Below are 57,671 nucleotides of genomic sequence, written 5' to 3'. Positions count from 1 at the left end.
GGCGAAGAAAAAGCGTTCAATGAGGCCTCGGCGCGCGTCGAGCACAATATGTTCCGCAAGCCTTCCTATAAGGATGCTCTGCGCCAGGTTCGCGACGATCCCAACGATGAGGATGATGACGAGGACGGCCACCGGCTTTGCGAGGTCAAGGTCAGTTCCTAACGAATCCAGCACCCACTTGGTCACCATCGGAGTCGCCAAGCTGATGGACGTTGCGAATAATCCAAGAAGGACACCCGCTGCCAAGGTGCGGGTATGAGGGCGCGAGTACGACCACAGCAAGGTGATGCCTTCGCGGAACGGGACTGTGGGAGCGCCGTCAGTCGTAATGTCGGTGTGCTGGTCGGCGCTACTCATTCATATCTCCCAGTCATCTGCGGTCAAAGATCGACACAATGCCTTTTGGGGAAGTATGGCATTGGTGGGGGTTATGAGCTTCATGAACCCTGCGCCGACGAAGAACACCAGCTCACCCCGCTCGTGAGCATCAAGGATCTCGTCAGGTAGCTCAATCCACATCAGATCAGAGCCTCCCTGTAACCGTTCATTGAACTCACTGCCCTTGCTGAAGACTCGGCGAAATAGCTTCAAGCAAAAGTTCAACTCGAGCATTCTTTAGGCAACCTGAACTGACCCAGGCTAAATCATCTTGCATCCTTGCGCTCTACTGGTTACGCGCTGTGCAGTCGCACCCGAGTATCTGTCGAATATTGTGCAACTGGTCCAGATAGTTGCACTAAATCCGACTACACCCATGGTGAGACTCACCGCCGATGTGATCAGTACTGTAACAATTCAAATTCCAGCTTGATCGTAGGTTTTCTGTATATGAAGCAACAGTTACCAAACAGATCAACGTGGTCGTGCGCAAAGCGGTATCAACACGCCCTCTTCGATCAGTAAACAATTTCAACGGCTAAAGGAACGGCTAAAAACCATCCCCGTCGGCTCCCCCCACAAACAAAAATTCCCTAGGAAAACCTAGGGAAAGTCTTGGTGGACCTAGCGGGAGGCTTGTCGAAACTTGCCCCAGCGCTGGCGCGGATGGTCGCGAGCCACAGGGCAATTCGGAGGCGTACGTGTCCACCAGGCCCACCGAGGCGGAGCCTCCTTCAGCTGTCTCGACCGGATGAGGCTGCCCTTCAGGAGGCGGAAACTGCGTACCTGTCGGGGCGGTCGTTGAAGGCGGTTGCGAAGGAAGTTGGGATCGGGCATGAGCGGTTGTCACGCCTCCTCCGCGAGCGCGGACTCAGGCTACGAAACCAGTCCCCTACTCGGGAAGAGACTGCTCAGATGAAGGCACGCTACAACGAAGGCATGTCGCTTGAACGCATTGGCGCAGTGCTGGGCTACTCGCCTGGCACTGTCAGGGCCCATCTGCTCGCGGCCCGGGTCGTCATGCGCGACTCGCACGGGCGATAGGCCTGCGTAATCAGGCCGATCCGTCATCGTCGGATCTGCCTTCCATTTCGTCGAACAGTACATCGTGAACGAAAAGGCGGGCTTCGACGCTGAGCGTCCGACCCGAGTGTCGGTGTTCCGCTTACTCGCCGAGGTTGATAGCCACGCCGGAGAGATCGTTCCATCCGTGGTGGACCTCACCGCAGCTGGCTGAAGCATCGTCACAGTGCGACCAGCCTCAACAGCAGGATCCTTGAACGACTGCCCGAGCGGCGTACGCTCCACAACACTCAGCATCTCGGAGTGCTGAGAAACTACTGCCAACAAGCGCGGAGAACCGCGGAACTGGCCGATCTCTTGGCCACCGCCCGCGACTCGACACGGGCGCCAGACGATCGCCCGCTCCCTCGGCAGAACGCGCTGCATCGCTCGGTCGTCAAGCTCCTGATCGAGGACTACGAGGCCGGCGCCTCAAACGTACGAGCTTGCCGAGCGCTACAACGTGCGCCGCAACACCGTCCGAGAGACGCTACGTCGCGCAGGGTTCGACCTCACTGCTAAGGCGAAGCGTGCAGTCCTCAGCGAGGAGCAGAAGGCCAAGGCGCGGCGCCTGTTCGCCAGCAGAGCGACCCGGCGGGAGCTGATGGAGATGTACGGAGTGAGCGAGTCGACGATCCGGCGGGCGCTGCGCCTTCGGCAATGAACAGCACTACTCCTCATGGGAGGGCTCCGAGGTCGTGAAGTCCTCCTTCGTCGTGATGCGGCGCGCCGCCACGAGTGCATGCACTCCAGAAGCGGAACACTCTTGTCGCGATAGTCCTCGCGGACTATCGCGGCTGACCAGAGGCGCGGCTCGAGGAATCCGACCCGCTCCGCCGCATCTGGCTTCCCAGAGCAACTGTCCCAATCTGAGCTTCGATGAGCGGCGGGAACGGAAGCAGCGGAATCCACAGCGCAACTGGTAACACCAGCGGGCGACATCGCTGGGCGCTCTCTGGTTACCTCGGCAGACTGGAAGCATGCATCTTCCACTCCGGGCGCAGGGCGCCACACTGACCGATGAGCAGGCGAAGATCCTCGATGACGAGTTCTTCCTCTCCAACCCGCTCAGTCACTTCTCGTCGCGAGTCTCGATGCTGCTCAAAACCGCTCGATCGAACTACGAGGCGAACCTCGAGAACGAACCGGAGTTCTTCAAGGCCCTTGGTCTCGACAGGGCAGATACGGCACTCAAGTTCGACGCTCGGCACCGCGGGATGGCGATGCGAAGTCCACCTGGCTGGCCATCGCCGACAGCCCAACTCCCATGATCAAGGTCATCGAAGCCAACAAGACGGCGCTCGATGCAGCCCCGCACCGATTCCTCCAGCTGCTCTTCCAGCCCGGCACTGTTGTTGAGGGGCCTGTCGTGGGAGCTGCTGAGACGGCGGTGGCATGGGCGAATCACGCCGTGTGGTTGCTGACAAGCGATGAGCTCTCCATCAACGCAGCACACAACAAGCTCAAGCACGGCCTGGCGACGTCGGCACGCGGAGACGTGCGTATTGAGTTGATCACGACGCCACCGAACGAGGACGGCACGATCCCCACCAGCGCCTTCGGAGGAGGCAAGTCGATACCGCTCTTTGACCGCCCGATGCTCACATATCTCAGTCGGCCGCCCAAGGAGTTGCGGCAAGGCCTGGAAGCGGTCTCCCTTCGCGTCGATCTTCCCGTCGTGCTCGCCGAGACCTGGATGATGGCGAACGTCTACGCCGCGATGTTCCACATCGCTGCCCGCGAGCACTATGGCGAGAGCCTCCCGGAGGGCGTTGCCCCGTACCCCACGCTCGTCGTTGGACGTTTGCCTGAGCACATCATCGGTGGCCGTCCCCTGGGGTATCGGTCAGCGGTGACGTTGCCGCCCGATGGGATGACCGCACCGCGTCCGTCCGGGGTCGCCTTCTTCAAGCAGTTCTGGCCGATGACGGTTGACTTTGAAAGCAAGAGCGAAGGTGTCGTGGTTGACGGGTAGGCGGGCGGCGCAGATCAGTTGAAGTGGAACGTCCGGTACGAACTCCGCACATTGAAGCGCCGACCTTCCTTCAGCCGCTGCAGGAACCCCGCGATGGTATCGACGTCATCCGGTCGCATGCCGAGTGCCCGACACTTCGCACGAACCTGCTCGACAGTGACCGGCGCCCACCGCTCCGGCCGGTTCATCATGTCCGCCTTGAGCTTGTCTTCTTCGTTCCACTTCAGCCCCGACGAGTATCCAGCCGCCATCGCCGCGATGTGCTCGAGAATCCCGTCCACCCCGTTCGGCAATGGCTCATGTCGATCTGTTCGCTCCCTCGACAGGCTCAACGGTGCGACCATGAAACAGTTGGACAGGGTTGGCGTCTTCGATCCACTCCGCCGTCTCGTCCTCATTCCACTCAATGACCGCAAGCGCGTCAGCGTCAACGCCCCACAGGCCATTCAGGTGCATCCGGTTCGGCCAGGCGTAGAGCACACGGCGGCCCGCGAGCGACCCCGTCGAGAAGCCCCTCCATGAGTGATGAGTGACTCCCGATGTCGCCACCAGCCGCTTCAGGATGTCGCTGTGCACCTGCTTCTGCGGCTCAGCGAGAGGTCTCCCCCTCGCTGAGCCGCAAGATCGCGACGGGGAACTGATAGGCGTCGGAAGTCATTGCACATCTCCTCGCTTGGGATCGTGAGACTCACGGTATCCGCAGCCTCCGACAGTCCTCCGATTGGTCAACTGACCCGCCTCAGACCTCTGACGGCCCTCGTCGATGTCGGAGGGTGCGGGAAGAATGGAAGAACAAAAAACCAGTGCTCGTTGATTGAGGTGCCCGAGCGGAAGAGGATTCGACCCCCTCGCCTTCGCAGGAATCCTTGCAGCAACTGTGACTCTCGCAGCCATTCGTCCTTCTTCTGGAACTCGAATTGACAAGAGATCGAGGCATCACATGGAAGCTAATTGGAAACCAAGGCAACACCGCAGTACCAAAACAAACATCCCGAGAATGTTCTGGCAGTACCTATTGGAGACAATCTGGGCGATGGCTGCGGGAGCTTCGGTTAGCTCGCTCGGTTCCTGAGTCAACGATCACACGGCGTCGTTTCCCAGCACGACGTCCTCATCCGGCCGCATCCCAAGTACCCGGAACCTCGTTCGAGCCTGCTCACGAGTGATCGACACCCCGCCCGCAGGTAAAGCGCGGAGAAGCGCGACTCCCAGCAGCGACCCGCCCCAGGCAGTTACGGTCTTTGACGCGCCTTCTGTCGCCTGGGCACGTTGGCGACGGGAACCACTCCGCGACGCTGCCGAAGCAGGTTCTCGCCTTTCTTGTTCTCGCGAACTTCCAGTCGGCTAAGGATCCGATTCTGAGTATCCGGCGTCCAGTAGACCTCGAGGTGCTTCCGAGCCCGCGTAATCGCTGTGTAAAAGATGCTGTGCGAGATGTTCTCTTCGTTGGCTTCCGTGATGACGACTTTCACCGAGTCAAACTCGAGACCCTGTGCCTTGTGGATCGAGACCGCGTAGGCAATCTGGAATGGCACGATGGTCGTCGTCGAGTCATCGTCCTCGTCCGTGTCTGGGCGCTCGATGACGTCGAACTGAACCACGGAGCCTCCGACGACGCGGAGGTTCGAGAGCCTCGCCTCCATCGCTGTCACGTCGCGTCCGAGCCCAAGGTCGACGTCGAAGGTGATCTTCCCGGACACCTGGCTGATCCCGACAATATTGCCCTTCATGTTGTTGAAGATCAGCGGACGGAAGCGATCCGTCTCATTGAAGAGCACCGGATCGCCAACCTTGTAGACAGCTTCACCCCAGAGGTAGGCCGGGTTCGGGTTGCTTGCCTGAAGGAAGCGGTTGACGTTATTGATCCCGTACAAGCCGTCGTAGTTGAGGCAGAGCACGATCTCGTCTGCACCGTGCCGCGTGAAGAGCGACTCCCCCAGTTCCTTGGAGTACTCATTCTTCGACAGCGATTCTTCGATCCGGTCGTCAAGGTCGCGCACGCGATCCCAGAGGGTCAGGAGCGCCTCGTCGGTCGTGCGGAACGGCTGTGTCAGTTCATGCACTGACTCTGGCGGGATGTACGAGCGAATTGTGCCAAACCAGTTCCCGAACTCGATGGACTCGATCTGGTAGACATCACCGACAAGCACCAGCAGATCGAAATCGGTGTTGGCGAGCACCTCGAGGAACGCAGCGTTGCTGACCGTACTGCATTCATCGATGACTACGACATCGAAACGACCCGATGTGTCCCGGTTACCCCGCACATGCTTCGAGATCGTGCTGAAGTGTGCGTTGGGAGCGTCGACGCGGCGCTTCAGGTTGTCGACGGCCGGGTTGGTGTGTGCCAAGAAGAGCTTCCGCTCACTCTCGAAGTAGTTCGCGATGTGGTTGACCATCGTGGACTTGCCGGTGCCTGCAGCTCCGTAGATGAGGGCCACCTTCGAGTGGGCGAAGAGCTTCCGCAGGGCATCAGCCTTGATCTCATCGTCAACCTTCTGCGGATCACCGTCCGGAAGCTTCGCGTTCTCGTCGAGCCATGCGGCGACATCGTCCGCATAGTCATCGATGCCACTCGAGGCGATCTTCTGGAGCTGCTCGATGATCTCTACCGTCCCGTCCTCATACCCCGTGATGAAAACGTGGCCGTTGGCGCGCTGGAGTTTGCGTGGGGCGTGCCGTAGCGTCGGCGGGAGAGCGGCGTTGTAGCACCTGATCAGGTCGTCGATGTCCCCGAGGTCTTCAAGGTCGCCTTCCGGTGTGTAGATCACGCCGTGCTGCTCAACGTTGACGCGTACCCGTCGCGCAAGTAGCTCATGCTTCCTGGTCGAGGAATCGATGCTCGCCGCAAGGTCAGCAAACCTCGGGTTGTGCTTCCGGGGCGACGTACAGAACGGCATGGTGTCGAACGGCCGGCACCCACTCGAGACATTCAGCAAGGAGAGCCACCTACACTGATCAACGTCGTACTGCGCCTTCAGGATCTGGTTGTTCATCCGGAGCATCAGGTAGCGCAGGAGTCGGGTGCCTGGAAGGTTCCGCTGCATGATAGCCCTCGCCGCGTCCAGTGCAGGGAAGATCATCGGCGTCTGCTGAGCGTTGGCGAGGGCCCAGGTCTTCACCTGGTTGTACACCGCGTCTGACGAGTCAATGAGGTCGAGCAGACTGTGACGTGTCAGCGTTAGGTACTGCATCAGGTTGCGGTACTCGACGTGACCTGACTGTACCTTGGTCTGCTGGCCGAGGAGTCGAGCGAAGTTGTCGAACTCGCACGGACGGATCGACACCGACCAGTCGCGCACGATGATGATCGGCATCGTCTGACCAAGTACGTCGATCGAGTCGTTCGCGAGCTCGAGTTTCGCGGCATAGTAGTCGCTCACGTCTATGTCGGTGAAGCCGATGATCCGGTCGAACTTGCTCGTCCGGTTGTGAGCGAGGTTAAAGGTGACCTCGTAGTAGATTCGGCCGCCGACGAAGAACGGGCGAGAGCTGTTGATGTAGTAGCGCTCCGTCTTGCCAGTCAGCAGGTCGTGCTTTGATGCCTCGATGCGACCAGCAATTTTCTCGTAGTACGCACGAAGCGCCGGATCCTCATGAAGCGGGAACTGCTCGAGATTCCGGAGGATGTCCAGGCCAAGGTGCTGCTTCGCGAGGTCACGCGTGCGTAGCAGGTACTCGTAGTACTTGAGCATCAGGCGCTCAGAGGGATCCCGGTCGAGGGTGTAGTGCGAGACGCTGATCTGAAGCAGATTGTGGAAGCGCGTCAGCAGGCGATAACGGGCATCGCCGTTCACTGCGTCCCGCGCGGCATAGAACTGCGTCTCGTAGTTGTACGTGACCGACCGATCTGGAACGTGCGCATAGACGACCAGGCCCTCGACGAGATGGCGCAGGTATTGCAGCAGGTTCTGTGACAGGAACCCGCGGTCGGTCGTGATCACCGAGATGTTCTGGTCGATCGCGTTGCCCGAGTCCAGAACCTGCTGCTCTACCGTTGCCATACCGAACGACCTTCTGACTGGGAGTGCGTCGCTGGCGTGTTGAGCGATCGCGATCGCTTCCAGTGAACGGAGCGTGACCTCACTCGACAGCCTCCTCCAGAGCCAGGATCTGACGTGCGACAGCCGTCAAGTCGCGATTCCCCGCCACGGCCACGTCGATCCCTCCTGTGTAAACATCGTGGTGGTCGCGAGCGGTGAGCTCCCATGTACCGCGAATCGACGTAAGCGAACGATCGGCGACGACCAGCACGATCTCCTCGTCTTCGGACTCATACGTTCCGCGCGGCCTTAGCTCGCCCACATCCAGGTTGAGGTCGACCGAGCCGCCGTTCTTGTAGCTGATCGAGGGCGGGATGTACTGGGTCGCGCTCGGCGTGTAGAACTGGCCCATGTTCGCGTAGTTCGGGATGCCAAGTGAGCGCTGCCTCGGCCCCCATTCGCGCGGCGGATGCGGCAGCTCAAGGTCAGAGAAGTCGTCCGCCCACTCTGGTTCGCTGTAGTCGAACGCAAAGATGTCTCCTTCGAGATGAAGCTTCACCTCGACATCGTGGAAAAACGTCGTCGTCCGGTTCGTAATCCTGACGATGGCCGGGCGAAGCTGGCTTGCTGCGATCTTGGGGAGCGCCGCTGTCCATGCTGCGCGGAACCTCGACTCCCAACGGTCGATCGATTCGAGGTACTCCTCCTCGGAACGTTGCTCAGGCTCCATCAGGGCACTCACTACTGGCGACAAGCCATCGATGGCGGCCCTGTAGGCAGATAGTCCAGCGAGACCAGCTCTCCGAGAACCCGCATCCGTCGCTTGCGGTTCAGGCCTCGGCATCGCATCGATGAGGCGCGCACGCATCCTGCTCAAGTACTCGTCGACGGTGCTTTCCTTGTCGACGGCTACGGACGCAACCTCACCGAGTATCTCAACTGCGAAGTCGACTTCAACCTGCGCTCCTGCCGAGCCACGCTGAATCAGAAGATCGAGCTCTTCGGAGTTTGCTTCTCGTGTCGCACCGTCAGCGCGTATGTAGATGCGCCCGTCTGTGAGCGAGTCACCAGTCGCGCGGCAAGGGAAGGGCGCCTGTCCAAGCTTCGGCGGATCCACGATGATCACGAGCACTTGGTTTGTCGACCCTTCTACCGGCACCCACACGATGTCCCAGCGAGGGCCGGCGGCGCCGACATACTTCTGGATCACCTTCGAGATCTCCATCATCTCGACAGGCGGGATGCCGGTGATAGCGCCCTGCGCCACACCGATGATCATGACGCCGTACCCCTCGAAGGCCGTAGCTGCCACGTCTGGCATACGGTTAGCAGCGCCGAGGATGAACTTGGCGATCTTCTCCTTGTCCTTCTTCGTCGATAGATCAAGCGTGCTCTTCAGCTCAAGGTAGTGACGCTCGGCCAGGTCACCTTGCTCTGCGACGGCTGCCACAAGCGCCTGAGCTGCCAGAACGCCTCGCGGCGCGCGGGTCGTGTCGAGCTCAGGCATCAGTCGGCCTCTCCCTTAGCAAACAGCTCGGCCTGCTCGAGCACCAGTTCAATGGCTTTCGCTTCGGCGTCAGGCGGGTAGTCGTAGCGTGCCAGCAGCCGCCGCACTTTGGTGCGCATGGTGGCGCGCACAGAGTCCTTGAGGTTCCAGTCGATGGTGGCGGACTCGCGAACAGCCTTGACGAGCTTCTGCGCGATTTCCTTGAGTACCTCGTCGCCAAGCTCGAGCACGGCTGCGTCGTTCTGGACGATGGCGTCGTAGAACGCGACCTCGTCCTCGCGAAGCCCGAGCGCATCATGGCGCTTCTGGTCGTCGCGCATCTGCTTGGCGAGCTTCAGCAGCTCCGCGATGATCTCCGCCGTCGTCAGCGACCGGTTCGTGTACCGGTTGATCGCCTCGTCGAGCAGTTCGGAGAACTTCCGTGCCTGCACAAGGTTGGTGCGCTGCACGGTGCGGATCTGGTCGTTGAGCAGGCGCCGCAGCAGCCCCATCTGCAGGTTCGGCTTGTCCTTCTCCGCGAGGGAGTCGAGGAACTCGTCGCTGAGGATCGACAGCTCTGGCGTCTCGACGCCGGCGAGCTTGTAGATGTCGACGACCTGGTCGGCGGCGACGGCCTCGTTGAGCAGCTGCCCGAGCGCGGTGTCGATCTCGACCACCCCGGATCCGCCACGCCCCGAGTCGGGGTTCTGGATCTTGAGAATGGCTGCACGCACGTCGGTAAATAGGCGCACGTCGTTGCGGATCGCCGCAGCCTCGTCACGCGCTCCAGCCAGCGCGAATGCCTTGGCCAACGCGAGCACCTGGTCGTTGAAGCGCTTCGTGCGGTCAGGGTCGGCCATGACGAAGTCGAGCACCTTGGCGTACTCCGCCAAGCGCTGGGAGGCGGTGAGTGACGGCGAGGAGTCGTAGTCGACGCCGTGCAGTAGTCCCCGGATGATGTCGTGCTTCTCCAGCATGGCGGCGACCATCTCGTCGATGGGGACGCCTGCCTGGTCGCGGTCGGAGGGTGAGTACTCCTGGAGCGCCGCCTGCAGGTTGGAGAACACGCCGATATAGTCGACAATGAGGCCGCCGGGCTTGTCTCTGAAGGTGCGGTTGACGCGGGCGATGGCCTGCATCAGCCCTGCACCCTGCATGGTCTTGTCGACGTACATCGTGTGCATGCTGGGCGCATCGAAGCCGGTCAGCCACATGTCTCGGACGATGACGAGTTCGAGCTCGTCGTCGGGGTTCTTCGCCCGGAGCTTGAGGTCTTTGCGGACGTCCTTGGAGTGGATGTGTGGTTGGAACTCGGCCGGGTCGGCAGCCGAGCCGGTCATGACGACCTTGATCTTGCCCTTGGCCGGATCGTCTGAGTGCCAGTCGGGGCGGAGAGCTGTGATCTTCTCGTAGAGGCGCACCGCGATGCGACGGCTCATCGTGACGATCATGCCCTTACCGAGCAGCGCCTCGCGCCGCTTCTCCCAGTGCTCGACGATGTCCCGGGCAATGAGGTCGAGGCGCGAGTCGGCGCCGACGATGGCTTCCAAGCGCGACCAGCGGGACTTCGCTGCCGTGGCCGCGTCCTCTTCGACGGTCTCGGTGATCTCGTCTGCCAGCTCGTCGAGTGCTGCAAGGTCGTCGTCGGACAGATCGATCTTCGCCAGACGCGATTCGTAGAAGATCTTGACGGTCGCACCGTCCTCGACCGCGCGAGTGAGGTCGTAGACGTCGATGTAGTCACCGAACACCGAGCGGGTGGACTTGTCGTTCGATTCGATCGGTGTACCGGTGAAGCCGAGATAGGTGGCACCGGACAGGGCGTCGCGCATGTGCTTCGCCAAGCCCGAGCGCAAGCGTCCGTGACGATCCAGCGTCTCTCCGAAGCCGTACTGGCTGCGATGCGCTTCTTCGGCCACGACGACGACGTTGCGCCGGTCGGTCAGCACTGGGTTGGCATCGCCATCCTCACCGGGGGCGAACTTCTGCAGCGTCGTGAAGACGATGCCGCCCGACGCGCGCTTCAACTTCGTCCGCAGATCGGTGCGAGTCGCGGCCTGTACTGGGGTCTCCGGAAGGATACGAGCAGGGGCGAACGTCTCCCCGAACAGCTGATCGTCCAAGTCGTTGCGATCGGTAATGAACACCAGCGTCGGATTCGCCATCCGGGGATCGCGCATGATCTTCGCGGCGTAGAACACCATTTCGAAGCTCTTGCCCGACCCCTGGGTGTGCCAGACCACGCCACCACGACGATCACCATCAGGCCGGGACGCCTGAACCGTCGACTCGACCGCCGCATTCACCGCCCAGTACTGGTGGTACTTCGCCACACGCTTCACCAGCACCCGCGTCGGCTGCCCAGTGGCCTTGTCGGTGACGGTTTCGTCGCTGAAAACTATGAAGTTCTGCAACAGATCAAGGAACCGCTTCGGCTCGAACACCCCCTTGATCAGCACTTCAAGAGCCGGGCGGTCGCTCACGACCTCGCGGCCCTCGATCGTCTTCCACGGCGCATAGTGTTCGAACGCTCCAGCGTAGCTACTCATCGCCGCCGACGTACCATCGGAGATCACGGTCACGGCGTTCGGCACGAACACGGACGGGATGTCCTGCCGATACGTCTGCACCTGGTTCCACGCCGACTTCAATGTCGCATGCTCGGCAGTCGGGTTCTTCAACTCCAGCAGCGCCAACGGCATAGCATTGACGAGCACCAGCACGTCAGGCCGGCGGTTCTTACCATTCTCGACGATCGTGAACTGGTTGATCGCCACCCAGTCGTTGCTCTCCGGCCGCTCGAAGTCGACCAGCCACAACCTGGTCGTGCGCAGCGCACCGTCGGCGTCCCGATGCTCGACAGGCACGCCCTCGGTGATGAGCTGGTGCAGCCGGTAGTTCTCATCGATCGGGCTCTGCGACCCAGCGCGCCGCACCCGCTTGATCGCTTCGTCGACGAGGGCAGGGGAAGTCCCCGGATTGATACGCCTGATCGCGTCACGCAGCCGCTCCCAGAGGAACACCTCCTCATAGGAGTCCCGCTCCGCGCCCGGCTCGCCAGGAGCGATGTCCGGACCGTGCAGGGTGCGGTAGCCCAGCTCCGCGAAGTACTCCAACGCAGCCAGCTCGACGGTGTTCTCGTTGAACGCGCTCACGATGCAACCTCCAACGTCGATTCATCTACCCAGCGCGCCAGCACACTGAGCGCCGCCAAGTACTCCAGCGCTTCCTGCTCTGGCATCTCCCGGTCAGCCTCATGCGCAAGCGGGTTACGGATACCAGCAAACACACCCTCGGCCAACATGCGAGCACCACGCTGCACCGACTTGAAGGTCTTACTGCCGTCATCCGGCATACGGTGCAGACGCGGATTCTTCGCAGCAGCGGGCTGTTCGCTAAACGCCTGGTTGAATAGGTCTGTCTCGCTCACATCACGGCGACCAAGCTTGTTCTGCGTCTCAGCATTCAGCTTGCGGATCGTGCCCTCAACTGCTGCGCGGTAGTGCCCTGACTGCCACAATGACGAAGCACCGCCCCAGACCCACGGATGCAGATTAGCAGCCGACAACTCCGGGGCATTGTCGCCAAGGTTCTTGCGGATCTCTTCGTCTCTCGCGAGAGCTTCGCGGGCTCGTATAGCAGCCATTCGCATCGGCAGCCACTCGCTGTCTCTGTCACCAGGCTGAACCAGCTTGTCGCGCCAGCCCTGATCAGCACGATCGAGGATTCGCTCGACGACTTCCCATTGTTTCGTCAGTGTCTCACTATCAGCGACAGTAACTCGCAGCGAGTAGAAACCTTCTCCCTGGATTCGCATCTCGGACAACTTGATGAACTTGTCCAGTTCCTCGAGCGCCCAGTCGATATTCAGCACATTCATGCCGCCCATCCTTCGCCGCGGACGCGCATGCGACCGGAGAGCAGTTCGGGGAGGAGCGCGTCGCGAAGGGAGGTCAGACGATCCGACTCAATGCGGAGACTCTCCGCCCGCATCAGCAACGCGAACGTCGACTGTTTCACTTCCGGCGCAGCGCTAATGGGCGCGGTTTTCTTGGGGCGCCAAGTCGGCGAAATTCCTTCAGGAAAAACCAGACTCGCGGACTCTCCATCGTCGATTACTTCCACAAGGTCCTCGGGAGCAACTGCTCCACCCTCGCGTACGTCCTCAGATATCAACACATTGACAACGATCGCGGTAGGCAGCCATCCAGGCTTTTTTAGGTCATTAAAATCACCAGATTTACGCGCCGATTGCGAGATTGCGGACCAAGGGAACCCATTTCTAACAAACTCTGCTATCTCACGGCTGCGAGCTTCATTATGCCGACGCTGAACGCCTAGATCGGACTTTCTTGAACCGCTACGCTCCGAAGAGCGACGATGGATGGCGCAAAGAGCGCGCAGCTGGGACGCCTTTATCGATGTGACATAAAAATGTTCTGAGGGTCGCCGTCGGTGGGCTTTGGGGCCAAACTTTACGTCCTCCCAGGCATCAAGCCACTGTCTCACACGAAGCGCAGGTACAGTTGTACGTTTGGTGGCCTCCATGCTCTCATCCTACCTGGTACGCTGCTTAGCCATCGTGAGAACGGTTACCCACCGGACGTGGCTTATCGCAAAGATGAATCTCGTAACAAGTCCAGCACACGCCGCTAAGGAGATCGCATGTTCCTTGCGTGAACGTGCGCCCGGTCATATCCGCGCAAAACCACCATCTGACGCGGGAACCGCCCAGATGCACGGTGGTATCAGCGAGTTGATCGTAGATGACAAAGACGATGTCATCAGCGGCATTCAACCCATTTGCCGGGTGAGGCGTGGTAGGAGGTCGTCAACGCTGATGTGATTGGCTTTGCCTCGGTGCGGTTCGCAGTACAGAAAGTACGCCACTCCACCGGCTAAACGCCATTCGATAAGACTCCCCCACAAACAAAAATTCCCTAGGAAAACCTAGGGAAAGTTTTGGTGGAGCTAACGGGACTCGAACCCGTAACCCCCTGCTTGCAAAGCAGGTGCGCTACCAATTGCGCCATAGCCCCAGGAGGTTTTTAGGCCTCAGGGTTGTCCGTGATGGACGTCCACAGTTGCGCATTGTCGGACAGGTCTTGCACCACTTGGCGGATCACCAGGCCCACGGCCACGGCAGATCCGACGGCAACTAGGGTTGCGACCCACTTCTTCATGGCGTGACCTCCGCTTCTTGCGTGTTCTACGGATTGGTGGGCCTAGGTGGGCTCGAACCACCGACCTCAGTCTTATCAGGACTGCGCTCTAACCTACTGAGCTATAGGCCCAATCTGCGTCCCCCGAAGGGCACCGAATTATCGTACATGTGCGGCCCGACGTGGACAAAACTGAGCCGGGTGACGTCAGACACGATGTCCAGCAAGCTCAGGTCCAACCACACTCAGACCCTCGCCCGCCACCAGTCCAACACCCACCCGGCCCAATTAGAAAGTCACTCGTCCATCAAGGAAATCTTGATGCCACCCACCAGCGATGCAATAACGTTGTAGAGCATCGCACCCAGGGTGGACAGCGCAGTCATCAGCACAACGTTGGCGATCGCTGTAATGATCGAGTAGGCAAAGACTCGCGGCAGGCGCACGTAGTCCAGCAGCTTGGTGAACTGTTCGGCGCCGATCTTGACCAGGAAGTCCTCGATCGCAGAGAACACGTGCATGCCGTCCACCATCAGCCACAGCGCCACCGTACTCACGACCATGGCGATTCCCAGGGCCACAGACAGCAAGAATGACACCTTCAGGACGGTCCACGCATCGATCCGCGCAATCGCCAGGTCAACCCTGCGGGGAGCGTCAGTATTGGAGCCGGAGCTCAGCTGGTCACTCATTCGTCGTCACCCTTCTCGATATCGCTTGCCTCAGACGCTACCGCTTCTCCGCCGTTTTCGTCAGCATTCGCCACGAGGTCGCCCTCGTTTGCGCTGTCCTGACCTTCACCGGCGGCGTCAGAATCGCTTACCTGCGAGCCGGTTGCGCCATCCGCATCAGAACCCGCCAACTGATCCTCAGACTCTTCGTCCTCATGATCCGGGTTGGGAGTAATCGCAATAATGCGGTCATCTTCATCAGGGCGAGCAAAGATCACGCCCATGGTGTTACGGGCAGTGGGCCGAACATCCGAAGCATTGACCTGAACAAGCTTGCCGGACTCGGTAATCACCATGACGTCCTCGTTGGGCTCAACCACCAGGGCACCCACCAGGCCACCACGCTCGTCAACCAGTTTGCCCACACGCACACCCATCGTGCCGCGCGACTTCGTCGGATACTCGCCTACCGGCGTGCGCTTAGCGTAACCGGACTCGGTGACAATCAGCAGGTCCGTGTCTTCACGCGGCACCACCATGGACAAGAGCTCATCGTCGCCACGCAGCTTCATGCCGCGCACACCCGACGCAGACCGGCCCATCGGGCGCAGCTGCTCATCGGTGGCGTTAAAGCGAACGGCCTGGCCGTCACGCGACACCAGCAGCAGGTCCTGATCGGCGTTAATGACCGCAGCCGACACCAACTCGTCCGGGTTCCCCTTCTCATCTTCGCGCAAGTTCACAGCAATAATGCCGCCGGTGCGCGCCGACTTATACAGGTTGAGCGGCGTCTTCTTGACCAGACCGGACTTGGTCGCCAACACCAAGTAGTCGGCGTCGTCATAGTCACGGATAGCAAACACGGACGCAATATGTTCATCCGGCTGGAAAGCCAGCAGGTTGGCCACGTGTTGGCCCTTCGCATCGCGGCCACCCTCGGGAATCTCATAGCCCTTAGCCCGGTAGACGCGACCCAGGTTCGTAAAGAACAGCAGCCAGTGGTGCGTGGTCGTGACAAAGAAGTGTTCCACCACGTCGTCGTCGCGCAACTGAGTGCCGCGCACGCCCTTGCCGCCACGCTTTTGAGAACGGTAGTTGTCGGTGCGGGTGCGCTTAGCAAAACCGTCGCGCGTAATGGTGACAACCACGTCCTCTTCGGGGATCAGGTCCTCCATGGACATTTCCCCCTCGAAAGGAACGATGGCGGTGCGGCGCTCATCGCCATACTTGTCAACGATTTCGCCTAGCTCCGTGGAGATAATCTCGCGCTGGCGAGCAGGGGTGGCGATGATGTCTTTGAGATCAGTGACGCGCGCAGTGAGTTCAGCGTGCTCATCCATAATCTTTTGACGTTCGAGGGCGGCCAAACGGCGCAACTGCAAAGCCAGGATCGCATCAGCTTGGATCTCGTCAACACCCAGCAGCTCCATCAAGCCGCGGCGCGCCTCGTCCACTGTGGGCGAGCGGCGGATCAAAGCAATGACTTCGTCCAACATGTCCAAAGCCTTGAGGTAGCCCTCCAGAATGTGGAGGCGCTCCTGGGCTTTGCGCAGGCGGAACTTGGTGCGACGCACAATGACGTCAATCTGGTGGTTGACCCAGTGGCGGATGAAACCATCAATGGACAGGGTGCGCGGCACCCCATCAACCAGGGCCAGCATGTTGGCCGAGAAGTTCTCCTGCAAACTGGTGCGCTTATACAGGTTATTGAGCACCACCTTGGCCACGGCATCACGCTTGAGCACAATGACCAGGCGCTGGCCGGTACGGCCCGACGTCTCATCGCGAATATCAGCAATGCCGCTGATCTGGCCGTCGCGCACCAGCTGAGCAATCTTGTCAGCCAGATTGTCGGGGTTGACCTGGTAGGGCAGTTCGGTGACCACCAGGCACTGGCGCCCTTGAAGTTCTTCAACACTGACCACCGCGCGCTGGGTGATGGATCCGCGGCCCGTACGATACGCGTCCTCGATCCCCTTGCGGCCCAAAATGGTGGCTCCCGTGGGGAAGTCCGGCCCGGGAATGATCTTGAGCAGCGCTTCGAGCAGTTCTTCGCGACTGGCTTCCGGATTATCCAAGTACCACTGGGCGCCCTGGGCAACTTCACGCAGGTTGTGCGGCGGGATGCGAGTGGCCATACCCACGGCAATACCCTCAGACCCGTTGACCAACAGGTTGGGGAAACGAGCCGGCAAAATGGTGGGCTCTTGGTTGCGACCGTCGTAGTTGTCTTGGAAGTCGACGGATTCTTCGTCAATGTCGCGCACCATTTCCATGGCCAGCGGCGCCATCTTGCACTCGGTGTAACGCGGAGCCGCAGGCCCCAGGTTGCCGGGAGTACCAAAGTTTCCCTGGCCGGCCACCAGCGGGTAGCGCAGCGACCACCACTGCACCAGGCGCGCCAACGCGTCGTAAATGGCGGCGTCGCCATGCGGGTGGTAGTTACCCATGACTTCGCCAACGACACGCGACGACTTCGAGAAGGACGAGGTCGGGCGGTAGCCGCCGTCGTACATGGCATACATGACGCGCCTGTGCACGGGCTTAAGTCCGTCGCGTACGTCGGGCAGCGCGCGCCCAACGATGACGCTCATCGCATAGTCAAGGTAGGAGCGCTGCATCTCCTTTTGCAGGTCGACCTGCTTGACGCGGTCGTAGGCGACCTCTTCGGTCCCGGTGTTCTGCTCGTCGCTCACGTGTGTCCTTCGGTTCGTTTCAATTCACGAGGTCGGGGCCGGCAAGCGGCCCGGGCACCCGCTAGGGTCAGATGTCGAGGAAGCGCACGTCTGAGGCGTTGCGCTGAATGAAGCTGCGGCGCCTATCGACGTCGTCGCCCATGAGGATGGTGAAGGTTTCGTCCGCGTCCGCGGCCTCGTCCAAAGTCACCTGTTTGAGGATGCGTTGGGCTGGGTCCATAGTGGTTTCCCACAGCTCATGGTCATTCATTTCGCCCAGACCCTTGTAACGCTGGATGCCACCTTCCTTGGGCAGGCGGTGGTTTGCCGCAAATCCCGCTTCGAGCAACTCGTCGCGTTCCTTGTCCGAGTAGGCGAATTGGTGTTCGGCGTTCGTCCACTTAATGCGGTACAAGGGTGGCATCGCAATGTAGGTGTGACCGTGTTCGATGAGGGGACGCATGTAGCGGAACAGCAGTGTCAGCAGCAGCGTGGCAATGTGCTGGCCGTCAACGTCGGCATCAGCCATGAGGATGATCTTGCCGTAACGCAGCTTGTCCAAGTCGAAGTCTTCACCAATTCCCGTACCAAAAGCGGTGATGAGGGATCGGATGGTGTCTGAGGACAGTGCCCGGTCCAGGCGAGCCTTTTCCACGTTGAGGATCTTGCCTCGGATCGGCATGATCGCCTGGTGTTCGGGGTCGCGCCCGCCCACAGCCGAACCGCCTGCCGAGTCGCCCTCGACAATGAAGATTTCGCAGTCCTCAGCTTTGCGACTAGAGCAGTCGCGCAGCTTGCCCGGCATGGACGCTGATTCGAGGACGCCCTTGCGGCGGGTGGCTTCGCGGGCCTTACGTGCTGCCACACGAGCAGCCTGAGCGGCCTGGCCCTTGGCAATGATCGCTTTGGCGTCAGCAGGGTGAGCGTCGAACCAGTCGGTGAGCTGGGAGTACACCTGCTGCTGGACGAAAGTACGGGCCTCAGTGTTACCCAGCTTCGTCTTGGTCTGGCCTTCGAACTGGGGTTCGGTGAGCTTAATGGAGATCACAGCCGTCAAACCTTCGCGCACATCGTCGCCGGTGAGGTTGTCATCCTTGTCTTTAATGAGGCCCTTGTCGCGCCCATAGCGGTTAACGATGGTGGTCAGCGCGGTACGGAACCCCTCTTCGTGCATACCGCCTTCGGTGGTGTTAATCGTGTTGGCGAAGGTGTGCACCGAGGACGAGTACGAGGTCGTCCACTGCATAGCGATCTCAACGCTCATCGTGCCTTCGGCGTTCTCAGATTCGAAGTCAATGATCTCGTTGTTGATCGTCTCGATCTTCTTTGCCGAATCCAAGTATTCGACGTAGTCGCGCAGGCCGTGCTCGTACATGTAGGACACTTGGCGGCGGCCTGGAATCGGATCGTCAGCGGTCCCCATTTCGTCGCCGGTCACTTCGTCGCCCTCGTCGACGGCGCTGGAACGCTCATCGGTCAAGGTGATGCGCAGGCCCTTATTGAGGAAGGCCATCTGCTGGAAGCGGGTGCGCAGGGTTTCAAAGTCGAACTCTACGGTTTCAAAGATCGACGGGTCCGGGTAGAAGGTTTGGGTGGTGCCCGTCTCTTCTGTTTCTTCGCCGCGCACCAACTCGGTGATGGGGGTGCCGCCGTTAGCAAAAGACATGCGCCACGCATATCCCTGGCGGCGAATAACGGTGTCAACTCGGGTGGATAGGGCGTTGACGACGGAAATACCCACGCCGTGCAGGCCACCAGAAACGGCATATCCGCCGCCGCCGAACTTGCCGCCGGCGTGCAGGATTGTCATGACGACCTCAACGGTGGGCTTGTGCTCGGTGGGGTGTTCGTCCACCGGAATGCCTCGGCCGTTGTCGACAACTCGCAGGCCGCCGTCTTCAAGGATGGTGACCTCAATGTGGTCGGCGTATCCGGCTAGAGCTTCGTCAACGGAGTTGTCGACGACCTCATAGACCAGGTGGTGTAGACCGCGCTCCCCCGTTGATCCGATGTACATGCCTGGGCGCTTACGCACCGCTTCCAGGCCTTCGAGGACGGTGATGTCGGATGCGCCGTATCCTTGCGCTCCGTCGGCGGTCTTCTCGTTGTCAGCCACGTGGCTCCCCTCGCATGAGTCGAATGCTTGAAAATTCGACATTAAACCTTGGCTATTCTACCAAAAAAGGACCCTGTTCCAGGTCAAGATCATCCAAAGGCCACATTCACCAAACATATTTTGACCTGCACAAACATGGCTGTGACCAGTCACACTCCACCTGGGGCACAACAATCACCAAAACCGCTTACCCGTAGGTGTCGCGCGGGCCCCTCCCAGGCACCGACAAAGGCCCCTTCTTCCACGAGGGCGCCACCGGCCCACGCACAATCACCTGACGCACCACACCCGCGCCCACCTCCTCGGCAATTCGCCTCTCAACCGTGGGCAACAGCAACTGCATTTGCTTAGCCCACGCCGTCGACGAACACCTAACAATGAGCTTGTGGTCCTCGAAAGTTTCCACCGCGCAATGCTCGGCCACAGTCTCACCCACGATCTGGGGCCACTTGGCCATAATCGACCCCATTCGCGTGGGCGTATCCCACTGGTTGACGCGGATCGTGCGCTTCAACATGGCACCAAGTGAGCGCGTACGCCGATATTGCAAGCGCATCGCCGCCATACCGGGAGCCTTGACCCAGGACGCCCCAGAACGCGACACCACGGGTTTGAGGGCAGACAAATCCCCTTCGGGGTCAACGCTGTCCGCATCACCAAAATCGCTGTCGGCCTGTTTCGACCGTGTTGAAAGATCGTCGGTTTCGCTTTGGAAAGCAGACGAGGCACCCGCCTCAACGGCCGCCCACTCCGACGCCCCATCGATGCGCCCTGCTTTGCGAGGCTCATCCCCCAGTTCCCAACTCGGCAACTTCGTGCGGATGTAACCCTGGGATCTGGCGGTGCGTTGGGCACGTTCGAGGGCGCGTGCGGCAAACTCTTCGACCTCGTCACCTTCACTAGAAGGCGGATCAGTGGTGACGTCCGCACTGTCGCTCATTCGCGAATCGGAGAAGGCACTCGAATCGTTGCCCCCTAAAATTTCGGAGTCAGCGGTTCCCTGGTCGTGCGCGAATAGTTCATTCATCGTCAATCACCGTGCCCGCTTCGGCGTCCCAGCGGATCGGAATAATCGTCGCCTTTAAGGATTCGGGCACGTCCTCGGCCACAGCCGCAGTAATCAACACCTGGTCAGCCCGCGAGGCGAGCCTCGCCAAACCCTTGCGGCGGTTGGAATCCAACTCGGCGAACACGTCGTCCAAAATCAGAATCGGGGTTTCGTCATCTTCGGTGAGGATGTCAAAAGACCCCAGGCGCAAAGCCAAGGCCACCGACCAAGACTCGCCGTGGCTGGCGTAACCCTTGACCGGCATGTGTCCCAATTCTAGGAACAGATCGTCGCGGTGAGCTCCTACCAGGTTCACGCCGCGTTCAATTTCGCGCTCGCGCACAGATTCCAGCGCCGCCAACAACCTGGCGGTCTGAGCTTCAATATCTTCAAGGTCACCGCTTTCAGGCACATCAGGATCCGTACCGATCGTGCGATCAATCGACGCATCAAAAGACATTGACATTGACCGGGGTGAATCCGCCACATCGTCATAGGCTTTCGAAGATGGCCCCTGCAAAAGGCGCACCACCTCCATGCGGGCGGCCGTCACCTTGGCTGACAACTGCGAAAATTGCACGTCCCACACACTCAGCGTTGAAAGGTCTGCGGATTCGCCTCGGCGCGACCTGGCCTGAGCCTGTTTCATTAACGCGGCCCGCTGGCGGGCAACCCTCTCAAAGTCCGACTTCACGCCGACAAAAAGAGGATGCAGCTGGATCGCCAACTCATCCAGGAAGTGCCTGCGAACCCCGGGCTCACCCCGAACCAACTGCAAATCCTCGGGTGCAAACACCACAGTCTTAACCAAACCCACGATCTCGCGGGGCTTGACCTGGGTGCGATTAATGCGCGCACGATTGGCTTTGCCGCGCACAATTTCAAGCTCAAGAACCTGCTCGCGCCCCTCGTGGGACACCAAGCGCACCCGAACCACTGCCCCACCCGGTACTTCTTCTTCACGATCCAAGGGGATACGCACCAGCGCGCCCTCGGCCGCCACCCGGTGGCTAGAAAAGGTCGACAGGTAGGCGATGGCCTCAACCAGATTCGTCTTGCCTTGGCCGTTGGCCCCCAGTAAGACGGTTGGCCCGGCCGCGAACTCAACTACCCCTGTGCGCCACGACCGGAAATCATCGAGCGCGACGTGAGAGACGCGCACTTTGAACTCAGATTCCGAAGCGGATGGGCATCAGCAGGTAGCGGAACTGGGTGATCTCGCCCTCGTCAGCTTTCTTCTGCCCCGTCATAACGGCGGGCTTAGTCGGGTGGGTGAAACCGAAACGCACATAGTCCGTGTCCATGACGGACAGGCCGTCGATGAGGAACTGCGGGTTGAACGCGGTGGCAATGTCCTCACCCGTCAGGGTTGCTTCGAGGGCTTCAGAAGCCTGAGCATTGTCGCCCTGGCCAGCCTCGAGCACCAGCTGGCCTTCGGAGAAAGCCAAACGCACGGAGGTCTTACGTTCTGCCACCAGGGACATACGCTTGACCGCTTCGAGCAGCGCATGACGGTCAACAACGGCCTGAATCGGCGTCGAATCGGGGAAGAGGCGACGCACCGGCGGGTAGTCGCCGTCCATCAGAGTCGAGGTGGTGCGGCGTCCCTGGGCGGAAAAACCAATGAGCGAGGAGGCACCAGGCTGGGCCTCACCTGCAAGACCGAGCTCAACTTTGGCGCCCAACGTCATTGACTTGGCGACGTCCTGGAGGATGCGGGCCTTGACCAACGCGATTTCTTCAGCAGCCGGATCGGTGGGCTCCCAGTCCAGTTCGCGCATAGCCAGGCGGTAGCGGTCGGTGGCCAGCAGTGTCATGTGTGAGCCTTCGATTTCGATGCGCACACCGGTCAGCAGCGGCAGCGTGTCATCACGCGAAGCAGCAATCGACACCTGAGCAATCGCCTGGGACAGGACCTGGGAATCGACAGCACCAGCGTTTTGCGGCTGGGTCGGTAACAGCGGGTACTCGTCCAGAGGCATGACAGCCAGGGAGAAGCGGGAAGTGCCACACACCAGGTTGACCTTTTGTCCGTCGAGCTCAACGGTCACCGGCTTGTTGGGCAAAGACTTCGAAATGTCAGCCAGCAGGCGACCCGACACCAGGACTTCACCGGGGGTTTCAACTGTTGCGGGAATCTGCGAATTCGCAGACACCTCGTAGTCGAAGGAGGACAGGGTGAGTTCTTCTTGCTCGGCGTGGATCCTGACGCCAGCAAGAATTGGGCTTGCGGGGCGAATGGGCAATGCCCGAGCGGTCCAAGATACGGCCTCGGCGAGGACGTCGCGTGCGACAGTGAACTTCATGCCGGCCTCCGGTTGATGACAGACGAATACTGCACCACTCTACCCACTCAGGGGGCTTCAAGGCTAAGTGTTAGACGCACCTGTGATGTGGGGGCGAACAACAAAAAATTCTGATTTCTTGAAATTCACCATCATCATCAGGTGTGTGGATTCTGTTAAGAACCCTCTTTTTTCTTGTAATTACAAGGAGTTAGCCAGTGGATGATCATGGGTCCAAAGCTGTGGATCCGCTAGGACATCCTGTGAATGACATGTTCGAAGCTGATCAATCATCCACAGATGCTCGTCCTCGATCAACAACAAACCCATCGCCATCCACGACCTCGTCCACACCAACTGTGCAATCCCCACCGCCCCCTCCGCCGAGAGCAGACCTTATGCGCAAAAATCAGCCAAAAATCGCTGAAAAGCGACCATAAGGTCTGCTCTCGGCGAGAAAAAGAAATTAGGATTCGCGGGCCTTCTGCTTGATCCGGTTGGTCAACTCGGTGACGTGGTTGAAGGTCTCGCGCTTTTCTTTCATCAGCGACGTGATCTTCTTATTGGCATGCATCACCGTTGTGTGGTCGCGGTCAAAAGCCGAACCGATCTTCGGCAGCGACAAGTCCGTGAGCTCACGACACAGATACATAGCGATCTGTCGGGCCTCAACCACGTCATGGGAACGATCCGAACTCGACATCTGCTCAATCGTCACACCGAAGTAGTGGGCGCACTGACCCATAATCAACGGCACAGTGATCTCATGGTCATTGGGATCAGACACGAAATCCTTGAGCATCATCTCTGCCAACGGCAGGTCGATGCGCTCCTGAGACAGGTTCGCAAAGGCCACAACGCGCAGCAGCGCGCCTTCAAGCTCACGGATATTCGACGAAATCCTCGACGCAATGTATTCCAGGACCTCTGGTGAAACCTCCAGGGAATCCGTGGCCGCCTTCTTTTGCAAGATGGCGATACGGGTTTCAAGGTCTGGCGGTTGAACGTCGACCAGCAGTCCCGACGCGAAGCGCGAACGCATCCGATCCTCGAAACCATTGAGCTTGTTGGGCGCCACATCCGACGTCAAGACAATCTGCTTGTCACCCTCATATAGGGCGTTGAAGGTGTGGAAGAAACCTTCAACCGTCTGCTCTTTGTCCCCAATGAACTGGATGTCGTCAATGAGCAAAACGTCGAGCTCGCGGTATCGCCTGTGGAAAGCCTCGACCTGCGAGTTATCCGTCTTATTCAAACGAATAGCGTTAATGAACTCGTTGGTGAATTCTTCGGAATTGACGTAGCGAACCTTCAAGTGTGGGTACAGCGACAGCGCATAGTGCCCAATCGCGTGCAGCAAGTGGGTTTTTCCCAGGCCCGAGTCCCCGTAGATGAATAGCGGATTAAAGGCCGTCCCCGGGGTTTCGGATACGGCGAAGGCCGCGGCATGAGCAAAGCGATTGGACGGCCCAATAACGAAGGTGTCAAAGGTGTACTTGGCATTTAAGTGCGTGGCCGAAGAATTCGGCGAGGTCATCAGCGTGGGTGCACCCATCTTAGGTGTCCTCATCGACGAGGGCGAGGCCACCTCGGCTGCAGAAGGTGCGCTGCTGCCCTCTTGGCTGCTGGGGTTGTCAAGATCTGCTTGATCCGTGCTGTCATGGCCTAAGTCTTCGCTTCGACTAGGAGTTGCTTTGGCCAAGTTGGAAGTATCGGAGTCTACTGAGTCATTGGATTCGTCAGTCTGGGCCGCCAGAGTTGGGTCGACAGTAATGGCAATACGGATGGTGCGCCCCAGGGTGGCACTCAAGGCTGCGGTGAGTTCATTCGAGGCACGATTTTCCAGCCAGGACTTGGTGAAGTCATTGGGAACAGACAGAAGAATCGTCCCCTCAATATTGCCGAGAGGTTTGGCCTGGTGCAGGTAGTTTGTGGCGGCTGGGCCTAATTCGGTGGTGGAGATGGAATCGAGTGCCTGGGCCCAGGCTTGGGTCAATGAGTCGGTCTCCACCGGAATCCTCCGAGGTACTAGGGGTGCGAGCCTTCGAAGGCTCGCAGTGACGAGTGCGTGAGTTCGATCACCGATCCACAGCGGCCGGTGAATATCTTTACGGGTGTGGAGTCTAACCGGTACACAACCCATTCCACAGGCTGGGGATGTGTCTGTGGATAACCTCTCGCGAATCACGTTCTTGTAATTACAACCGCGGGTATCCGAGTTTGTGCGGAAAGATCAATTCGTGCACAACTGTGGATCAAAATGTTCACAGGTGTCATGTGGACAGCCAAGTCCACAGCCCAATCCACAAGTGTGGATAAAAGGTTGAGACTAGGTGTTCGTCACAAGCAGGGTGTTCACATTGACTGGCTAAGGCGCGGCTTCTAACCTGGTTCTTCGTCTGTGTCTGGATGACAACCGGATACGCCGAGGCCCCTGCGCTCAACATTTGCGGTGGGACCTACCGAACCGATCTTGAGCGGAGAAGACATTCCCCGCTCCTGCCGAGGAGAACTGCAGTGACCACCAAGCGGACTTTCCAGCCCAACAACCGTCGTCGCGCCAAGACGCACGGCTTCCGTCTGCGTATGAGCACCCGCGCCGGCCGCGCCATCCTGGCTAACCGCCGTCGCAAGGGTCGCGCGAAGCTGTCCGCCTGAGACTGGCGAGGTGCTGCCACGCGCGCACCGCATGGTCGACCCAGCTGACTTCCAAGCCGCCATCCGTCAAGGATCACGAGCCGGAGATCCGCTGGTCGTCGTGCATTGTCGAACCGACGAGGAACGAGTTGATCGCCTCGTCGGTTTCGTCGTGCCCAAGAGAGAAATCAAGCGCGCCACCGGACGCAACCGCGTCAAACGGCAATTCCGTCACCTCATGAAGGACCGCCTCAATACAATCCCTGAGGGCGGCCGCGTCGTCGTGCGCGTCAGCGGAAAAGCCCTGGGGCGAAGCTCCGACGAACTAGGCCAGCACCTCGACAAGACTATGAGACGAGCATGGAAGAAATGGGATGCCCGATGAGCAACCGTTTCCCGACCTCGCCCTCGTCACTGCTACGCGCCATCGCCGTACTGCCTATTCGTATATACCAGCGTCTGGTCTCCCCCATGATCGGACCGCGATGCCGATACGCACCCACCTGCTCCCACTACGCTGTCGAAGCCATCCAAGTGCACGGCATCATCAAAGGAATCCTCCTGGGAATCTGGCGGATCCTGCGATGCAACCCCTGGAGCCTGGGCGGAGTGGACTACGTTCCCGCCAAAGGCAAGTGGACGAGCGAAGAATGGGTACCGCCGGTCGACTGGGCAGGCAACGCCACCGACATCGTGCGCCCCACTCCTATGGGCCTTGAAGACGTGGCCGCCGCTACCTACACCTGCGAAGACAACGCGGCAAGCGGCGCAACACCGGGCAACGCACCCTGTAGCACCACCTCACCCATGGAGCCGGCGACACACCAGGCTCCCTTGACGAAGGCCCGCGTCGGCCTCGTCCCCATGAATGTTCCGGCTTCGGCCACCCGACACAGGGACGCACCCCGCGTCCTCGCTTCCTGAAGGAGCGCGCATGTTCGATAAAATGATTCACCCCTTCGCAGTCGCCGTTGCGTGGGTGTGGGCGCAGATCCATGATCTGCTGGTCCTGGTTGGAATGGCCGATGGACCCGGCGTTGCCTGGGTGATCTCGATCATCTTGCTGACGATCATCGTGCGCCTCCTGATCCTGCCGCTCTTCTTGCGCCAGATCCGCTCCTCACGAGCAATGCAGGCCATCCAGCCTGAGCTTCAGCGCATCCAAGCCAAGTACAAAGGCAAGAAAGATCAAGCCTCGCAGATGAAGCAAAGCGAGGAAATGCAGGCCCTGTACAAGAAGCACAAGGTCTCCCCCATGGCTTCCTGTCTTCCGCTGCTCGTACAGATGCCCGTTCTTTTCGCCATGTATCGGGCCATCTACGCGGTGAAGGACTTGGCCGCCGGCACCTACTCTTACGGCGGTATCGAAACCGACCACCTGGGTCCCATCAATCAGGCCACAGCCGCCGACATTAATGAGTCCACCGTGATGGGAGTGCCGCTGTCGCACACCATTACCTCCGGTGATGGACCAATGGGTGTGGCCGTATTCGTCGTCCTCATCATCGCCATGGTGGCTCTGCAGTTCTACTCAATGCGCCTGTCCATGACAAAGAACATGCCTCCGGCTGCCGACCCAAACAACCCCATGGTTCAGTCGCAAAAGACCATGCTCTACGTCATGCCGGCCATGTTTATCTTCTCCGGCGCGTTCTTCCAGATGGGCGTCATTGTCTATATGCTCACCGGTTCCGTGTGGGCACTCGCCCAGTCTCTGTGGACGATCAAGGTCATCCCTACCCCCGGTTCACCCGCTCACACCGAATTGGTGGAAAAGCGTCAAGCTGCCTACCACGAGTGGGCCAAGCCATTCTTCGCTGACTACGACGCCAAGCGTGCCCAGCTTCCCACCGACTCTTCCGACCCGCAGGTCGTGGCCCTCAACGAAGCCACTCTCGCCGAGGTCCAACGCCAAGCCAAGGCTCAGAAGGTTGCTTCTGACTTCCCTGAGTCAATGACTGCTGGCGACAAGGTCTCGGTGTACCGCAACCTGTCCGCACAAGAGTGGACCACCTTGCCCGACGAGCAGTGGATGCAGGGCGTGCGTGAAGCTACCGAGAAGGCCGAGGCTCGCCGCGCCCAGCAGGCCAAGCGTGAGCAGGCACAGAAACAGTCGCGTCAACGTCGTATCGCCCAAGGTCAGGCTAAGGATGGGGCGTCCGGTGCCCAGTTGGACCACGAGGGCCTGTCCCCTGAAGAACTTGAGCGTCGCCGTCAAGAGCGCCGCAAGGCTCGCCGCCAAAGCAAGAAGAAGAGGCGCTGATTAAGGGCGGGTTCGTCCTCGTTGACGAGGACGACGCAAGTTCCGCCGATCCGCGCATCCGTACCCCAGACCCGTCAACCCCGTGGGAGGATTCGACCATGAGTGAAGTTCAAAAAGATAAGCTGACCCGCCTTGAAGAAGAGGGCGAGCTGGCCGCCGACTACTTAGAGGAGCTGCTTGATATTGCAGACCTCGATGGCGACATTGAGATCGATGTTGAGAACGGCCGCGCCTCCGTCGAAATCATCACCGAGAACGAGGGCGCCCTTGACCGCCTCGTCGGTGACGACGGTGAGGTCCTGGATGCTTTGCAGGAGCTGACTCGCCTCGCTGTTCAGACCGAGACCGGCGAGCGTTCGCGCCTCATGCTCGATATTGCGGGCTTTCGCGCTGACCGCAAGGCTGAGCTTCAAGAGCTCACCCACGAGGCTATTTCGCGTCTGCGCGCCACCGGCGAGCCGCAAAAGCTTGAGCCGATGAACCCCTTTGAGCGCAAGGTCTGCCACGATGTCGTTGCTGGCGAAGGCTTGTTCTCCGAGTCCGAGGGCGCCGAACCGCACCGTCGTGTGGTCATCCTTGCTGCCGATGATTCGGACGAGGCCGACGTTGCAGCTGACGCTGAGGTCGACGAGGTCGAGGCTGATTCTCAGGAGTGACCTATAGATGCGGCCCGGTCCAGTGTGGATGCGGGCCGCATTCTTTATGCTCGACTCGGTTCGGTGTGGCAACCTGGTTGATAGATCAGTTTGGCCGCGGTGTGAAATAAGAAAGTGTGGAGATGGCTGACGGCATGGATGTCACTGGTGGTTCCAAAGCGGATCCCGTTAAGGCTGAGCAGATGAAGACCGGCCGCCAGGTTGGTGACCCTTTTGATCCTGAGCAACCCACGGATGCAGTACGGGAGTTCTTTGGACCGGCTTTTGCCGATGTCCAGGAGTTCACTCACATGCTTGAGGAAGAGGGCGAGATCCGCGGTCTGGTGGGTCCGCGTGAGATGCCGAGGTTGTGGTCGCGTCATATCGTGAACTCAGCGGCTGTCCTGGATTTTCTTCCGCGGCACGGGCAGGTTCTTGATATCGGTTCGGGAGCTGGGCTACCCGGCATTGTTATTGCCATTTGTAGACCTGATCTTGACGTTCACTTGGCAGAACCGATGCAGCGTCGCTGTGAATGGCTCATGGATGTTATCGAGAACCTAGGCCTGGACAACGTGACCTTGCATCAGGCTCGAGCAGAAGAGCTACGAGGCAAGGGCAAAGCCGATGTCGTGACATCGCGAGCCGTAGCAAATATGTCGAAGCTTGTGAGGATGACATCCAAGCTCATTGCTCCCCGCGGATCCATGGTTGCCCTCAAGGGGCGGCGCGCTGCTATCGAAGTCGAGGATGCTGCGCTGGAACTCAAACGGCATCATCTTCGGGCCTCGATCCATGAGGTTCCTTCCGTCATGGAAGAAGAGTCCACGTACGTCGTGGTGTGTAAGCGAATCTGATCTCAGCTACTGGCTCGAGGGCGAGGGTGGACGCACTTGCAGGCGGCGGGCCTTAAACTGGGTGAGTTCATCGATCATCTTTATTGACAGGAAGGCGGCTAACGTGAGCCCAGCTAAGAGGGATGCCACTCCCCTGTCTTCGCAGATCGAACGTAATTTTGAAGATCGCAAGATGCTCGATGCCGCTACCTTTGGTAGGCCTGCCAGAACCCGTGTCATTGCGGTTGCTAATCAGAAGGGCGGCGTTGGTAAGACAACCTCCGCAGTCAATATTGCAGCCGGGCTGGCAATGGGTGGACTCAAGGTCGTCGTCATTGATGCCGACGCGCAAGGAAATGCGTCCAGCGCCCTGAGTATTGAACACGGTTCGGGCACCCCATCCACTTATGACGTTCTCATTGGTGGCACTCCCCTAGCTGAGGTTTTGCTGGATTGCCCTGACATTGAGGGCTTACAGGTATGCCCGGCCACCATCGATCTGTCGGGCGCCGAGATTGAATTGGTCGATATTTCGAGGCGAGAGTTCCTTCTGGCCGATGCTGTTCGCGAGTTTCTGGCTGTTCACCGAGATATTGATGTCGTCCTTATTGACTGCCCACCCTCATTGGGTCTGGTGACGCTTAATGTCATGGTGGCTGCTCATGAGGTGATGATTCCAATCCAAACCGAGTACTACGCGCTTGAGGGCTTGAGCCAGCTATGGAATACGATCGAGCGAATCAAGAGTCTGAACCCTGATCTCCACGTCTCGACAATGTTGCTGACAATGTCGGATCGTCGCACCAAGCTCAGCGAAGAAGTCGAAAACGAAGTGCGTCAGCATTTCCCGGACTTAACAATGAAGACCGTTATTCCACGGTCAGTGCGCATCTCTGAGGCCCCCTCATATGGGCAAACGGTGGTGACGTATGATCCTCGGTCAACGGGGGCAATCGCCTATCGTAAAGCGGCTCTTGAACTTAGTTTGCGTCTAGCAGGCGTTCTGCCCCAGCGTGGCTGAGGTTGTTACTTTCTTCCGATGCCAGCTTCTGATCGAAGTTCCCGATTGTTTCACGTGAAACAATCGAGGCTGTTGGTTGCGTGGTCGTTCGAGGGTTCCAGACTGTCGCCGCTGAAAACTAGCTCAATTTAGAGCAATGTTTCACGTGAAACATTGCCGCATTGGAGATTTGGAACGAAGCAACCGACCGCCGATATGAACTGGCCTGCTGACACATTGTTGCTATGAGATCAACGAGGCAGCGCTTGCTGGCAAGCTCTCATCTTTGATGAGGACGCCGGCAACATGTGTGGCTAGGTACTCGCTTGAAGAGGCCGATCGCCTTGCACGTACAATAAGCTGCTATGCCCGGAGTTTTCTCGAGATGGCATGTCGCAACGTGGTGCATGTAGTTGGGTCCTACAGTTTGGGCTTGGCGCTGCATCGCGCTGAAGTTTGAGAGCCCTGCAAAGACTGGGCGGAACCTACCGTTGAGCTATTGAATCAATCTGTCTTCGAGCTGTCGAGTGATTGAGAGCCTGGAGACAGAGACAAATGATTCGTCACTGAATGTTTCACGTGAAACAATAGTCTCTAGCCGAAGGAAGGAAGATGCGCCATGTCGGAATTAAACTCGACCACATCTGCACGTAGGGGCGGCAGATCAGGATTAGGGCGAGGCTTGGGTGCCTTGATTCCTTCGACAACATCGCAGCAGGACGGCGTGACGACCTCGTCAACATCTTCGGATCCACTCGACGTCTTCTTTCCGGACAGGGGATCATCTGCGCGCCGCTCGCGTGGAGGATCGGCCAGAGAACTCTTGCAACCACGATCGTCTGATTCAACAAAAGATACTGGAAAAAAGAAAGGTATGTCAGCCTCGACCAAAGATGCTCAAAAAGCTGCGCCTAAAAAGGCGTCGAAACGATCATCCAAAGATGCCGCGACCTCGGAAATTACCGCTGCCGTGCAATCTTCCGCGCAGACGTCAGTCGAAACTAAGAGTGTGGTCACAGAGCGATCTCAATCGGATCGGACGCACACTCAGGCAAGTGTGAGTCAGCAAGCGACGGCTGAAAAAGCTGCGGGTGGAGCCGCTCCGACGTCCTCAAAGCAATCGGTTGCTGACGACGTGGCGCACGATAAGGAACTCTTCGAAGATGTACTCACCGGCAATGTTTCACGTGAAACACCGGTGGAGTTAATGCCGGTTCCGGGTGCTACCTTCGCCGAAATTCCGATTGACTACATCGTTTCGAACACACGTCAGCCGCGAGAGATCTTCGATGAAGATGATCTGGTGGAGCTCTCGGCTTCGATCAAAGAGGTTGGCGTTCTGCAGCCGGTTGTCGTCAGGCCGATCCAATTCGAGGATGAGCCGAACGAGCGACTCAAAGAATATCTCGAAGAAAAGCCAGGGGCTCGCTTCGAACTCATTATGGGTGAGCGACGAACCCGTGCCTCCGAGCTAGCGGGGGAGACGACGATCCCTGCGATCATCAGATCCACCGAGGATGAAGATCTTCTTCGCGACGCTCTACTCGAAAATCTGCATCGCGTTCAACTCAACCCTCTCGAAGAAGCATCCGCGTATCAGCAGCTCATGGCCGATTTCGGTGCCACTCAAGAAGAGCTTGCCAAGAGAATCGCGCGATCACGCCCACAGATCGCAAACACCCTACGCCTGCTTAAACTGCCGCCCGTTGTACAGAAGAAGGTTGCAGCGCAGGTGATCTCAGCTGGTCACGCCCGAGCGCTCCTTTCTCTGAACACTGCCGAAGAAATGGAACGGCTCGCAGAACGGATCGTTGCCGAAGGCCTTTCTGTGCGAACTACTGAAGAGCTTGTGCGCCTCGGACGTGTTAAAGCAGCTCCGAAGCCACGTTTACGCAGTTCAGCAAAGATTTCGGAACTGGGGGAGAGGGTCGTTAACGCGCTTCAAGACGCCTACGACACCCGTGTCACCATCACCGAAGGGCGAACCAAAGGCAAGATCGTCATTGAATTTGCTGGCCCAGAAGACCTCCAAAGACTGGCTGATGTCATTATGCCGACGACCAAGTGACCCTGCCTACAAAATGATGCAAGCGGTGCATCCAATAGGTCGCTGCAATTCCGAACTGTGACCACAACATGGTGCGACTGGTCACTAAAGTAGCCGATTGAGGTAAAGGCGACGGAAAATTGGACCGTTCCCGGCAACGAAGGAGTCCAAGGCATGGCCGATCGCAACACCGCGCGTTCCGTGCTTTTTGACGTCGGTGGGGTTCTTATTGCCTCCCACCCCGACGCGCGTTTCGTTGCGAACCTCATCGGCGACGGATCTCCCGCCCTCGTTGATCTGGTCGACCAGGCAATGTGGACACATCGCGACCAATACGACGCCGGATGCTCCGACCGAGAATTCTGGGATCGCGTAGCAGGGGATTGCGGCAAGCCCGAAGTATCAGACGACGCTTTAGCTCAACTCGTCGCAATGGATGCCGGACGAATGAACGACCCGCTTCCTGAGGCCCTCGCCCTCGTCAACGAACTCAAAGAAGCGGGTGTGCGCCTCGGTATTCTCTCCAACGCACCCCAAGCCATCGCCGATGCAATTCGGGCGGCTCAATGGTCGGATGTCTTTGACACCTTCTCGTTCTCATGCGAACTCGGTATCTCGAAACCTTCGCGTGGAATCTACCGGCACGCCCTCGAACAGCAGGGCGTTGGCCCCGAAAACACTGTCTTCGTGGACGACCGTAAAAAGAACGTGCGAGCCGCTGAACTCATGGGCATTACCGGTCTGATCTGGGAAAACGTCAAACAGGCTCACCAATCACTCGTCGAGTTAGGACTCCTGGGCGCCTGACACCTGACGTCCACCAAGAACGAACTCGACTACCCGCGCACACAGCTGCGCAAAAGATCCGTCAGCCTCGGCGGCCTGGGGAAGCAGAGACGTATCCGTCATCCCCGGCATCACGTTGGCATCAATAAACCAGCAGGTACCCTCGCTGTCCACAACGAAATCAATGCGGGATAGGTCCCGCAACCCCAAAACCGTGTGTGCCTCAACGGCAGCAGCCTTCAGATCAGCCAAAGTGTCGTCATCGAAGCGGGCAGGAACAAAATACTCGGTCTCATCAGTGGTGTAACGAGCCGCGTAGTCGTAGCGACCCCCGTCCGTAGAAATCTCAACGGGGGACAGGGCCACAGGACCATCCTCCAAATCAACCACCGTGACAGCTACATCGCGGCCATCAATCAGCTGCTCAACCATGATGCGCTCACCGTATGCGAAGGCATCCACCATGGCCGAACCCAACTCACCGCGGTCACGCACTCGCGAAATACCCAACGCCGAACCACCATCCGTGGGCTTAATGACCACAGGGAACGCGTCGTCGCTACCAATCGCATCCAGAACATGACCCGCGCCCACCTGGCGGAATAAGGCCTGGGGGAGCGTCGCCCAACCCGGAGTCGACATCCCAGCAGAGCCCAGAAGAGCCTTCGCCGTTGGCTTATTCGACGCCAACATGGACTGCACCGCAGACGAACCAACAAAAGGCACTCCGAGCGCCTCGAGCAGAGTCTGCAACGACCCGTCCTCGCCAATAGACCCGTGCACCAGCGGCCACACCACGTCAGGAGCAAACTCCTTGATGACACCAACCAACGACTCGTCGAGATCGGTGATGCGGGTGACGTAACCGGCCTTAGTCAAAATATTGGAAACTCGCCTGCCTGAACGGATCGACACATCGCGTTCGTGCGTCAAGCCGCCGGCAATGATGAGGACCTTGGTGGTGCCAGCCATGAGATTCTCCTACCTACCCAGTTCGATGCAGTGTGCCGTCAGAGTTAAGTTTGTCGAGTTATTTTCTTGAAACCGTTGTCTTGCAGCGGGGTTTGTGGCCGAGGCGCTGCTGCGAAGCTGCGTTACAGCGCGTTGGGCGCGGGAGCCGCACCTGGGCCGGACGAACCCGGATTATGCTCGAGGCCACCCGTACCAAACATCTCCACTAATTCCTTCTCAGCGTTGACCACCGTGGACAGGCGGCGCACGCCCTCGCGAATATCCTCGGGAGTTGGATAGCAGAAGGACAGGCGCATGTGGTCGTTGCCGCCCCCGTTGTAATAGAAGGCCGTGCCAGCAACGTAGGCGACCTGCGCGTTGACCGCGCGCGGCAGCATCGCCTTGGCATCCAGTCCTTCGGGTAGCTTCACCCACGTGTAAAAACCGCCCTGGGGAACCGTCCACGAACAATCCGGCATGAAATCAGCCAGAGCCGTCAGCATCGCATTTGCTCGCTCGGCATACATCGAGCGGAAGGCCTTAACCTGGCCATACCAGTCGTAAGAGCTCAGGTAGTCAGCGATCGCCATTTGACCAACCATCGAGGGCGACAGGATCGCCGACTCGGACGCCAAAATCAGTTTGTCGCGGATCGCGTGGGGAGCGTAGGCCCAACCGATACGGAAACCCGGGGCGAACATCTTCGAGAACGAACCCAGGTAGACGACGCCCTCGGGGGAGAAGGACTTTAGGGCCGGCAGCGGATCCTCGTGGAAACCAAGCAGACCGTAAGGGTTGTCCTCCATGATGAGGACGTGTTCGCGCATGCAGATCTCTGTGATCTGCGGACGGCGTTCCAATGACAAGGTGACGCCTGCAGGGTTGTGATAGTTCGGGATGGTGTACAGCAGCTTGATGGTGCGCCCCGATGCGCGAACCTCGCGGATGGTGCGTTCCAGGCCTTCGGGGATGATTCCGTCCTCGTCCATGGGCACGTGCACAACGTCGGCTTGGCGGGCGCGAAATACACCGAGGGCGCCCACGTAGCTGGGGGCTTCGCCCAAGATGACGTCGCCGGGGTTGACGAAGATTTCGGTCATTAGGTCCAGGGCTTGCTGTGAGCCGGTGGTGATGACGACATCGTCTGGGTCGGCGCCGATAATGCCGTCGTAGCTCATAACTTCGGTGATGCGCTCGCGGATGGGGAGCCAGCCTTGGCCTGAGCCGTATTGCATGGCTTGGGCGCCGTGCGTGGAGATCAGTTTCTTTGCTGATTCGGCCAGTGCGTCTAGGGGGAGGTCTTTGAGGTTGGGCATGCCGCCGGCTAGGGAGACGACCTCGGGGCGCGAGACTACGGAGAAGAGTGCGCGGATTTCGGAAGCTCGTAGGTTGTGAGCTCGTTCAGCGTAGGCGTCGAACCAGGGGTCGAGTCGGTTGCCCTGAGGGCCGTTCTGGTTGCCCGTGCGCTGATGAGTGCTCACTGGACCTTCCTTCTGTCGTGTTCTTTATTGACGAGGGCGGGCGCGGATGCGGTGGGTCCTCGGGGGTCTGCGCGCGAGCTGTTGGCTGGGGCGGGCTTATGTGGCCTGAACCCAGGCGGTGGGCTTGTGCGCGCTGACACACCTGAATCTATTTTGCCACTTTCTTGGCACTTGGACGCGCATGGGGTGTAGGCGGTGGACGGGGGAGGGGTTTGTAACACAAGGATTATTGAGGAGGCAGAGTCTTGCTAGAGGGTGTTGTAGTTGGTGACAAGTCATGACCTATCTCAAAGGTTGGTTTGAGGACTCCATCTCCTAACATCTCCTAATTTGGTATAAATTAGGAGATGTTAGGAGATGGGTAGATGAAGATACCTGTGCCACCGCCAGCACCCTACCGCCAGATGTTGAGTGCGCTTTCGCTTCAAGATGCGGCAAAAGTGATGTTAACGGCTGGGCTAGATACCGACACCAAGTATCATCCGTGGGAATGGTTCTTTAGGCATGACCCTCCGGAGGGATTTAGTCGCGAAGAATGGTGGATTGCCGTTCGTTTTAGAAGGGCACAAACTGCAAGACCGCTGCCGTTCCAACTTAAAGATGGCACCTCTGTCACTTTTAACATCCCAGATCCCCTTTTGGAGTTGATGGATGATATTTCTGCAAGAGCGCGCGGGCAGGCAGAGCTTCCAGAGCAAATCGCAAACCCTACGACGAGAAACAGGTACTTGATTCGATCATTGATTGAGGAATCAATGACATCGTCACAATTAGAAGGCGCTGCAACTTCCCGTATTGACGCAAAGAAGCTCCTGCGAGAGCAGCGAACTCCAAAGGATCGCAGTGAGCAGATGATCGTCAATAACTATTTGGCGATGCAGGAGATTGTTGACTTGAAAGATCAATCCCTGACGCCAGATCTTATTTTGAGGATTCATCAGATAGTCACGAAGCAAACTCTTGATAACCCCGAAGACTCCGGCAGAATCCAGCAACCCGGCGAGGAGAGGGTGCGGATCTACGGGACTCAAACCGACGAGCAGGTGCTCCATGTTCCCCCGGCTGCTGAGGAGTTAAAGGAACGTATGGAGAAACTTTGTGCCTTCGCCAATGGTCAATTGGACGGGGACATGTATGTACCGCCCCTCCTACGGGCGATCACTTTGCATTTCATGATGGGGTATGACCATTACTTCGTGGACGGTAACGGTCGAACAGCGCGCGCGATCTTCTACTGGTCGATGCTTAACCAAGGGTTTTTTCTTGTCGAGTTTTTGTCCATTTCAAGGTTGCTGCTTAAAGCACCGGCTCAATATGCGCGCAGTTATCTCTACACCGAACAGGATGAAGGGGACTTGACATACTTCTTCCTTGAGCAGGCCAAGGTTGTTAAGAATGCTATTGACGACTTAGACGAGTACCTGCATAAGAAGACTGGAGAAATCAAGGCCGTGGCTCGAGCTCTACGAAGTACGGGCTTTAACCATCGACAGATTGACTTGCTCGAGTCTTTTGCGCGTGACCCAGGAGCTAATGTCACGGTGGGTGAGCATCAAAGGACTCATGGGGTTTCAAATCAGACTGCTCGGACAGACCTTCAGGCACTCGAAGCTCATGGCTTGATTATTGGGAGGAAACGAGGGAAAACTGCATTCTGGTTCCCCGATGATGAGCTGGTTACGAAGATTCAGAAAATTGATCGCTCAAGCTGATAGTTGCGTCGGGTAAACATAGTTTGGTGCAAAACTGCGGGGTGCCACTTCATTACTCGTTAAACAGCTTCTAGACGGTCTCTTGCTAACGAGAATCTCCTAAGATCTCCTAATTTTGATCAAATTAGGAGATCTTAGGAGATGGCTAACTGTGGATAGGCATGATGTCCGGCGTAGCCGAATGTAGGGTCATGACAGGACGATGCTTCTCTTTGGAAAACCTTTTTGGAGGCGAGTTTGTGACGCCATCGTGTCGTATGTGTGACGCAGGTGCTTCGTAGAATGGACCGGCGATTAAAACAGTTGCGAACTCTCGAAACAAAGGCGGATTCTGATGGGACTCTTTGGATGGCTGCGCGGCCAAGCACCTGAGCCGCCCTCGGCTACTGCGACGAGTTTGCCGACTCCGTCTCCCTGGCGGATGCCTCAGTATCAGGGGCGTGATATTTGCGATTGGATCGATGTTATTGCCGCCCTCAAACGTCAGGACCGGCTAGACGAAGCACTCGACCTCGCCACTGGATGTATGAACGCGATGATCGAAACAGCCCGAGCCAACCCGGGAAACGCAATGGAGTTCTACGTCATCCAAGTCGCCGTCATTGAACACAAGATGCGCGCCTACCGCCGGGAAGTCCGTACGATTGAATCTTGGCTCGCGTTGGAAATCCCCGCGCCTAGAGAAGATCATCGCCTGGACTTGCGCAAGCGAATGGCAAAAGCGCAAGAACTTGTCGCCAAGGAACAGGGACAAGACCCCTCGCCATTCCATGCCGAGTGGAAGCGGCTGCTCGACCTCGAAAAAGAACAAAAAGCACAAGGACAGCCGTCTGCCACGTCCTCGACGGTGTCTTCGGGCAGGTCAGCGCTTCGACCGGGGACCAGCTACTCGTCGAACCGCAAAGCTCGGTCTATCCCAGATCCCGGTGATCTGTTGGCTCCCACGTTCGTTGCTGTGGACTTTGAAACCGCCAATAGGGCCGGGGGAGTGTCGGCCTGCCAGATTGCTTTGGCAAAGGTGCATCGCGGCAAGATTGTGGACCGCTATGCCACAATGCTCAAGCCTCCAGCTGGCTTTGACACTTTCGAGTTCACCTACCTTCATGGGATTGGCCCTCGTGATGTGCGTAATGCGCCGATGTGGCCACAAGTTGCCGAATACATTCGTCAGTTCGTCGGCGATGTTCCCGTGTGGGCACACAATTCAGCATTTGACTCGAAAGTCTGGACGGAACTGGATGGGTACTTTGGTACTCACACCCGCCCCCAGCGTTTCTACTGCTCCTATCGGACGGCCCAGCGGCTGATTCCGGGCCTCGAAAACTACAAGTTGCCGACGGTGTTGGCGGCCTGTGCCCCCGAGTATCAGCTCAATCACCACCGGGCTGATTCGGACACTGAGGCTTGTGCGCTGATTGTTGCTGACCTGCAGCGCCGGGCGTGAAACGCATCTGAGTGTCCAGGCCCGCTCTTCGCTGCGTCCGCGCTCACTCTTTGCCTTGATCTCCCCCTCGCCGAGAGCAGACCTTATGCGCAGAAATCCTGATTTTTCGGGCCGAAAACAACCATAAAGTCTGCTCTCGGCGAGAGTTAGGCGGTGATAAGTAGGGACTTTGCGCGACCTAATGTCTTCGACTTGAAATTGAGAACCATTCTGATGTCTCATAGATGCTGATAACGATTCCCATTTCACTAGAAGGGTGCGTCATGTCCATCCCTGCACGGACACCTCTGGGCGCAAGCCTGCCCGCACGCCTCATTGCAGTGCTCATCACTTGCATGGTCGCGGTCGCAGGCCTCATTCCTGCAGCTCCACAGGCTGCAGCCGCCACATCAAAAACCGTCATTTCCAACGGCAAGGTCACTCTCTTCAACCTGAAGATCACTCAGGATGAGAGTGCCAGCACGATCGTTGAAACCCTCCACAATGGTCAGAACATCGATCTGACCAACACCGTATTTGGTGTGACAGATGCGGCAAAGAACGACAAACCGCATGCCGACCTCAACCTTGATTCGGGATATGTGGTTGGGCCGACGACTGCCTCAGCCTCGGAATTGAGCCTGGGATGGGACATTACCGGTATCACTAAGAACATTGGCAATTACTCCCGTTATTCCAACGCCGACATTCAACTCAGCTACACCGGCCCAGCCAATGGCAACATTTACGTGCATCGAACCGATGAACAGGGTGAAGCCGTGTCAATCCTTGACACCGGCGCTTTCAAGATTCAACCGGGAAGTCAGGATGACGGCAAGCGCCGTATGAATGACGAGATCGAACTATTCGATCCCTTAGTTGGTGAGCCCACCTGGACCTTCACCCAGCCAGGTATCTACCACGTCTACGCATCAGTCATCCTCAGCCGCGGTTCGATATTTTCCAGCCGAGTCAACCGTGAAATCATCTTCGCCGTCGGCCAGGATGCAATCAATCGCGCACAGGCAGGCGAAACCAGTGAGCCCACGGTTCCCGGCGACGACGAGACCGATACGCCTTCCAACGATGAGGAGATAGCCGAGGACAATTCTGCTGCGCCTCCTGTCAATGAGGACGGGGACAACCCCGGTGACTCTGATGTTGAGGAAGCTCCTTCTCTCGATGTTGAGAAGGAATACCGCGTTGGTGACAACGTGGAACTGTGGGCTGAAGGCTTTTCTGAAGGTGTGACCGTTAGTTTCCTGCTGCGCCAAAATGGCACGGATATTGAAATGACCTCTGCTGTGGTTGATGGGGGTGTGGCCGCTAAAGACTACGAGATTCCCGAATCAGTCAAACCTGGAAAATATCTAATGGTCGCGCGTAATGGCAGCCTTTTTGTCGAACGCGAAGTGACGATCCTCTCGGCCTCGGGCGAGCCTGGCGAGGAGGAGCCCGCTCCGGTAGATGATTCCACCGACGACCCTGCGGACGAGAATGACCCGTCCGATGATGTGTCTGATCAGCCGACTCCCAAACCAAACGATTCTGACATCCCTCAACCTGACGCGAAGGCAGCCGTCGAATCGGCATGCCGCAAGGACAAGCCGGAAGGTGCTCACCAGAAAGATCCGAAGACTGGTCGAGATCTGATCTATCGCACTCACGTTGATGCTGCGCACATCTCCTGGGATGAGAAGCAGAAGAATTTTGCTATCGAGGTCGTTGACGGCCCGATGACGAATCTGCGCCCCGCGGATGATGTGGCAATCCGCCTTGGCCCTGACGCTGACGACTTTGGTCGTGAGGTGTCGCGCCTGAAGATTCCTGCCGATGGGTCCCTGTCCTTCTTGGGCAAGCCTGGAGACATCGTATGGAACGCTCCCGGCCAGTACTACAAGGGACATCGTCCTGTGTGGGCTGGTTACGGTGCCGGTGAAGTACCTTCGACGGTGGACGGTAATTCCTTGATGCTCGAGTTCGTGGGCTCTGAAGGCCCTGGCGAAGTTTCTGTTTGGCGTTCTGGTGGTGGATTCATCACCGAGGATTTCCACAGCGGTAACCCGGATAAGAAGTTCTCTCCTCTGGTTCCGGGCGGCCACGGACATATCAACTGGTCCTTCACAAAGCCTGGCCGCTACTGGTTGTCTTTCCGTGGGGTTGCGAAGGAGAAGAAGACTGGCAAGGAAATCATTGGCAAGACTTACAAGGTTTTGTGGCTAGTTGGCGAAGACAAGGATGTCGATCTGCCCAAGTGCACCACTGCTGGTGCCGAAATTATGACTTCTGCCGAGGCGCAGGATATTGGCGAGGCCCCCGCAGATGGTGGCAATGCGGTCATTTCCGATCACGAGGCCGACCTGCCTGAGGCTGGCACCTATGTGTGCGCTGATCCCGGTCACTTCGATCTGTCTGTGAAGAACGATGAGAAGGGTAACTTCGAGGCGTTCTTGAGGGATGATTCGAAGCTCCCGTCTAAGAATCGACCGAGTTACTCGGTGGTTGTACCCGTTGCAGATTCAGCATCCTCCCAGCTGAGCTTTTCTGGAAAGAAGGGTGCATTGAGTGTTTTGGGTAAGGAGGGAACAAAGATTTGGACCCTGCCCCAGGATGCGTCTAGTACACACCCGTACTTGGGTTTCAACACTCAGTCGATGAATTACGCGAATATTGAGGACGGAGTTTCGATCCTGGGTGAAGAGTTCGAAGGCCCCGGAACCATGGTTTTCTGGGACTACGACGCAGTGATGGGTGCTAAGGCTCATATGACGCTCAAGCCCGGAGCTGGTGTTCATATGGAGGTGGGTTCTCCCTTCAACTACGCCGAAAAAATCACTTTCGATGAATCTGCTCACCGCCACTATGCGATTTCCTTCAACAAGGCTGGTTTCTACCGTGTGCGTCATGCGTTCAAAGTGGAGTACAAGCCCGAGGCTGGTTGGGGAGAACGTAACTACACGGACTACGAGATCTACTACGCGGTTGGTGATGAAGCTATTACCAAGGCTTGTGCGCCCGAGCGCGTGAAGAAAGAGGCAGGTAATCCGGTTACACCGAAACCTGTAGATCCTGCGCCCGTGAACCCGGATCAGCCTGTGGATCCTCAGCCGGAGGATCCCAAGCCTGTTGATCCCGATCAGCCGGTCAAGCCCGAACCGGGCGACTCTGATGATCCGGTTGAACCCGAGAAGCCTGACACGGACGCTGATAAGCCCGGCAAGGAAGACTCCGACAAGCCCGGAACCGACAAGCCGTCAGCTTCCGTGACTCTGTGTGAGGACATGGAGAAGGCGCCAGCTTCCGTCAACTTCACGATGGATTATGGCCATACCGACCTGTTCAACCTCATCTCCGACGCTGATGGCAAGTTGTCGCTCAAGCTCAAGGAGGATGTCACGAAGGTCGGAACCCTGCGTTCCCCCGAGGAGACGCTCATCAAGGTTAAGTCTTCGACCATGATGGACATTCCTGCCTCTATTCGCGAGGCGGTTGCTGGTTTGCCAGCCCAGGGTTACGTCATTGATCAGTCCGGCAATAGCCAAAGCAGTGTCGTGTGGCCGGGTTGGGATACCTTCGGTATTCGCGAGGGCGGATACCACACCGCTACCTTCGACGTCACCTACGCAGGGCCTGACGGGGGCCGCATCTTCGGATTTGAAAACGGTAACCTGGGAGCAGGATTTAACTCGGTTCTGTCCGACGGCAGCTTCGAGTTCAAACCTGAAGGATCGACGATTGTTCAGGAGTTCCCTGCTCATCGCCACATCAACTGGGTGTTCACCAAGGCTGGACGTTACGTCTTGACGGTGACCGGTCACGCAGCATCCAAGGATGGGGCAAAGAAAGCCGATGCTGAGGCCCGCACGTACATCATTGACGTTGCAGACCGTGCTTCGTGCACAGACGCTTTGAGCGTCACTGCAGCTCCCGACACCGTTGAACAGGGTGGCACCGTGACCTTCACGGCACGCGGCCTGGAAGCCGGTGAAAAGACTGTGTTCCAGGTTCATTCCAAGGTTGTTGAGCTGGATTCTGTTACCGCTGACGAGTACGGTAAAGCCGTTGCGCAGTGGACCGTGCCCACTGACTTCGCAGCCGGAGCTCACACAGTGACCATCAAGGGACACGAGGGTGTTTCAGCACCTTTGACCGTTACAGCCAAGGTTGTTCCGGTTGATAAGCCTGAGCCTTCGATTCCCGATCCGGATAACGGATCGGCAGGATCTGGCGATTCTGCCGGTGGAAACACTGGTGCGGGTAGCGGGTCTGCAGGATCGGTGGCCAAGGAACAGTGCATCGCCACCACCATCACCCGTGAAGCCACCGAAGATGAGGCGAAGAAACTCTCCGAATCTTCAGCTTCGACTGGGGCTGGCGAAGCCAACACTGCAACGACCACGCTGAACTTCTCCGTTGGCCCGCAGGCCTCTGGCAATGTGTCCGAGGGTCACTTTGACCTGGGACCCGCCATTGATAACGGGACCTTGGTTGCTCGCATCAAGGACGACCGCAACCAGCCCGCATCATGGGTAGATCCCGGATCGCTGACCTTCGCCCTCGGTGACAAGGCCAAACTCAAGGCACCCAAGGACCTATCCTTTGTTGCGACCCCTGGGTCAGACGTGTGGATGATCCAGCAGAGTCAGCAGGCGGGCGTTCCGTGGTTGGGCATGAACTCTCAGCGTGAAGAGATCGTCAACGGAACCAAGGGTGGAGTTGCCTTCACCCTGACCGACGTCAAAGGACCAGGCAAGGTTGCGGTCTTCGAGTCAGGTTCACTTGGGAACGCTGTGGGCACCCATGTGTTCGACCGCGTGGGCTCGACCTATACGCTGGCACGCAACACCCACGCACACCAGAACTGGCTGTTTACCGAACCGGGCTTCTACACGCTGACCATCTCCATGAAGGTCACACCCAAGTCAGGTGAGCTCAAAGGATCGGTTTCCAGTGGTGGAGCCAGCGCTCCCGGCGCCCTCGTCCCCACCGGAGAAACAGGCCCCAGCGGCCGTCCGATGGTCAAAGAGGTCGTGGGACGCACCCCATCTGGTGCTGAGTGTGTACTGACCGACGCTGACCTGGCGCGCACGGGTTCCTCGGCCTCGTCGATGCTGGCGCTCAGCGGTCTGCTCATGCTCGGTGGCGCGGCTGCCGTTGCGATTAGCCGTCGCCGCAAGAGCGTGCAGGTAGGTGATCTGCTCGGTGTCTGAGCCGAAAGGCCGCCTCGCCAGGGCGGTGGCCGGTGCCTTTGTGGCACTGACCACCGCCCTGGCGGCGTGCGCCTGCACCCCCGACACGACTGGTCTTAAAGCAGCCAGCGACCCGGATAACGACGGGCAGTTCCGCGTCGTGACAACCACCGGAATCCTCGCCGACCTCGTTCGACACGTTGCCGGTGAGCGCGCCTCAGTGACCCAGATGGTGCCCGACGGAGCCGACCCGCACTCATGGGAACCAAGCCTTCGCACCATCCGCGACGTTGCCTACGCTGACCTGGCGTTCTCCAACTATCTGCTGCTCGAACAGCACGCCATTATTCGCGCCATGGACGCCAACTTGCCCGCCGGCACGCCCTCGGTTTCTATTGCCGAGGCCGCCGCCAAGCAGGGCGCAACCATCTTGCCGCTGGTGGAAGATCGGTCCCTGGACACGGTGTGGCTGGGTATGCGGGTCCTAGGAAATGGTCAGCGGTACGGAGCTAATCGGGCGTCGACCGTGGATCTGACCGCTACGGCAGTCGACGGTCCGGGGGAGGCCTCGTCGTATCTGACGACGTCCTTTGGGGATCCGGAAATTGGTTTCGCATCCTCAGATGGTTTTGACGCGGCAAGCGGATACAAAGACGACACCACGGTGCTGCCCGCTGACGCTCACCAGCACATGTCGTGGGCTTTTACGAAGCCCGGAATCTACCGCGTGTCCTTTGAGGCTCGGCTACGTACTGACGACACGACAAAACCACACATCCTCAATGGTGGCACGGCGGTATTCGCTGTGGGCGTCAGCCCCGACCAGGTGGCGGCCCAAGAAAACAGACAGGTCTTGTCTGCTGGTCACGCTGACCTCACCGTTGACTTAGAAGACGGACGAGTCGACCTCACCGTTGACGAAGGAGTGTTGGAGGCGGCGGGTCCAACCTCAGCCTCGTCGGCCACCCAGAGTCCGTTACCGGCTCAGGCCCCGCCCTCGTCGACCGCCGTCGAAACCGCGGCCGCCGCTGGACTTGACGTTTTCTCCTTAGATGAAGTCGTCATTGACGTCCCGACGCGCACCCTCACCCAAGCCCCCGGAACCTCCGGTTTTCGCAGTATCGCCGCGCCCGGATCAGATGTGTACGTCCTACCGCAGGCGGTTCTGGGCAAACATGTCCACGGCGAAATCGATCCCCACCTGTGGCATGACGCCCGCAACGCCGCCGCCTACGTGCGTGTCATCCGCGACTCCCTCATCGAGGTCGACCCGCAGGGACGCCAAACATACTCACGCAACGCGGCCAAATATATCCGTGACATTGAGGAAGTCGATGCCCAAGTCGTCGAACTCATCGGCACGATCCCAGCCCAAAATCGGCGGCTGGTAACCACCAACGATGCGTACGGCTACCTTGCCAACGCCTACGGGCTTGAGGTCGCCGGATTCGTTGCCCCCAACCCAAGTGTTGAACCGTCCGTCGCCGACAGGGTCAAACTTGCTGCAACCATCGACGACCTCGATATTCCCGCTGTTTTCCTCGAACCCAACCTTGCGCGCACCCGTTCGGCACTGCGCGTTACCGCCGACGAGGTGGGAGTCCAGGTCTGCCCGCTCTACGGTGACACTCTGGACGATCAAGCCCCCACGTACATCGACATGATGCGTTTCAACGCCCATTCGCTAGCCGAATGCCTCGGCGGACGCACTGACGAGAAGGAATGAAGAAGATGATCCACACTCCACGCCGCCTGGCTTTTCGATCCGTCACATTCGCCGTGGTGGCAACGTTCGCGGCCGTCCTCGTTGCCCCCGCTAGCCCGGTCTGGGGAGCACCCGGCGATGGATCCGACGACCCTGACCTGACCCAAACCGTCACCGAGGACGAGGCCGCCGCCACCGGCCCCGCCACCATCGACATCGGACACGTCGACGTGGGTCCGAAGATGATCGACGGCAAGTGGACCGTACAGGTGCGTGACGACTCCGGCGATCAACCCGTGTGGCGTGACCCGAATGAAACGGTGCTCGTCGTCAAGGATGAGGCGCTTCTAGCCGCGCCAACTGACGAGGCCTACTCCTTCATGGGCGCCGCCGAAGGCGAAGAGTGGTACGTCATCCCTCAAACACAAAACCCCGACGTTGTTTGGCTTGGCTGGAACACCCAAGACCCCGGCGTCACCTCGATGATTGACCGAGGCGCCACCATGAGCATCGGTCCCGTCAGAGGGCCCGGAAAATCCTGGATGTTCCTGCAAAACGGCACATTTGGTGAGCCCCTGCTGCTCGTAGACGGTCAAAAGAACGAGTCCCAGGACGTGTGGGTTGACGTCAATACGCACGTTCACGCCAACTGGGTATTCACCGAAGCCGGCGTATACACCGCGGCCCTGACCTTTTCTGCCGATACCCTCGACGGTGAACATCTGACCGCTTCGACGACGCTGCGTTTCGCCGTGGGTTCGTCCACTTCGACTGACGAGGCGTTCGCAGCTGCTTCGCCTGGAAGCGGCGATGCGAGGTCGGGCGCCGATGCGGAAGATTCGGGTGAAGGCGCGGGCGAGGCCGGTGCCCAGTCTGGCGACGAAGCCGGCGCGACTGGCAGCTCGGTGGCCGGCGAAGGCGCCGGTACAGATACTGGCACTGGCGCGTCCTCGGACAGAATCTGGTGGGCGCTGGGGATTGTGGTGATCGCTGCGCTGATCGGTGCGGTCGGTGCGAGCGTGTACTTTAGCCGTCGCAGCGCTGCCGATAGGGCCGCGGCTATTGCCCACGTGCACTCGGGGGACGCGGGGCTTTCCGCAGCCAGTTCTTCTGGCGTCGCGGGCGACCACGGTAGCGCCGGCGAAGGCAAGGACAGGCGCAATGACTCCAACGGGCACGGAGTGGTGCATCAGTGAGCACTTCTAACCAAAAAGACCCAATTGACTGCCTACTTCGTGTCACCGATCTCGGCGTCGATCTCGGCGGGCGCGAAGTCCTCCACGACGTCGATCTGCAGGTTAACGCCGGAGAACTCGTTGGCCTTATTGGACCCAACGGCGCCGGTAAAACGACGCTCCTGCGTGCCATCCTTGGGCTGCTACCCGTTAAAACAGGAACCATCGAACACCTGGACCGGCGCACTGATAACTCGGTGAGCGGGGGAGTAGGCACGGGGCGTCGCCGCGCCGACGACTGCATCGGGTACGTCCCTCAACGCCACGAGTTTGCTTGGGACTTCCCCATCAGTGTGCGCGATGCCGTCCTCGGTGCCATCACTATCCGCCTCGGGCTCATGCGTCGCCCACGGATCGACCACCATGCGGCGGTCGAGCGCGCCCTCGTACGCACCGGAATGGCAGACCTAGGAGACCGGCCAGTCGGTGAACTATCCGGCGGCCAACGCCAGCGCGTCCTCGTCGCCCGGGCACTCGCCCTCGAACCTCGAGTCCTCCTACTTGACGAACCCTTCACCGGCCTGGACATGCCGACGCAAGAACTCCTCATGGACCTGTTCACGTCGCTTGCCCGCGAAGGATGCGCAGTCCTGATGACCACCCACGACCTCATTGGTGCTCGAGCCCAGTGCGACCGACTCTGCCTGATCAACCGGACAGTCATCGCATCGGGCAGACCCGCAGAACTGTCCGACGCCGACACGTGGATCCGCGCTTTCAATGTCCGCCCCGACAACCCGCTGCTGTCAGCCCTCGGAGTTGCCTGATGCTCACCCCCATCGACTTCATCAACGACCTTTTTAACCCGGTCCTGGCCTTCCTCCCCAGGGCGCTACTCATGGCCGTACTGTGCGCGATCGTGTGCGGCGCCGTAGGAGTCCACGTCGTCTTACGGGGCATGGCTTTCATCGGTGACGCGGTTGCGCACTCTGTGTTCCCAGGCCTGGGTATTGCCTTCCTCATGTCAGGGTCATTGGTGCTCGGTGGAGCTGTCGCCGGCATTGCCACCGCCGTGCTCGTTGCGCTGTTGTCGCAGAATCGGCGGTTGAAAGAAGACTCAGTGATCGGTGTGCTCTTTGTGGGAGCCTTCGCGCTGGGCGTTGTCATCATTGCGAGGGCACCCGGGTATGCCGGCAGCTTGCAAGATTTCCTTTTCGGGTCGATTACTGGTGTTCCAGCGTCGGATATTCCCGTTGCATTGGGCGGGGGAGTGTTGGTGTTGGGGATGCTTGCTCTGTTCCACCGACCCATCGTTGCTGTGTCGCTCGATCGCGAAACTGCGCGAGCTGCGGGCTTGCATGTCATGGCGTTGGATGTGCTGCTGTATGTGGCCGTGTCCTTGGCTGTGGTGATTTCGGTGCAAACCATTGGCAACGTGTTGGTGTTGGCGCTGTTGGTGACTCCTGCGGCGACTGCGCGGCTTTTGACGGATCGGCTGTTGACGATGATGTGGGGTGCGCCTGTCATTGGTGCGCTTGCGGGAGTCGTTGGGCTGTATCTGTCGTGGTCGGTGGATGTGCCCACGGGTGCAACCATTGTTTTGGTGTTGACAACGTTCTTCGGTTTGGCGTGGCTATTTGCGCCCAGGCACGGGGCGCTCACTCGAAAGAAATCAGCCGTGATCCGGTAAGGCGCTTCTGCTCGCTCGCGTCTTCCGTGTCCCAGTCGGTGCCTCTCCCCGCGAGGGACGCCCAAAAGTTTGTCGAGGGACGCACGTGCTCTAGGACGGACCCGCATAGGAGCACCATCACCCCCGTTCTCTCGCCGAGAGCAGACCTTATGCGCAATTTCAGCCTCATTTTCAGACAATTTTGCGCATAAGGTCTGCTTTCGGTGGTGGGTGAGGTGGCGGCGAGGTTGTGGGAATAGACAACTGCAAACGTTTGCGTTATGCTTGTCCCAACGCGAATGATGCTCAGTGCAGACGTCTTCAACTTATTCGCTTTCTATCGGTTCGAGGAGGAACCTGTGGATATTGCAGTCATTGGTTCGAATAACACGGACCTGACCACTTACATCACCCGTATGCCGATTGAGGGCGAAACTATTGAAGCGCCTGATTTTGTGATTGGATTTGGTGGCAAAGGATCTAATCAAGCAGTTGCGGCATCGCGTCTGGGTTCTGAGATCCTCATGCTCACATGCGTCGGCGATGATGACTTCGGTCGCATGTACCTGCGTAACTACGTGGACAATGGCATCTCCACGGACCATGTCAAACAGGTGTCTGGCACCTCCGGGGTTGCTCCGATCTTTGTCGATCCTGAATCGCACAACCGCATCATCATTGTCAAAGGTGCGAACAACGGCCTCTTGCCCGAAGATGTTGAGGCTGTCGCCGATGTCATTGCTGACTGCTCGTTGATCGTCTGTCAACTTGAGATCAGGATGGAGACGACCGAGGCTGCGATTCTCCTTGGGGAGCGGCTCGGGATTCCGGTCTTGCTCAATCCTGCGCCCGCAAGCCCAGAGTTGAAGCTGGAACTGGCATCGAAATGCCGCTATTTCATGCCCAATGAATCTGAGCTTGCACTGTTGACCGGCATGCCGACTGACACAGATGATCAGGTATGTGAAGCTGCGAAGATACTGCTGGATGCCGGGTGCGAGCATGTGATCGTTACTCTGGGTGCGCGAGGTGTGCTGTGGCTGAGTAACTGGGGTGACAAGCTTAAAATTGAGCCAGTCAACGTTTCACCGGTGGATACAACCGGTGCGGGTGACGCATTCATCGGCTGCTTTGCGGATTCAGTGGTGCGAGGCTTGGGCGTGGCTGATGCGATCCGGCGGGCGAATGCGTATGCGGCCCTGTCGGTAACAAGGAGGGGTACCCAGAGTTCGTATCCAGATCTGGCCGCCTTCTCGAACTGGCTCGGTGAAGGCGAAGGTGCTGACGCATCTGTATAGATAACGTTTGCACAACATTTCGTACTCGATTGTTTCTCCAGGAAGGATCAGGTTCTACAGTCGAGGTGCTCACGGATCTTGTTTCTGTCGAATGGATACCTTAGACGTTCAAAAATCAAGGAAATATTGCTTTGATATTTTCTGTCGACAGTTTTCTTCCGTGAGGCAATGCGTACACAGGCGCATATTAGGTCCCCATCAAAGTTGATGTGAATCATTCAAGGAGTCATCATGAAGACCCGTTTTGCACTCTCTAGTGCAATCGTTGTCACGTCCATTTTTGCTCTTGCTGCATGTTCCGGTAGCGGCGGTGACACTACAGCCTCTTCCGGCGGAGCGGCGACTGGAGGAAAGAACGGCGACTACACCATTGCCGTGGTTCCTAAGGACGCCACGAATCCCTGGTTTGTCCGTATGGAGGTCGGTGTCAACAAATACGCCGAAGAAACTGGCATGAACGTCTTCCAGAAGGGCCCGGCAGAAACCGACGCTACCATGCAAGCCCAGGTCATCCAGGACCTCATCGCCCAGGATGTTGACGCCATCTGCGTCGTCCCCGTAGACCCGGGCGCCATCGAGCCAGTCCTCAAAGAGGCTATGGATGCCGGAATCGTCGTCGTTACACACGAGGGCGCCTCCCAACAGAACACAATGTATGATATCGAGGCCTTTAACAACGCCGACTACGGTGCATTCATCATGGACAACCTCGCCAAAGCCATGGGCGAAGAAGGCACCTACACCACGATGGTCGGCCACGTCACCAACGCTTCGCATAACGAATGGGCTGACGGTGCAGTTGCCCGCCAGAAAGAGGCCTACCCGAACATGAAGCTGCTCGAGGCCGAGCCTCGCGTCGAATCTCAGGACAATGGCGAAACTGCCTACCAGACTGCCAAAGAGGTCCTCAAGAAATACCCCGAGGTCAAGGGCATCCTCGGAACATCGTCCTTCGATGCGCCCGGCGTGGCACGTGCTATAGACGAACTCGGCCTCAAGGGCAAGGTCTTCACCGCCGGCACCGGCATGCCGGAGGCCAACAAGGAAATCCTCGAAAACGACCTCGTTGCTGCACTGACTCTGTGGGATCCCGCTGACGCGGGCTATGCCATGGCTTCCTTGGCAACCAAGATCCTTAACGGCGACAAGATTGCTGACGGTGTCGACTTGGGCGTCAAAGGCTACGAGGACATGCGCTTCTCCAAGAGTTCAGAGAAGGTCCTCGAAGGTAACGGTTGGATCCAGATCAACAAGGACAACGTCACCGACTTCGGCTTCTGACGAGCCGTCTTCTCATGATGGGCCCCGCCGCCGGGAGCCACCGGTTCCCGGCGGCGCCGCCCTCGTCCATTCTCCGACCCCGGACGGGGGTCGGACTTACCCCGCGGACTGAAAGGAAGATTCGTGGAAGCCCCTCTGATCAGCGTCAAGAAGATCAGCAAATCATTTGCCGGAGTTCAAGCCCTCAAAAGCATTGATCTGGACATCTACCCTGGAGAGATTCACTGCTTGGCCGGTGAGAATGGCTGCGGAAAATCCACACTCATCAAGGTGATCTCCGGCGTCCATGCACCAGACAGTGGCACCATTGAAATTGGCGGACGTACCTGGACAAAACTGACTCCGCTGGAAGCCATCGATGCTGGCATTCAAGTGATCTATCAGGACTTCTCGGTCTTCCCTAACCTTACTGTCATGGAGAATCTGGCTCTGACCGGCGAGGTTGCCGCAGGGCGCAAACTGGTCAATTGGAAGCGCTTCCGCTCCATAGCCACTGAGGCTGTCGCCAAAATCGGATTTGGGGTCGATCTTGATGCCAAAGTGGGCGACCTGTCCGTCGCCGACAAGCAGCTCGTTGCCATCAGCCGAGCCCTCATGTCGGACGCGAAACTCATCATTATGGATGAGCCCACCACAGCCCTGACCAAACGTGAAGTCGATGCCCTCTTCAAAATCATTCTTGACCTCCAAGCGCGCGGCATCGCCATCCTCTTCGTCTCCCACAAACTCGAAGAGGTTTTCGAGATCTCACAGCGATTCACCATCCTGCGATCAGGAGAGAAGATCATCACCTGTGACCGCGACGACCTGGACAGGCGCAAATTCGCCAAGTACATGACTGGTAAGGAATTCGATGAAACCCGCTTCGAACCTGGTCAACTCTCCGCCAATCCAGTCCTGGAAGTCACGGATCTGACCATGCCCGGAGCATTCGAAGACGTGTCGTTTAGCCTGCGTGGCGGAGAAATCCTCGGCATCACAGGCCTCCTTGGCTCGGGTCGCACCGAACTGGCCCTCGCCCTGTTCGGCGCCATGCAGGTCAGCTCCGGAACGATCGCGATCAACGGACGAAGCATTACCCTCAACACCGTCCGTGACGCAATTGAGGCTGGTATCGCCTACGTTCCCGAAGATCGCCTGACCGAAGGGCTCTTCCTGTCCCGATCCATTGGCGAAAATATCGTCATCTCCGAAATGTCCGAGTTTGCCAAGGCTCTAGGAGTTCTTGACAAGAAGGCCATTGTCGACGAACAGCACAGCTGGGTGCGCAACCTGCATGTCGCCACCCCTGACCCGAACAATGCGGTTAACACCCTGTCAGGGGGTAATCAGCAGAAAGTCGTCCTGGCTAAATGGTTAGCCACCAAGCCCGACGTTCTAATCCTCAACGGGCCCACTGTCGGCGTCGACATCGGATCGAAATTCACCATCCATTCCATCCTGCGCGACCTAGCTACCCAGGGAATGGCAATCATCATCATCTCTGATGACATCAACGAGGTCATGACGAATTGCTCGAACATCCTCATCATGCGCGGCGGGCGGCTCCATGAGCGGATTGACCCCGCCGACACGACCGAAGCCGAACTGTCTCAGCTGGTCGCCAAGGACACAACCACTACACAAGGAGCCGCCTGATCATGGAAATGCTCAAGAAGAGAGTCCTCAAGGCCAATGAGTTCTGGGTATTTCTCGTCATCATTGCTCTCGCACTCATCATCCAAGTGCGGAGTGGCCAATTCTTTACGGCGAATAATATTGTTGACCTGGCCAATGCAATGGTTGTTCCGGGGCTCTTTGCAGTTGCCGCGCACCTCGTCCTCGTCTCTGGAGGAATCGACGTTTCCTTCCCAGCCCTGGCCTCGTTGGCAGTCTACGCAACGACACGATTCCTCGTTGACGCCGGATTCGACGGAAGTATCCTTGTTCCTTTTGCCATCGCCATTGCATTGGGTGCACTGCTGGGCGCATTCAACGGCATGTTTACCTGCTGGGTCACCGTCCCTACGCTGATTATCACACTGGGCACGTCCAACGTGTTCTCTGGGATCATGCAGGGGGCGCTGAAATCCGTTCAGATTACCGACATCCCCGATTCGATGGCTTCGTTTGGATCATCGAGTCTCTTTGTCGTCACCAATGCCCAGTCTGGACTGCAGTCCGTGATGCCGACGTCCTTCTTGCTGCTCGTTGCCGTTGTCACCGTTGTCTTCTTCGTTGAGAAATACACGATGTTCGGACGTGGGATCTTTGCCCTGGGCGGCGATCAGGCCTCCGCAGAGCGGGCCGGATTCAAGGTTAAGCGCACTAAGTTCTGGCTGTACGTCATCGTTGGCGTCATCGCTGCGATCGCCGGCATGGTTCGCACATGTTCGATGGGGCAGATGCACCCGACCAATCTGCTTGGCATGGAGATGATGGTCATCGCCGCCGTCGTCCTGGGAGGCACTGCCATTACCGGTGGCATCGGTTCGTTGACCGGCGTCATGCTGGGCACCCTGCTGATCGTCATTGTCCAGAACTCGATGATCCTCACCGGCATCCCCACCTTTTGGCAGGGATTCGCGCTAGGTACCTTGATCATCGTCGGCACAGGAATCTCTGCGGTTCAAGTGGCGCGCTCGCGGGCACGCAAACTGACGGCAGCGTGAGGAAGGCTCTCCAATGACTACTCAAACCACCACCTCTACGAAGCCCGACCTCCTGGCGATTTTGAGGAAGGACTCCTACATCACTCGGCTGTTCCTGGTTCTGGCGCTGCTGCTCGTGTTCTTCGCGATTGTCAAGACCGGCCCGTTTTTCTCTCTGCGCACCTGGCAGTCGATGGCGGTTCAATTCCCTGAGTTTGGCCTGATGTCGCTGGGCGTTATGTTTGCCATGTTTACAGCTGGCATTGACCTGTCCGTTGTTGCCATAGCGAATGTCACGTCAATCTGTGCTGCTCTGGCGTTGCGGGCGGTGATCGCTGACGACGTATCGACCTCGGCGATGATTACCGCTAGTCTGCTCGCGTTGGCTATCGCGCTACTCGTTGGGACCATTTGTGGGGCAATCAACGGATTGTTGATCTCTAAACTGCGGGTACCACCGATCCTTGCGACCCTGGGTACGTTGGAACTTTTCGGTGGCGTGGCCATTATTTTGACCCAAGGTAAGCCGGTGTCGGGTGTACCTCAGGCTTTCGGTGCGGTCTTTGCTGCGAAGATCGGCGGAATCGTCCCGATGCCGTTGATTGTATTCATTGTGTGTGCCACGATTGCTGGACTCATCCTGACGCTGACGGGATTTGGCACGAAAATCCTCATGTTGGGAACCAATGAGACTGCCGCGCATTTTTCCGGGATGCGGATCACCGGTCTGCTGATGCGTACCTATATATTGTCCGGTGTCATGGCCGCGATGGCGGGCCTGGTCATGTTGGCGAACTATAACTCCGCGAAGGCTGACTACGGCGCTAGCTACACGCTGTTGACTGTGTTGATCGTGGTGCTCGGTGGCGTCAACCCGAATGGAGGCCGAGGACGTCTGGCAGGCGTGCTGCTGGCAATCATCATCCTTCAGATCCTGTCGTCGGGCCTAAACATGTTCCCCGATATCTCTAACTTCTACCGCCCGCTGATTTGGGGCACTGTGCTGCTGTTCGTCATCTGTGTTAACGAGATGGGCGGCAAGAATCCCATTAAACATCTTGTCAAGAATAGGAAGGACTCATGAAAACCATCCGTAACAAGCATGTCGTCGTCGGCGCAGATTTTGCTGGTTTCCCCCTTAAAGAGGCTGTGAAGGCCCATTTGGAGGAGCGTGGCTGGACGGTGGAGGATCTAACTCCCAGCCTCGATGACATCCCGATGTATCACCGGGTGGGTTTTGCGCTGGGCGCCAAGATCGCAGAGGGTGAGTTTGAGCGGGCTCTAGCGTTCTGTGGAACGGGGATGGGCATTCATATTGCCGCGTCCAAGGTTCCGCATGTGCACGCCGCCGTGTGTGAAACGGTGCCGTCGGCTAGGCGCGCGAGCGCAGCGAACAATGCGAACGTGCTGGCCATGGGGGCTTTCTATGTGGCGCCTCGTACCGGCATGGCCATGGCGGATGCCTTCTTGGAATCGGAACTGGGGTCCGGGTACGAGGACTGGGACGGCTTCTACGACTATCACCGCATCGGGTACGACGAGTGCGAAAACTTCGACTATGCCGCTTATAAGGCGAACGGATTTGAGGTTGTGGATCCGCAGAGTGCGGTGCTGGCCGATCAACCAAAGGGGTTGGCGTACTGACACACGGCTGACGATGCTCGCTTTGTAGCGATCCAGGTGTTGGTGTCTTTTTTCGAGGCCGGGCCGGGGTTACCCCCCATCGTGGTCCGGCCTCGAAGTGTGTTGTTAGAGGGTTAGAGGACTGTAGATTCACGGATCACGAGCTCGCCTGGAATGCAAGTACGCTCGGGTGCGTCCGCTTCGTCGAGAAGGAAATCGACTGCTGTTTGTGCAATCATCGCCAGAGGTTGACGCAGTGTTGTAATGGAAGGGCGCATAAGTTCGGCGAATTGGATATCGTCGAAGCCAGTGACCAGAATGTCTTCGGGGATGGCGATACTGTTACGGCGCAGCTCGGTGATCGCACCGATAGCTAGGAGATCGTTGAGGCAGACAACCGCGTCGGGCAGTGTGCCGCGACCAATGAGGTAGTGGGTGGCTTCTTCGGCGGATTTGACGGAGAAGTTACATTCGATAATGTCGGTCTTAGCTAAGGACATGCCGTATTCTTCAGCCGTGTCGCGTGCGACGGATACACGGGTAGTTGATGAGACGTTGACACCCGTGTTCGACAGCATTGCGAGGTTGCGAGCTCCCCTGTCCTTGAGGTGTTTGAGTATGGACCTCATACCATGGATGTCGTTAACGCCGACCATTGGGACGTCGCGTACGTGGACTGCACGGTCGAGTTGGACGGTGGGAAGATGCTCCGCCGTTCGGGCGAGTGCCGGCGTTGAATAGGTTTCGTGGCACGGCGCAATGATCAGGCCGTCGACCGCTCCCGCTTCGAAGTTCCTAAGCAGCTTGTCCTCGTTCGAGACAGACAAGCGAGCGTCGCATAGCAGCAAGGAGAGGCCGCGTTCTGCGAGGCAGTGCTCGACCTCGACCACGAGTTCCATGAAGAAGGGGTTGGAAATTGAGGGGACGATCATGCCGATTTGTCCGGTGGACGCAAGTCGGAGAGAGCGAGCGATGGGGTTGACGCGGTAGCCCATTTTTCTTGCGACATTGCGGACATGGTCGCGAGTGGCGGCTCCGATGAGGTCGGATCCGCGTCCGAGAGCGCGTGACGCTGTTGATACGGAGACGCCTGCCTCACGTGCGACATCAACCAGTCGCGGGCGGGACCTCTCCTCGCTGTTCATGGGTTCATGATATAGGTGTTGTTCATTCGTCCACTGAGCAGTCCACATTAGTTCGCGAGGGGGGCTCGTGTGTGTTGGTGGGTGGGTTGTGCACATTTTTGGGTAAGTGGTGGCGTTTGTGGGTGTGGGGCTTTTACGGTAGGAGCCGTGATTAATCGTGGTGTGTTTTTTGGGCGGGCGTTGGCCTGTGTGGTGGCGTGTGTTGTGGTGTGTGGGTGTGCCAGCACCGGCTCGTCTGGCCAGTCGGGTCAGTCTGGTGGGTTGGTGGATGTGGTGATGTCGGGCGGTTATGTGGTTGGTGAGGACGGGAGTTTGGTTCAGCCCCATGTTGTGGTTGAAGAGCCTGTGTTAAATGCTGCGGGTTTGCAGTTCAATGAAACAGGCGCCACCTATGCTGCCCAACACTTCTTAGCCCTGACCCAATACGCCTGGCAAACCGGCAACACACAACCCATGAAAGACTTTTCAACTTCTGAGTGCACACCATGCCAAGAAATGATCGCTGAAATTGAGGATGTCTATTCGGGTGGGGGCTGGGCAAACGGTGTTCGCTACACAGTTTTAAAGAGGGTGGGTACCACTCGGGTGAATGAGCATCAGGATCTAGGACAGGCCTACAACGTTTCACTTGAGATTTTGACGAGTACGCACGACATATATAGTGACGGTCGTCTTGAGGAGGCTCCAGAGGAACACGCGTTTGTTGCATTTTTAATGAGTTGGAGTGGAGATTCCTGGCAGGTTGTCGGTGGCGCATCGGAGGTCGCCGGTGATGAACATTAACGTTCTGCGGTGCATAGGGTCTCTTTTGCTTTGTTGTTTCCTGCTAGTCGGAGTGCATTCTTCGACAGCGTTTGCTGACGGCGGTTGGGGATCGCGCACAGATGACGATCGAGTCATCATTGAGGGATACAACCGAGTCAAACCATCCAGAGGGGCAGACATTGCTCCAACGACTTCTGAAGCTTCGGTTGTTTCTGGTGTTGGTTGGGAGGAGTGGTGGCGCGAGCGGGTTGCTAAGTGTGAGGTGTTGAAGATTTCGGGTGGGTGGGATTCTGATCCGGATTGTATGGGGATTACGTGGGAGCCTGACCCTGTAGACGGTGAGCCTGGTGGGAGTGTGGATGTGCCTTCGGGCGCTCAGATCATTGAGTATGCGACTGCCACTGTTCAAGCCAAACCCGCAGGCCTTGTTGTCCAACCCTCCACCCGAGCGTTGGTGTCTGTGCCGACTTTGGTTCACGCCACCACTCCTACCCAAATCTTGTCGACTAGTTTGTTGGGTCAACCCATTGTGGTGACGTTGCAAGCGACGTCGTATTCGTTTGATTTTGGTGACGGCAC

47 protein-coding genes, 2 tRNA genes and 1 pseudogene (1 of these 50 running past the window's edge) are annotated in these 57,671 nt (G+C 58.3%); 28 read left to right on the top strand and 22 right to left on the bottom strand.

Annotation, left to right across the window (positions count from 1 at the left end):
- Together G439_RS11780 and G439_RS12645 are read right to left on the bottom strand one after the other, a co-directional pair.
- Positions 1–357 carry the start of an ABC transporter ATP-binding protein gene (locus tag G439_RS11780; RefSeq protein ID WP_207382279.1) on the bottom strand. It extends 1,149 nt beyond the left edge of the window, so only the first 357 of its 1,506 coding nucleotides appear in the window; it begins with the start codon at positions 355–357; its stop codon lies beyond the left edge, outside the window.
- Positions 358–519 (bottom strand): hypothetical protein, encoded by a 162-nt coding sequence (locus G439_RS12645; RefSeq protein WP_165544536.1) that lies wholly within the window; start codon positions 517–519, stop codon positions 358–360.
- A 774-nt stretch (positions 520–1,293) separates the two neighbouring features.
- On the opposite strand from G439_RS12645, the gene G439_RS12855 reads away from it, so the two are divergent.
- The 4 genes from G439_RS12855 (at position 1,294) to G439_RS0109060 (ending at position 3,415) form a co-directional block, all read left to right on the top strand.
- Complete coding sequence (locus G439_RS12855) at positions 1,294–1,422, top strand: sigma factor-like helix-turn-helix DNA-binding protein (protein WP_131333609.1); 129 nt, start codon at positions 1,294–1,296, stop codon at positions 1,420–1,422.
- A gap of 64 nt (positions 1,423–1,486) precedes the next feature.
- Positions 1,487–1,615: a hypothetical protein gene (locus tag G439_RS12850; RefSeq protein ID WP_022868868.1), complete on the top strand. Its 129-nt coding sequence runs from the start codon at positions 1,487–1,489 to the stop codon at positions 1,613–1,615.
- 805 nt (positions 1,616–2,420) lie between these two features.
- Positions 2,421–2,711 (top strand): hypothetical protein, encoded by a 291-nt coding sequence (locus tag G439_RS0109065; protein ID WP_022868866.1) that lies wholly within the window; start codon positions 2,421–2,423, stop codon positions 2,709–2,711.
- Positions 2,708–3,415 carry a hypothetical protein gene (locus tag G439_RS0109060; RefSeq protein ID WP_022868865.1) on the top strand — a complete coding sequence of 236 codons (708 nt, stop codon included), beginning with the start codon at positions 2,708–2,710 and terminating at the stop codon, positions 3,413–3,415. The genes G439_RS0109065 and G439_RS0109060 overlap by 4 nt, the downstream gene beginning before the upstream one ends.
- Before the next feature lie 14 nt (positions 3,416–3,429).
- Here G439_RS0109060 and G439_RS12715 read toward each other — a convergent pair whose 3' ends face one another.
- From G439_RS12715 to dnaA, 17 genes are all read right to left on the bottom strand, one after another.
- Positions 3,430–3,696, bottom strand: coding sequence for a hypothetical protein (locus G439_RS12715; protein ID WP_207382278.1), 267 nt, complete (start codon positions 3,694–3,696; stop codon positions 3,430–3,432).
- 16 nt (positions 3,697–3,712) lie between these two features.
- Positions 3,713–3,964 carry a hypothetical protein gene (locus tag G439_RS12710; protein WP_207382277.1) on the bottom strand — a complete coding sequence of 84 codons (252 nt, stop codon included), beginning with the start codon at positions 3,962–3,964 and terminating at the stop codon, positions 3,713–3,715.
- Between the two features lie 683 nt (positions 3,965–4,647).
- Positions 4,648–7,419: an ATP-dependent DNA helicase gene (locus G439_RS0109050; RefSeq protein WP_022868862.1), complete on the bottom strand. Its 2,772-nt coding sequence runs from the start codon at positions 7,417–7,419 to the stop codon at positions 4,648–4,650.
- A 79-nt stretch (positions 7,420–7,498) separates the two neighbouring features.
- Positions 7,499–8,905: an RNA-binding domain-containing protein gene (locus G439_RS0109045; protein ID WP_022868861.1), complete on the bottom strand. Its 1,407-nt coding sequence runs from the start codon at positions 8,903–8,905 to the stop codon at positions 7,499–7,501.
- Positions 8,905–12,039: a type I restriction endonuclease subunit R gene (locus G439_RS0109040; RefSeq protein WP_022868860.1), complete on the bottom strand. Its 3,135-nt coding sequence runs from the start codon at positions 12,037–12,039 to the stop codon at positions 8,905–8,907. The genes G439_RS0109045 and G439_RS0109040 overlap by 1 nt, the downstream gene beginning before the upstream one ends.
- Positions 12,036–12,764, bottom strand: a complete 729-nt coding sequence (locus G439_RS0109035; RefSeq protein ID WP_022868859.1) for a TIGR02391 family protein — start codon at positions 12,762–12,764, stop codon at positions 12,036–12,038. Before G439_RS0109035 ends, G439_RS0109040 begins: the two co-directional genes overlap by 4 nt.
- Complete coding sequence (locus G439_RS0109030; protein WP_022868858.1) at positions 12,761–13,063, bottom strand: restriction endonuclease subunit S; 303 nt, start codon at positions 13,061–13,063, stop codon at positions 12,761–12,763. Before G439_RS0109030 ends, G439_RS0109035 begins: the two co-directional genes overlap by 4 nt.
- A 784-nt stretch (positions 13,064–13,847) precedes the next feature.
- Positions 13,848–13,923 (bottom strand) — tRNA-Ala (locus G439_RS0109025).
- Positions 13,924–13,932: 9 nt separating this feature from the next.
- Positions 13,933–14,067 carry a DLW-39 family protein gene (locus G439_RS12810; RefSeq protein ID WP_022868857.1) on the bottom strand — a complete coding sequence of 45 codons (135 nt, stop codon included), beginning with the start codon at positions 14,065–14,067 and terminating at the stop codon, positions 13,933–13,935.
- A gap of 34 nt (positions 14,068–14,101) precedes the next feature.
- A tRNA-Ile gene (locus tag G439_RS0109015) sits at positions 14,102–14,178 on the bottom strand.
- A 164-nt stretch (positions 14,179–14,342) separates the two neighbouring features.
- Positions 14,343–14,738, bottom strand: a complete 396-nt coding sequence (locus G439_RS0109010) for a DUF3566 domain-containing protein (protein WP_022868856.1) — start codon at positions 14,736–14,738, stop codon at positions 14,343–14,345.
- A complete protein-coding gene (gene gyrA, locus G439_RS0109005) occupies positions 14,735–17,413 on the bottom strand; it encodes a DNA gyrase subunit A (protein WP_022868855.1) in 2,679 nt (892 codons plus the stop codon). The genes G439_RS0109010 and gyrA overlap by 4 nt, the downstream gene beginning before the upstream one ends.
- Positions 17,414–17,480: 67 nt before the next feature.
- Positions 17,481–19,508 (bottom strand): DNA topoisomerase (ATP-hydrolyzing) subunit B, encoded by a 2,028-nt coding sequence (gene gyrB / locus G439_RS0109000; protein WP_026459573.1) that lies wholly within the window; start codon positions 19,506–19,508, stop codon positions 17,481–17,483.
- Between the two features lie 187 nt (positions 19,509–19,695).
- Positions 19,696–20,448 carry a DciA family protein gene (locus G439_RS0108995; protein ID WP_026459572.1) on the bottom strand — a complete coding sequence of 251 codons (753 nt, stop codon included), beginning with the start codon at positions 20,446–20,448 and terminating at the stop codon, positions 19,696–19,698.
- A 79-nt stretch (positions 20,449–20,527) separates the two neighbouring features.
- Positions 20,528–21,718, bottom strand: a complete 1,191-nt coding sequence (gene recF / locus G439_RS0108990; RefSeq protein ID WP_022868852.1) for a DNA replication/repair protein RecF — start codon at positions 21,716–21,718, stop codon at positions 20,528–20,530.
- Between the two features lie 7 nt (positions 21,719–21,725).
- Entirely contained in the window at positions 21,726–22,862 is a 1,137-nt protein-coding gene (dnaN, locus tag G439_RS0108985; RefSeq protein WP_022868851.1) for a DNA polymerase III subunit beta, read from the bottom strand.
- Positions 22,863–23,307: 445 nt separating this feature from the next.
- A complete protein-coding gene (dnaA, locus tag G439_RS0108975) occupies positions 23,308–24,852 on the bottom strand; it encodes a chromosomal replication initiator protein DnaA (protein ID WP_022868850.1) in 1,545 nt (514 codons plus the stop codon).
- Between the two features lie 506 nt (positions 24,853–25,358).
- Here dnaA and rpmH point away from each other — a divergent pair.
- From rpmH to G439_RS0108930, 9 genes are all read left to right on the top strand, one after another.
- Positions 25,359–25,499 (top strand): 50S ribosomal protein L34, encoded by a 141-nt coding sequence (rpmH, locus tag G439_RS0108970; RefSeq protein ID WP_022868849.1) that lies wholly within the window; start codon positions 25,359–25,361, stop codon positions 25,497–25,499.
- Between the two features lie 10 nt (positions 25,500–25,509).
- Entirely contained in the window at positions 25,510–25,863 is a 354-nt protein-coding gene (rnpA, locus tag G439_RS0108965; protein WP_026459571.1) for a ribonuclease P protein component, read from the top strand.
- Positions 25,860–26,402: a membrane protein insertion efficiency factor YidD gene (gene yidD / locus G439_RS12885; protein WP_022868847.1), complete on the top strand. Its 543-nt coding sequence runs from the start codon at positions 25,860–25,862 to the stop codon at positions 26,400–26,402. The genes rnpA and yidD overlap by 4 nt, the downstream gene beginning before the upstream one ends.
- 10 nt (positions 26,403–26,412) lie before the next feature.
- Positions 26,413–27,741: a membrane protein insertase YidC gene (yidC, locus tag G439_RS0108955; RefSeq protein WP_022868846.1), complete on the top strand. Its 1,329-nt coding sequence runs from the start codon at positions 26,413–26,415 to the stop codon at positions 27,739–27,741.
- 98 nt (positions 27,742–27,839) lie between these two features.
- Entirely contained in the window at positions 27,840–28,397 is a 558-nt protein-coding gene (locus G439_RS0108950; RefSeq protein WP_022868845.1) for a Jag family protein, read from the top strand.
- A 182-nt stretch (positions 28,398–28,579) separates the two neighbouring features.
- A complete protein-coding gene (gene rsmG / locus G439_RS0108945) occupies positions 28,580–29,233 on the top strand; it encodes a 16S rRNA (guanine(527)-N(7))-methyltransferase RsmG (RefSeq protein WP_026459570.1) in 654 nt (217 codons plus the stop codon).
- 172 nt (positions 29,234–29,405) lie between these two features.
- Positions 29,406–30,233 (top strand): ParA family protein, encoded by an 828-nt coding sequence (locus G439_RS0108940; protein ID WP_051125760.1) that lies wholly within the window; start codon positions 29,406–29,408, stop codon positions 30,231–30,233.
- 598 nt (positions 30,234–30,831) lie between these two features.
- Positions 30,832–32,280 (top strand): ParB/RepB/Spo0J family partition protein, encoded by a 1,449-nt coding sequence (locus G439_RS0108935; protein ID WP_022868842.1) that lies wholly within the window; start codon positions 30,832–30,834, stop codon positions 32,278–32,280.
- A 153-nt stretch (positions 32,281–32,433) separates the two neighbouring features.
- The gene (locus tag G439_RS0108930; protein ID WP_022868841.1) at positions 32,434–33,066 is read left to right on the top strand and encodes an HAD family hydrolase; all 633 of its coding nucleotides are present in this window, start codon (positions 32,434–32,436) and stop codon (positions 33,064–33,066) included.
- Here G439_RS0108930 and G439_RS0108925 read toward each other — a convergent pair.
- A complete protein-coding gene (locus G439_RS0108925) occupies positions 33,046–34,017 on the bottom strand; it encodes a D-alanine--D-alanine ligase family protein (protein ID WP_022868840.1) in 972 nt (323 codons plus the stop codon). The genes G439_RS0108930 and G439_RS0108925 overlap by 21 nt on opposite strands.
- A 122-nt stretch (positions 34,018–34,139) precedes the next feature.
- Positions 34,140–35,477 carry an aminotransferase-like domain-containing protein gene (locus tag G439_RS0108920; protein ID WP_022868839.1) on the bottom strand — a complete coding sequence of 446 codons (1,338 nt, stop codon included), beginning with the start codon at positions 35,475–35,477 and terminating at the stop codon, positions 34,140–34,142.
- Between the two features lie 365 nt (positions 35,478–35,842).
- Between G439_RS0108920 and G439_RS0108915 the strand changes: the two genes are divergently transcribed.
- From G439_RS0108915 to G439_RS0108855, 13 genes are all read left to right on the top strand, one after another.
- Positions 35,843–37,189 carry a Fic family protein gene (locus tag G439_RS0108915; RefSeq protein WP_022868838.1) on the top strand — a complete coding sequence of 449 codons (1,347 nt, stop codon included), beginning with the start codon at positions 35,843–35,845 and terminating at the stop codon, positions 37,187–37,189.
- Positions 37,190–37,523: 334 nt separating this feature from the next.
- The gene (locus tag G439_RS11760) at positions 37,524–38,633 is read left to right on the top strand and encodes an exonuclease domain-containing protein (protein WP_022868837.1); all 1,110 of its coding nucleotides are present in this window, start codon (positions 37,524–37,526) and stop codon (positions 38,631–38,633) included.
- Between the two features lie 263 nt (positions 38,634–38,896).
- Complete coding sequence (locus tag G439_RS12845) at positions 38,897–43,822, top strand: TIGR03773 family transporter-associated surface protein (RefSeq protein WP_022868836.1); 4,926 nt, start codon at positions 38,897–38,899, stop codon at positions 43,820–43,822.
- Positions 43,815–45,527 (top strand): metal ABC transporter solute-binding protein, Zn/Mn family, encoded by a 1,713-nt coding sequence (locus tag G439_RS0108900; RefSeq protein WP_022868835.1) that lies wholly within the window; start codon positions 43,815–43,817, stop codon positions 45,525–45,527. Before G439_RS12845 ends, G439_RS0108900 begins: the two co-directional genes overlap by 8 nt.
- A complete protein-coding gene (locus tag G439_RS12260) occupies positions 45,524–46,702 on the top strand; it encodes a choice-of-anchor M domain-containing protein (protein ID WP_022868834.1) in 1,179 nt (392 codons plus the stop codon). The genes G439_RS0108900 and G439_RS12260 overlap by 4 nt, the downstream gene beginning before the upstream one ends.
- On the top strand, positions 46,699–47,508 hold the full coding sequence (locus tag G439_RS0108890; RefSeq protein ID WP_022868833.1) for an anchored repeat-type ABC transporter ATP-binding subunit: 810 nt from the start codon (positions 46,699–46,701) through the stop codon (positions 47,506–47,508). Before G439_RS12260 ends, G439_RS0108890 begins: the two co-directional genes overlap by 4 nt.
- Positions 47,508–48,371: an anchored repeat-type ABC transporter permease subunit gene (locus tag G439_RS0108885; RefSeq protein WP_022868832.1), complete on the top strand. Its 864-nt coding sequence runs from the start codon at positions 47,508–47,510 to the stop codon at positions 48,369–48,371. Before G439_RS0108890 ends, G439_RS0108885 begins: the two co-directional genes overlap by 1 nt.
- Before the next feature lie 338 nt (positions 48,372–48,709).
- Entirely contained in the window at positions 48,710–49,648 is a 939-nt protein-coding gene (gene rbsK / locus G439_RS0108880) for a ribokinase (protein ID WP_026459568.1), read from the top strand.
- Positions 49,649–49,879: 231 nt separating this feature from the next.
- Entirely contained in the window at positions 49,880–50,929 is a 1,050-nt protein-coding gene (locus G439_RS0108875) for an autoinducer 2 ABC transporter substrate-binding protein (protein WP_022868830.1), read from the top strand.
- Between the two features lie 123 nt (positions 50,930–51,052).
- A complete protein-coding gene (locus tag G439_RS0108870; RefSeq protein WP_022868829.1) occupies positions 51,053–52,567 on the top strand; it encodes a sugar ABC transporter ATP-binding protein in 1,515 nt (504 codons plus the stop codon).
- Positions 52,568–52,569: 2 nt separating this feature from the next.
- Entirely contained in the window at positions 52,570–53,580 is a 1,011-nt protein-coding gene (locus G439_RS0108865; protein ID WP_022868828.1) for an ABC transporter permease, read from the top strand.
- Between the two features lie 13 nt (positions 53,581–53,593).
- A complete protein-coding gene (locus tag G439_RS0108860; protein ID WP_022868827.1) occupies positions 53,594–54,643 on the top strand; it encodes an ABC transporter permease in 1,050 nt (349 codons plus the stop codon).
- Complete coding sequence (locus G439_RS0108855; protein ID WP_022868826.1) at positions 54,640–55,203, top strand: RpiB/LacA/LacB family sugar-phosphate isomerase; 564 nt, start codon at positions 54,640–54,642, stop codon at positions 55,201–55,203. Before G439_RS0108860 ends, G439_RS0108855 begins: the two co-directional genes overlap by 4 nt.
- Before the next feature lie 113 nt (positions 55,204–55,316).
- Here G439_RS0108855 and G439_RS0108850 read toward each other — a convergent pair whose 3' ends face one another.
- Complete coding sequence (locus tag G439_RS0108850; protein ID WP_026459567.1) at positions 55,317–56,327, bottom strand: LacI family DNA-binding transcriptional regulator; 1,011 nt, start codon at positions 56,325–56,327, stop codon at positions 55,317–55,319.
- A 264-nt stretch (positions 56,328–56,591) separates the two neighbouring features.
- Here G439_RS0108850 and G439_RS12255 point away from each other — a divergent pair, with 264 nt between their 5' ends.
- Positions 56,592–57,110 carry a DUF6318 family protein gene (locus G439_RS12255; RefSeq protein ID WP_131333594.1) on the top strand — a complete coding sequence of 173 codons (519 nt, stop codon included), beginning with the start codon at positions 56,592–56,594 and terminating at the stop codon, positions 57,108–57,110.
- A gap of 52 nt (positions 57,111–57,162) precedes the next feature.
- Positions 57,163–57,671, top strand: a pseudogene (locus G439_RS12250) (hypothetical protein); the annotation flags it as partial.

The sequence above is a fragment of the Schaalia vaccimaxillae DSM 15804 genome, assembly GCF_000420425.1.
Lineage (GTDB): Bacteria > Actinomycetota > Actinomycetes > Actinomycetales > Actinomycetaceae > Pauljensenia > Pauljensenia vaccimaxillae.
This window is presented reverse-complemented; position numbering and strand designations above follow the sequence as displayed.

What these genes read in the sequence shown, in the direction of transcription:
- G439_RS12645 (WP_165544536.1), bottom strand. Translation starts at nt 519, where the DNA reads ATGTGGATTGAGCTACCTGACGAGATCCTTGATGCTCACGAGCGGGGT.
- G439_RS12855 (WP_131333609.1), top strand. Translation starts at nt 1,294, where the DNA reads ATGAAGGCACGCTACAACGAAGGCATGTCGCTTGAACGCATTGGCGCA.
- G439_RS0109065 (WP_022868866.1), top strand. Translation starts at nt 2,421, where the DNA reads ATGCATCTTCCACTCCGGGCGCAGGGCGCCACACTGACCGATGAGCAG.
- G439_RS0109060 (WP_022868865.1), top strand. Translation starts at nt 2,708, where the DNA reads ATGATCAAGGTCATCGAAGCCAACAAGACGGCGCTCGATGCAGCCCCG.
- G439_RS0109050 (WP_022868862.1), bottom strand. Translation starts at nt 7,419, where the DNA reads ATGGCAACGGTAGAGCAGCAGGTTCTGGACTCGGGCAACGCGATCGAC.
- G439_RS0109045 (WP_022868861.1), bottom strand. Translation starts at nt 8,905, where the DNA reads ATGCCTGAGCTCGACACGACCCGCGCGCCGCGAGGCGTTCTGGCAGCT.
- G439_RS0109035 (WP_022868859.1), bottom strand. Translation starts at nt 12,764, where the DNA reads ATGAATGTGCTGAATATCGACTGGGCGCTCGAGGAACTGGACAAGTTC.
- G439_RS12810 (WP_022868857.1), bottom strand. Translation starts at nt 14,067, where the DNA reads ATGAAGAAGTGGGTCGCAACCCTAGTTGCCGTCGGATCTGCCGTGGCC.
- G439_RS0109010 (WP_022868856.1), bottom strand. Translation starts at nt 14,738, where the DNA reads ATGAGTGACCAGCTGAGCTCCGGCTCCAATACTGACGCTCCCCGCAGG.
- G439_RS0108995 (WP_026459572.1), bottom strand. Translation starts at nt 20,448, where the DNA reads ATGAGCGACAGTGCGGACGTCACCACTGATCCGCCTTCTAGTGAAGGT.
- dnaN (WP_022868851.1), bottom strand. Translation starts at nt 22,862, where the DNA reads ATGAAGTTCACTGTCGCACGCGACGTCCTCGCCGAGGCCGTATCTTGG.
- yidD (WP_022868847.1), top strand. Translation starts at nt 25,860, where the DNA reads ATGAGCAACCGTTTCCCGACCTCGCCCTCGTCACTGCTACGCGCCATC.
- yidC (WP_022868846.1), top strand. Translation starts at nt 26,413, where the DNA reads ATGTTCGATAAAATGATTCACCCCTTCGCAGTCGCCGTTGCGTGGGTG.
- G439_RS0108950 (WP_022868845.1), top strand. Translation starts at nt 27,840, where the DNA reads ATGAGTGAAGTTCAAAAAGATAAGCTGACCCGCCTTGAAGAAGAGGGC.
- rsmG (WP_026459570.1), top strand. Translation starts at nt 28,580, where the DNA reads ATGAAGACCGGCCGCCAGGTTGGTGACCCTTTTGATCCTGAGCAACCC.
- G439_RS0108940 (WP_051125760.1), top strand. Translation starts at nt 29,406, where the DNA reads ATGCTCGATGCCGCTACCTTTGGTAGGCCTGCCAGAACCCGTGTCATT.
- G439_RS0108935 (WP_022868842.1), top strand. Translation starts at nt 30,832, where the DNA reads ATGTCGGAATTAAACTCGACCACATCTGCACGTAGGGGCGGCAGATCA.
- G439_RS0108930 (WP_022868841.1), top strand. Translation starts at nt 32,434, where the DNA reads ATGGCCGATCGCAACACCGCGCGTTCCGTGCTTTTTGACGTCGGTGGG.
- G439_RS0108925 (WP_022868840.1), bottom strand. Translation starts at nt 34,017, where the DNA reads ATGGCTGGCACCACCAAGGTCCTCATCATTGCCGGCGGCTTGACGCAC.
- G439_RS0108915 (WP_022868838.1), top strand. Translation starts at nt 35,843, where the DNA reads ATGAAGATACCTGTGCCACCGCCAGCACCCTACCGCCAGATGTTGAGT.
- G439_RS11760 (WP_022868837.1), top strand. Translation starts at nt 37,524, where the DNA reads ATGGGACTCTTTGGATGGCTGCGCGGCCAAGCACCTGAGCCGCCCTCG.
- G439_RS12845 (WP_022868836.1), top strand. Translation starts at nt 38,897, where the DNA reads ATGTCCATCCCTGCACGGACACCTCTGGGCGCAAGCCTGCCCGCACGC.
- G439_RS12260 (WP_022868834.1), top strand. Translation starts at nt 45,524, where the DNA reads ATGAAGAAGATGATCCACACTCCACGCCGCCTGGCTTTTCGATCCGTC.
- G439_RS0108885 (WP_022868832.1), top strand. Translation starts at nt 47,508, where the DNA reads ATGCTCACCCCCATCGACTTCATCAACGACCTTTTTAACCCGGTCCTG.
- G439_RS0108875 (WP_022868830.1), top strand. Translation starts at nt 49,880, where the DNA reads ATGAAGACCCGTTTTGCACTCTCTAGTGCAATCGTTGTCACGTCCATT.
- G439_RS0108865 (WP_022868828.1), top strand. Translation starts at nt 52,570, where the DNA reads ATGGAAATGCTCAAGAAGAGAGTCCTCAAGGCCAATGAGTTCTGGGTA.
- G439_RS0108860 (WP_022868827.1), top strand. Translation starts at nt 53,594, where the DNA reads ATGACTACTCAAACCACCACCTCTACGAAGCCCGACCTCCTGGCGATT.
- G439_RS0108855 (WP_022868826.1), top strand. Translation starts at nt 54,640, where the DNA reads ATGAAAACCATCCGTAACAAGCATGTCGTCGTCGGCGCAGATTTTGCT.
- G439_RS0108850 (WP_026459567.1), bottom strand. Translation starts at nt 56,327, where the DNA reads ATGAACAGCGAGGAGAGGTCCCGCCCGCGACTGGTTGATGTCGCACGT.